Raw genomic sequence first — 56,727 nt, forward strand, 5'->3', positions numbered from 1 at the left:
GGCGCCCCGGGGCGCCGCCTCTTCGAACGTCCGTAACATCCCCGATCCCAGGGACATTTCTCCATGCGCACCACACGTGTGACGGTCGCCGCTCTGCTCGCGGCGGCCACACTCACGCTCACCGCTTGCGGCGGTGAGCCCCCCAAGACCGGCTCGGTCACCCAGATCGCCGGCGGCCAGAGCCGTACCAAGGCCGCGACCGTACTGGACCGCCCCTTCGGGAAGCCCGAGCTCGTCCTCACGGACACCACCGGCAACCCGTGGAACCTGCGTGAGCAGACCAAGGGCAGGCCGACCCTCATCTACTTCGGCTACACCAGCTGCCCCGACGTGTGCCCGCTGACGATGAGCAACATCGCCGTTGCCAAGAAGGCGCTCCCCAAGGCCGACCAGGACAATCTCCGGGTCGTGTTCGTCACCACCGACCCCGAGAGGGACACTCCCGAGTCCCTCGGCGCGTGGCTCAAGGCGCAGGACCCCTCCTTCGTCGGACTCACCGGGGACTTCGCCACCATCCAGGCCGCCGCACGCTCGCTCGGCATCGGCATCGAGGCCGCCACGAAGGATGCGAACGGCGACGTCGTCTCCATGCACGGCGCCCAGGTCATCGCGTTTTCGCCGAAGACCGACGAGGGCTACCTCCTCTACGGCGAGGGCACCACCGTCGACGACTACACCAAGGACCTGCCGAAGGTCATCAAGGGAGAGAACCCGTGACCGCCCGCACCACCCGCACCCTCGCCGTCGCCCTCTCCCTGACGGCAGCACTCGCCATATCCGGCTGCTCCGGCGACGCCGAACCGAAGATGGCCGTCAGCGGCGCCTTCATGCCCCAGCCCGTGAACGACAAGATGGCCGGCGGGTTCATGGTCATCAAGAACGGCTCCGAGACCGCCGACAAGCTCACGGGCATCACCTCCTCGCTCTCCGACGATCTCCAGATCCACGAGACCAAGGACCAGAAGATGCAGCAGGTCCAGTCGATGGACGTGCCGGCGAACGGCGAGCTCCGGCTGGAGCGCGGCGGCAACCACATCATGTTCATGGGGCTCAAGAGCACCCCCAAGGTCGGCGACAAGGTCACCGTCGAGCTCCGCTTCGAGAAGGCCGGCCCGGTCAAGGTCGAGCTGGACGTGAAGGACCGGACGTACAACGCGCAGGCCCCATCCACGGCTGGCAACGCCCACTGACGGACCGAGGAACTGACACGCCATGACGGCCACCGCCCCCGCTCCCTCCACGGCCCGCGTCCGTGCCACGGCAGTCCTGCCGCGGCTCGCGCTGGTCCTCGCAGCTCTGCTGGCAACCCTGTTCGCCGCGGCCGCACCGGCCACGGCGCACGCCGCACTCACCGCGAGCGACCCCAAGGACGGGGCGGTGGTCGCCACGGCCCCCGCTCAGGTCACGCTCTCCTTCTCGGAGCAGGTCGCCATGGGCGACGACTCCATCCGCGTCCTCGACCCCCAGGGCAGGCGCGTGGACACCGGCGAGCTGCGCGACATGTGCAGCGGGAACACCATCCGCTACGGCACCGCGCTGCACTCCGGGCTGCCGAACGGCACCTACACCGTCGCCTGGCAGGCCGTCTCGGCCGACAGCCATCCGATCTCCGGCGCCTTCACGTTCTCCATCGGTGCGCCCTCGGCCACCGATGTCACCCTGCCCACCACGCAGACGGGCGGCGGACCCGTCGGCATCGCGTACGGGATCGCCCGCTACGCCGCCTACGCCGGGTTCACCGTCCTCGTGGGCGGCGCGGCCTTCATCCTGCTGTGCTGGCGGCGGGGCGCGGCCGAACGACCGCTCCAGAAGCTCGTCGTGCGCGCCTGGATCACACTGACCGCCGCCACCCTCGCGATGCTGGTGCTCCGGACCCCCTATACGGGGTCGGGAAACTTCTCCGACATGTTCGATCTCAATGGGCTGCGGGCCGTCCTGGAGACCAAGACCGGAGCCTCGCTGGTCTCCAGGCTGCTCCTGCTGGGTGCGGCCGCCCTCTTCGTCGCGGTCCTCTTCGGTGTGTACGCGCGCCGCGTGGGGGACGCCCCCGGGCCCGGCGGGACCGAGGCACCCGGGAAGACCGACAGGGCGGACGGGTCCGACAGCTCGGACGGGTCGGACAGGTCCGACGCGTCCGACGGGTCCGAGGACTCGGACGGGTCCGCGAAGCCGGACGACACCAGCGATCTCACCTTCGGCCTGGCCATCGGAGGCGCAGTCGTGTCCGGCGGTATCGCCGCCACCTGGGCCCTCTCCGAGCACGCCTCCACCGGTATCCAGCCCGGTATCGCCATGCCGGCCGACATCCTGCACCTGATGGCCGTCGCCACGTGGCTCGGCGGTCTCGCCGCGCTGCTGGTCGCCCTCCACAAGGGTCCCGGCATCGAGCGCGCGGCCGTCCGGCGCTTCTCCAGAGTGGCCTTCGTCAGTGTCCTGGTGCTCGCCGTCACCGGCGTCTACCAGTCCTGGCGCCAGCTCGGCAGCTGGTCCGCGCTCACCGGCACCGAGTACGGGCAGCTGCTGCTCCTCAAGGTCGGCCTGGTCGCCGTCCTCCTCGCCATCGCCTACGTGTCCCGCAAGTGGACCGCACGGCTCGCCGAGACCCCTGTGGCCGTCGCACAGGCCTCCGCCGATGTTTCACGTGAAACAGCCCCGGGCGACGTCTTTGACACGTCCGATGTTTCACGTGAAACAGAGCCCGTGACCGTCCCCGCCGACCCGGCGCGCGCTGCCCAGCTCGCACGGCAGCGCGCCGCCCGGGAGAACGCGCGCGAGAAGCGGGTGCGGGACGCCGACCCGGACCGGTCCGGCCTGCGCCGTTCCGTCCTTGCCGAGGCGGCCATCGCCGTGATCCTGCTCGCCGTCACCACCGTGCTGACCAGTACCGAGCCCGGACGGACCGTGGAGCAGGAGGCGGGCAGCGGCTCCACCGGCACCGCCGTCCCCGACCGCGCCGTCAAGATCACCCTCCCCTTCGACACCGGCGGCCCGAACGGCAAGGGGTCCGTCCGCCTCGAACTCGACCCGGGACGGGTCGGCGCGAACACCCTGCACCTCTGGTCCGACAGCGCCGACGGCACGCCCCTCGACCTTCCCGAGATCAAGGTCGCCTTCACCCTTCCCGCCAAGGACATCGGCCCGCTGCCGCTCGTCCCCGAGCAGGCGGCGCCCGGCCACTGGACCGCGTCCGGCGTCCAGCTGCCGCTCGCGGGCGAGTGGCGCCTCGACGTGACCGTCCGCACCTCCGACATCGACCAGACCACCGTCCAGAAGACCGTGAAGATCGGCTGAACAGCGTGACCGAGAGCACCCCCGACATCGAGATCTCCCGGCGCAGGCTGCTGGGCACCGTCGGCGCCGCAGGCGCCGCCGGGATCGCCCTCGGCTCCGCAGGCGGCGCCCTCGCGCACTCCGCGCTCGTCGGCCCGGGAGGCGGCTCCGCCACGGGCGCGGCCGGGAGCCTCGCCTCCCTCGGCGCCACCCAGGTGGCCTTCCACGGGGACCACCAGGCGGGCATCACCACCCCGCTGCAGGCCAAGGGGCACCTCGTCGCCTTCGACCTCGCCGCCGGGGCGGGCCGTACGGAGGCCGCCGCGCTGCTGAGGCGCTGGTCCGACACCGCCCGCCGGCTGATGGCGGGCGAGCCGGCCCCGACTTCCGACAGCGGGATCGCCCTCGACGCCGGCCCGTCCTCCCTCACCGTGACCTTCGGCTTCGGCCACTCCTTCTTCGAGCGCACCGGTCTCACCGCCCGTCGGCCCACCGCCCTCGACCCGCTGCCGGACTTCTCCTCGGACCGGCTCGACGCCCAGCGCAGCAACGGCGACCTGTGGGTCCAGATCGGCTCCAACGACGGCCTCGTCGCCTTCCACGCGCTGCGGGCCCTGCAGAAGGACGCCGGGGAGGCCGCCCGCGTCCGCTGGCAGATGAACGGCTTCAACCGGACCCCCGGCGCCACGGGCACCCCGATGACCGCCCGCAACCTCATGGGCCAGATCGACGGCACCGGCAACCCGAAGCCCTCGGAGCCCGACTTCGACAAGCGGATCTTCGTTCCCGGCGCAGGACCCGGGCCGGCCGAGCACGCCTGGATGGCCGGCGGCTCGTACGCCGTCGTCCGGCGCATCCGCATGCTCCTCGACGACTGGGACAAGCAGTCGCCCGCCCAGCAGGAGCAGGTCATCGGGCGTACCAAGGCCACCGGCGCCCCCCTGACCGGCGGTGGCGAGACCACCGAGATGCAGCTCGACAAGCTCGGCGCCGACGGGAAGCCCGTCATCGCGTCCAACGCCCATGCCCGGATCTCCGCCCCCGAGCAGAACGGCGGGGCCGCCATGCTGCGGCGCCCCTTCTCCTTCCACGACGGGATCGGCGCCGACGGCACCCCCGACGCGGGTCTCCTCTTCATCTGCTGGCAGGCCGATCCGCTGCGCGGATTCGTGCCCGTGCAGCGCAAGCTCGACCGCGGGGACGCGCTGTCGGAGTTCATCCGGCACGAGTCCAGTGGCCTGTACGCGGTTCCGCCCGGCCCCCGCAGCGACGAGTACGTGGGGCAGCGGCTGCTCGAAGGGTGAACGGCAACCCGGGGGACGGCGCCCCGGCATTAGGCTGATCGCATGTCAGCCACCCGCTTCACGTATCTCGGTCCCGAGGGCACTTTCACCGAGGCCGCCCTGCGCACCCTGCCGGAAGCCGCGACACGGGAACTCGTCCCGATGGTGTCGGTACCGGCCGCCCTGGACGCCGTACGGGCCGGCGAGGCGGCTGCCGCCCTGGTCCCGATCGAGAACTCGGTGGAGGGCGGGGTCACCGCCACCCTCGACGAGCTGGCCGCGGGCGAACCGCTGATGATCTACCGCGAAGTGCTGCTGCCGATCGCCTTCGCGCTCCTCGTGCGGCCCGGGACCGCCCTGTCGGAGGTCAAGACCGTCACCGGGCACCCGGTCGCCCAGCCGCAGGTGCGCAACTGGCTGCGGGCGAACCTGCCCGACGCGGTGTGGGAGTCGGCCGCCTCGAACGCCGACGGCGCCCGGCTGGTCCAGGAGGGCCGCTTCGACGCCGCCTTCGCGGGTGAGTTCGCCGCCGCCACCTACGGGCTCGTACCGCTGGTGACGGAGATCCACGACGCGGAGAACGCCGAGACCCGATTCGTCCTGGTGGGACGCCCGGCCCGGCCGGCCGCGCCGACCGGCGCGGACAAGACCTCCGTCGTGCTCTGGCTCGGCGACGACCACCCCGGTGCACTGCTGGAACTCCTCCAGGAATTCGCGGTCCGCGGGGTGAACCTGATGCTGATCCAGTCCCGTCCGACCGGACAGGGCATCGGTAATTACTGCTTCGCGGTCGATGCCGAGGGCCACATTTCCGACCGGCGGGTCAGTGAGGCCCTGATGGGCCTCAAGCGCACCTGTCCCCAGGTCCGCTTCCTCGGTTCCTACCCCCGCGCCGGTGTCGCTCAGAGTGACGTACGGGCTCCTCGGGCCGGAACCTCCGACGGCGACTTCACGGCCGCCTCCGACTGGCTGGGGCGTTGCCTCGACGGGCGGGCGTAGGAAGTCGTCCACTGTCCACAGAGTTATCCACAGGCCGGGATGGGGACCTGGGGACAAGTCGACAGAACGGCACGACAAGGTCGACAAATCGGCCGAGGGGCTCAGGTTTCGCTCTGGGGAGCGGGAGGTGAACGGTGTCACCTGCGCATCACCGATCAACTCTTTGGGGCGAGTCATTCCCACCCGAATGAGTGTGTGAGGGCGGTTTGAACCCTGATTCGCCTCGGCCATCCACCGATCAGGAATGATCTATTCCTGTGTCCACAGATGCAGCACACAGCCTGTGGATAACCTGCGGGCCTCGCCAATTCCTGTGGACAAGAACCTTCTCCGGCCCTGCTCAGCACCCGGCCGACCGTCGGCATTCTGCCCCTTTTCGGGGAATGGACCCGCTTTTATTGACGCCGGAGCAAAGGACACTTCCGGTCGGCCGTCAAGACTTATCCATTCGTTGCAATTGGGACATAGCGACACGCAGCGTGATATCGGTGTGATCCCAGGAACCCCAGCCCGGTAGCCTGGAGGGGTGATTGACCTCCGGCTGCTCCGTGAAGACCCTGACCGTGTCCGCGCCTCGCAGCGCGCCCGTGGAGAGGACGTCGAACTCGTCGACGCACTCCTCTCCGCCGACGAGCGCCGCAGGTCCTCCGGCGTGCGCTTCGACGACCTCCGCAATGAGCAGAGGTCGCTCGGCAAGCTCATTCCGAAGGCCTCTCCGGAGGAGCGGGCCGAGCTGCTGAAGAAGGCCGAGCAGCTCAAGCAGAACGTCAAGGCGGCCGAGGCCGAGCAGAACGAGGCCGACGAAGCCGCCAAGCGGCTTCTCCTCCAGCTCGGCAACATCGTCCACGAGGACGTCCCGGTCGGCGGCGAGGAGGACTTCACCGTCCTGGAGACGCACGGCACCGTCCGCGACTTCGCCGCCGAGGGCTTCGAGCCCAAGGACCACCTGGAGCTCGGCGAGCTGCTGGGCGCCATCGACGTCGAGCGCGGCGCCAAGGTCTCCGGTTCGCGCTTCTACTACCTGACCGGTGTGGGCGCCCTGCTGGAGCTGGCGCTGGTCAATGCGGCCATCGCCCAGGCCACCGAGGCCGGCTTCATCCCGATGCTGACCCCGGCGCTGGTCCGCCCGCGCGCCATGGAGGGCACCGGCTTCCTCGGCCAGGCCGCCGAGAACGTCTACCACCTGGAGAAGGACGACTACTACCTGGTCGGCACCTCCGAGGTCCCGCTCGCCGCGTACCACATGGACGAGATCATCGAGGCCGACAAGCTGCCGCTGCGGTACGCCGGCTTCTCCCCGTGCTTCCGCCGCGAGGCCGGTACGTACGGCAAGGACACCCGCGGCATCTTCCGCGTCCACCAGTTCGACAAGGTCGAGATGTTCTCGTACGTCGCGCCGGAGGAGGCCGAGGCTGAGCACCAGCGTCTCCTGGAGTGGGAGAAGCAGTGGCTGACCAGCCTGGAGCTGCCGTTCCAGGTGATCGACGTCGCCACCGGTGACCTGGGTGCCTCCGCCTCCCGCAAGTTCGACTGCGAGGCGTGGATCCCGACGCAGGGCAAGTACCGCGAGCTGACCTCGGCCTCGAACTGCAACAGCTTCCAGGCCCGTCGTCTGTCGATCCGCTACCGCGACGGCAAGAAGACCCAGCCGCTGTCCACGCTGAACGGCACCCTGTGCGCCGTACCGCGCACCATCGTCGCCATCCTCGAGAACCACCAGCAGGCCGACGGTTCGGTACGTGTGCCGCAGGCGCTCCGTCCGTACCTCGGCGGCCGCGAGGTCCTGGAGCCGATCGCCAAGTGAGCCCGGCCCCGTTCCCGTACAAGCTCGTCGCGACCGACCTCGACGGCACGCTGCTGCGTGGCGACGACACCGTCTCGGAACGCACCCGTGAAGCGCTCGTCGCGGCCACCGCGGCGGGCGCGGCGCACATCGTCGTGACCGGCCGGGCCGTGCCCTGGACCCGGCACGTACTGGACGACCTCGGCTACAAGGGGATCGCCGTCTGCGGGCAGGGCGCGCAGGTCTACGACGCAGGCGCGCACCGGCTGCTGACCTCGGTGACCCTGGACCGGCAGCTGGCCGGTCTGGCACTGTCGAAGCTGGAGGCCGAGATCGGCCCGCTGGCCCTCGCGGCCAGCCGGGACGGGGTGGACGGCGAGGTCCTGTTCGGGCCCGGTTACCAGGTGCAGGAGGGCCTCCCGGCCATATACCTGGACGACACCAAGGCGCTCTGGACGGCTCCGCTGAACAAGCTCTACATCCAGCACCCCGAGCTGGACGACGACACGCTCGTCAAGGTGGCCCGCTCGACCGTGGGCAGCCTGGTCGACATCGTCATGGCGGGTCCCGGCATCGTCGAGATCCTGCCGCTGGGCCTGACCAAGGCCACGGGCCTGTCGCTGGCCGCACGCCGGCTGGGGGCGAAGGCGGCGGAGACGATCGCCTTCGGTGACATGCCCAACGACATCCCTATGTTCGGCTGGGCCGCGCACGGGGTGGCGATGGCCAATGCCCATGCGGAGCTCAAGGCCGTGGCCGACGAGGTGACGACCTCCAACGAGGAGGACGGCATCGCGGTGGTGCTGGAGCGTCTGCTGGGCGCCGCGTAGGGCGTAAGCCGCAAGGCGTACGAGGGAGGAGAGGTCCGGGACGGCCCGCGCCGCAAGGCGCGCTCGAAGTGGCTGCCCCGGACCTTTTGTTGCTCCCCGCACCCCTCACTCTGCACCCGGCGCAGGTCGCTTACCAGCGAATTTCCGTGCATCAGCCGTGGATCCGACGGCGGCGCCAGTAAGCGACGGTCACCAGGGCGAGGAGCGGCCCCCAGAGCACCAGGGGTGCGTAGCAGACGGTCATGAGCCACCAGCCGGCCCCGGTGGGTGCGCCCGGCGCCGCCATGCTCGTACTCCAGTGGAAGGCGGCCAGGACGGTGACCAGGGTGACCGCGACGGCTCCCAGAGCAGCCGGTACGACCGCCGCGAGGGTCGGGATCCGGCGACCGCCCAGCCAGGGGATCCAGCGCGGCACCACCTCGCCCCAGCGCTGTACGAGACCGAGGCTGAGGAGGCCGAGGCCTTCGGCGAAGAGGCTGAGCGCCACCAGGTAGAAGGACCACCTGCCGGGGAAGAGTTCGGCCTCCAGTCCACTGCCGGCTCCCCAGCCGACGGGTATGCCGACCGCGATGGCCACCCTCCACAGGCCGCTGGGGGCGAGGGTGAGGGCGGCCGCATGGGCGGCCCAGCGGATCGGCCGGCTGACGATGGGTCCGGCCGGGATGGCGGAGGCGGGGGCGGGGGCTGTGAGCGTGGCCATGGTCCAAGTCCTTTGCATGAGGCGGTCGGTGATGCCTCAAGCCTGGCCGGGCAGAACCCTCCGGGACCATCTGCCGATCAGCGGGCCCGTGGTGGCGCAGCCCGGGCCGGCTCTGCCGAACGGCAGATGCTCCGGCCGCTCGTGCGCTCGTAGGGTCGGCCTCATGACCGTGAACACGCGTGCTGTTTATGCTCCGTTGCTCGCTCTCGCGGCGGTCGGTGGGCTCCTCGCCTCGTTCCTGGGGGTGCCCGCGACGTGGGTGCTGCTCTGGGTGTGCCTGCTGCTGCCGCTGCTGGGCCTGGTGGCCCGCTGGTCCCCGGTGCGTTCGGGGGCCGCCGCCGCCTCGCTGGGCGTGGCCGCCGTCGCTCTCTGGCCCCTCCCACTGATGTGGGAGGCGGCGTCCTGGCTGGAGGCCTGCGGGGCGGCGGCGTTCTGGGCGTTGCCGGCGCTCGGAGCCCTGGCCGCCGGCGGGTATCTGCGCCGCCAGGCGAACCGAATGCGGCAAGCCGTCCGGGACGGCCGGCGCGACCAGCAGCTGGAACTGGCCCGGGACCTCCACGACTTCGTGGCACACGATGTGAGCGCCATCGTGGTGCAGGCGCAGGCGGCCCGGTTCGTGGCGGACAAGGACCCCGAGCAGGCGGTCCGCGCGCTGGAGCGGATCGAGGCGGCGGGGCTCGGGGCACTGGCCTCCATGGACCGGACGGTGCACGCGCTGCGGGAGGCGGCCGGAGCGCGGTCCGCCTCCGTCCCCGGGACCTCCGAGTTGCCGGGGCTGGTGGAACGCTTCGAGGGCGGGGTACTGGATGCCGATCCGGCGGCGGTCCGGGGGTTGTCGCGGGAGGCGGACACCACCGCGTACCGGGTGGCCGTCGAGGCCCTGACGAACGTACGCCGGCACGCGCCCGGAGCAGGACTGGTACGGGTGCGCCTGCACCGGGCCGCCGGGGGGATCGAGCTGAGCGTGGCCAACTCCGCACCGGCCCGGGGCGCGGGCGGACTGCGGGGACTGGGACTGCGGCGACGGAGCGGCACCGGGCTGGCCGGGCTGCGCGCCAGGGTGGAGGCCGCCGGCGGCACGCTGCGGGCCGGGGCGAGTCCCGACGGAGGCTGGCGGGTTTGCGCCGTCTTCCCGGCGCAGGAGCAGCCCCTCGGGTGATCATGGCGGCGTGACCACACGCATTTTGATCGCCGATGACCAAGAGGACATACGCAGCGGCTTCCGGCTGATCCTCGACTCGCAGCCGGACATGACCGTGGTGGGGGAGGCCGCGGACGGGGAGAGCGCGGTGGCACTGGCCCGGGAGCTGCGGCCGGACGTGGTGCTGGCGGACATCCGGATGCCGCGGCTCGACGGGCTGGAGGTGACCCGCCTGCTGGCCCCGCAGACGCGGGTGCTGGTGGTGACCACCTTCGACCTGGACGAGTACGTGCACACCGCGCTGCGCAACGGTGCCTGCGGCTTTCTGCTGAAGCGGTCCGGGCCGGCGCTGCTGATCGAAGGGGTGCGGTCGGCGATGGCGGGGGACACGCTGATCAGTCCGCAGATCACGGTGCGGCTGCTGAGCCGGCTGACGCAGGCGGGTCCGGTCGCCCGGCCCGCGGCGCATCCGCTGACGGAGCGGGAGGTGGACATCGTGCGTCTGGTGGCGCGGGGACTCACCAATGCCGAGATCGGCGCGAAGCTGTTCATCACCGCGGGGACGGCCAAGACCCACATCGCGAACGTGCAGGCCAAGCTCGGGGCACGGAACCGGGTGGGAATCGCCTCGTGGGCGTGGGAGCACGGCGTCGCGAAACCGGAGGCAGAGGCGGACACCTCCTGATTCGGGCCTGCGTCTTCGTCATGTTTCACGTGAAACAACGTGGCGGGTGAGCGGCCACGCGAGCAGACCCACCGAGAGCGCTATGGCGTGACCGAGGTCCGTGAAGGTGCCGCCGGTGGTCAGTGGGATCCCGAAGAAGGCGATCACTCCGGCCAGGTAGAGCCATTTCCAGGGTCCGGGGATCCGGTAGGTGAGGACACCGATGGAGGCGGCGAGCCCGTAGCTGACGCCGATGTCGACGACATGGGTCATGCTCTGCGGGGCCCGGTGGTCCTGGATGGCCGTCAGGAGGACCTTCTGGCTGACCAGTGTGGCGACCACATGGGCGGTCGCGACGATCAGGAGCCAGCGCAGGGTGCCGAGCCAGCGTTCGACGGGGGCGTGGAACAGCTCGAAGAGGACGGCGTAGAGGGCCAGCGAGGCCGGGTCCGCGATCCAGAAGGCACTGCTGACGAGTGCCCGGACGGGGTACTTCACGAGCTGGGTGATGTTGCTGCTGTTGCGGTGCAGCAGGACCCGGTCGATCTGGTCGGGCGCGATCGCGACGATGATGCTGGTGACGGCGATGATCAGCAGCCAGATGTGCGTTCCGGGCGAGGACCGTATCCAGGACCGCAGTGGCCTGGACGGCTCCGGCTCGGTGTGCGCGACCATGCACCGATGATGACGCGCGAACCTGTGCCCCGCCCGGCCGGTGGGCCGGGCGGGGCACAGGTTCGCGGCGCCGCGCTGCGGCCTACTCCTCGCCGGCCAGGGTGAGGCGGCGGAGCTTCTGGCCCGCGTAGACGGTGGCGCCGACGGTGACCGCGCAGAGCAGGATCGCGGCGGTGGGCAGGCCGACGGTGGCGTCGACGTACCCGTTCCCGGCGACCTTCTCGGCGACGGACAGCGCCCACTGCTGGACGCTGAGGGTCTTGGCGCCGGAGACCAGGCTGCCGAAGAGCGACTCCCAGATCAGGGCGTAGACGAGGCCGAAGACGACCGCGTGCCGGCTGACGGTGCCGAGCAGCAGGAACAGCGCGCTGTAGGCGATCGAGGCCACGAGGGCGGCGATCGTGTAGGCGACGGCGATCTGCTGGCCGTTCCCGTTGAGGATGAAACCTGCGATCAGGGTGGGGATCGCGGAGAAGACCATGGTGACGGAGATCGCCACGATCAGCTTGGTCATGATGATCGTCGGGCGCTTCACCGGCTTGGCGAGCAGGTAGACGATGGAGCCGTCGTCGATCTCCGGCCCGATCGCTCCGGTGCCGGCGATGACACCGATCAGCGGAACCATGGTGGCGAGGGCGAAGCCCCCGAGGAGGTCGGCCGCGACCTTGTCGTCCACGCCGACGAAGGCACGGACGACGAGTGCGATGACGATCAGCAGGGCGGGCAGCGCAAAGAGGATCAGCGCGCGGCGCCGGCCGAGCAGGGCCCGGTAGGTGAGCCGGGCAACGGTGGGTTCGTACATGGGTGCCAGCTCCTTTCAGGCCGCGACGAGGTAGGAGAAGACCGACTCGAGGGACTCGTCGGAGGGCGAGACCGTCAGCAGCCGGATGCCGTGTTCCCGGGCCACGCGGGGCAGCAGCTCGGTGAAGCGGCCGAAGTCGACGGCCTGGATGCGCAGCGCGCCTTCCTTGAGGTCGACCTCGATGCCCGCGGTGGAAGGGTCGGCGATCAGGGCCGCGGCGAGGACCCGGTCGTCGGAGGAACGGATGACGTAGCGGTGCGGGCGGTCCGTCATCAGGCGGCGGATCTTGCGGAAGTCGCCGGAGGCTGCGTGCCGGCCGGCCACGACCACCTCGATGTGCGAGGCGAGCTGCTCGACCTCCTCCAGGATGTGGGAGGAGAACAGGACGGTGCGTCCCTCGTCGCCCATGCGCCGCAGCAGGTCCATGAGCTGCATGCGCTGGCGCGGGTCCATGCCGTTGAACGGCTCGTCGAGGAGCAGTACGGACGGGTCGTGGACGAGGGCGGAGGCCATCTTCACGCGCTGGCGCATGCCCTTGGAGTACGTGGAGATCTTGCGGTCCTGGGCGTACTCCATCTCGACGGTGGCGAGCGCCCGCTGGGCGGCCGCGTCGTCGAGGCCGTGGAGTTCGGCGTTCGCGACGACGAACTCCCGGCCCGTGAGGAAGTCGTACATGGCCTCGCGCTCGGGCACGACGCCGATCTGCTTGTAGACCTGCTCGTTCTGCCAGATCGGCGCGCCGTCGAGGGTGACGGTGCCCGTGGAAGGAGCGAGGAAGCCGCCCATCATGTTGATGAGGGTGGACTTCCCGGCGCCGTTGGGGCCCAGCAGCCCGGTGACGCCGGGGCCGATGGTCATGGTGACGTCGTTGACCGCGACGACGTTCCCGAACCAGCGGGAGGTGTGGTCGATGGCGATGGTGGTCACAGCCCGGCCTTCCGGTAGCGGGCCATCAGGGCGGCGTAGGAGCCGGCGATGAGGCCGAGGACGACGAGCAGGTAGACGACGCCGATGGCGGCCGAGGGTCCCTGGCCGCCGGGGAAGATGGAGTCCGCGTTCAGGAACGCGGTCTGCACGCCGTCGATGAGGGTGATCGGGGCGAACAGGCCCATCCAGTCGATGGCTCCGGTGTTCCCGGTGCTGTAGGAGATCCCCTGGACCGCGGTCACCGCGCCGTAGGGGATCAGGAGCACCGCGATGATCGCGGCGACGCCGAACCCGCGGCGGGGGGTGAGTGCGGCCATGACCAGTCCGAGGCCGGAGAAGAGCAGCGACAGCAGCAGAACCGACACGAGTCCCTGCCCGAATTCCTTGGTCTGGTCGGCGAAGTCGAACTTCGCGAGGAGCGAGCCGATCCACATGATCAGAAGCGGGGTCGCGGTGAGGACGAACAGGGCCGAGGCCATGGCCGCGTACTTGGCCAGGACGTAGTCGACGCGCTCGATGGGCCGCGAGAAGTACAGCGGGACCGTCTTGAAGCGCAGGTCCCGCGAGACCGACTGCGGCGCCTGGGAGGCGAGGAAGAGACCGATGATCACCTGGGTGGTCATGGCGTACGTCGTGTACTTGATCGGCAGGTCCGTGGAGCCGGGTACCGCGATGGCGACCGCGACGATGATCAGCGCGGGCACGCACATCACCGCGAAGAGGAGCATCGGGAGGACCTTGGACTTGGCGGAGCGGCCGAGTCCGTAGGCGCCGCGCAGGGACTGAGAGAACAGCGACTTGCGGGCGTAGGCGCGGCCGAGCCGGGGTCCGTCGTAGGACCGGTAGCCGATGTTGTGGATCTGGGTCGAGGTGTCAGGCGCCATCGGAACCGGCTCCCTTCTGCTGGACGGTGGGCGAGGGCTGGTCGTTGTCGCGGAAGACCTCCGCGATGTGGTGACGGCGCTGCTCCATGCGGACCAGACCGATGCCCAGGCCGGCGACGGTGTCGCGGACGGTGTCGTACGTCTCCTCGCCCGTGGCCTCGACGAGGAGGATGTGGCCGGCGCCGGGCAGGCCCTGCTCCTCCCCGGCGTGCAGGGTGACGCCGGCCTCCGTGAGCGCCTTGCGCAGGGCGGCGGTGCCGTCCGGGTGGGCGTCGGAGTCGGTGACCTCGACCGCGAGGGTCGTCGTGATCTGGGTGAAGTCGCTGGTGGAGCTGGAACGCAGCAGCTTGCCGCCGTCGACGACGACCACGTGGTCGCAGGTCCGTTCCAGCTCGCCGAGGAGGTGGGAGGTGACCAGGACGGAGATGCCGAAGTCCGTGTAGATGCGGCGGATCAGGCCGAGCATCTCGTCGCGGCCGACCGGGTCCAGGCCGTTGGTCGGCTCGTCGAGGAGCACCAGCTGGGGGTCGTGGACGAGGGCCTGGGCGAGCTTGACGCGCTGCTTCATGCCGGTGGAGTAGCCGCCGATGGGGCGGTAGCGCTCCTCGTACAGCCCGACGTGGCGCAGGGTGTCGGCGGTGCGCTCACGGGCCGCGGTGGGCGGCAGCCCGGACATGCGCGCCATGTGGACGACGAACTCGGTGGCCGAGACGTCGGGTGGCAGGCAGTCGTGCTCGGGCATGTACCCGACGCGTTCACGGATGGCGCTGCCATGCGTGCGGACGTCGAGGCCGAGCACGGCGGCGCTGCCCTCGGTGGCGGGGGACAGTCCCAGCAGAATTTTGATCAGCGTGGACTTGCCGGCTCCGTTGGCACCAACGAGGCCGGTTACACCAGGCCCGATGTCCAGGGAGAGCCGGTCGAGGGCGGTCACTCGGGGGTACCGCTTGCTCAGGCTTTCGGTCGCGATGACAGTCACGGGTTCGACGTTAGTGGCGTAGCTCTCGCGAAACGTCAGACCTTGAGCTGGATCCCGTCTCAGCCTTCAGGCGTACATGCCCGTACTGGAGGCTGATGTGAACCCGACAACTTTGTCCACAGGTCCGTGCACGACCCTTGACGTGATCTCCGGTCATTGTCACATTCATCAGTGTCAACTTACGGGCGCGTACGGCTACACGGATGGACGGGCTGACATGGCTGGGGACACCAAGCAACGCACCGCGCGACTCTCCGGACGACCCTCCGCCGACCTGAGCGGGTTCAGAGAGGTGCAGCGCCTCTCGTACGAGTGCGCCGAGGCCGTCGCGGCCCAGCTGCGGCCCGGAGTGACCGAGCGCGAGGCCGCGCGCATGCAGCGCGAGTGGCTGCGGGAGCGCGGAGTGCGGGACTGGTTCCACCTGCCCTTCGCCTGGTTCGGGGACCGCACCGCCTTCGCGGACTTCAGGATCCCGCTGCAGTTCTTCCCCACCAACCGGAGGCTGGAGCCGGGGATGCCGTTCATCCTCGACATGGCGCCGGTCTACAAGGGGTACTCGGCCGACATCGGCTATTCCGGCAGCCTCGGGCTCAATCCGGTGCAGGACCGGCTCATGTCCGATCTCCAGGCGCACCGCGTGCTGATCCTGGAGCAGGTGCGCGAGGGCCGCTCCCTGCGTGAGATCTACGAGAACGTCGAACGGCTGATGACCCGGCAGGGGTACGCCAACCGGCACCGGGCCTATCCCTTCGGCGTCATCGCGCACAAGATCGACCGGGTCAAGGAGCGGCGCTGGTCGCCGACCGCGTTCGGATTCGGCACCCAGTCCCTCAAGGGCCTGGCCAGTGACGCCCTGCACGGGCACCGCGAGGGCTGGTCCCCGCTGTGGAGCCCCTACCACTTCTCCGACCATCCGCCGCAGCCCGGCCTGTGGGCGGTGGAACCGCACCTCGGTTTCAGGGGCACGGGTGCGAAGTTCGAGGAGATCCTGGTCGTCACCGACTCCCGGGACCCCGAGGAGAGCGCGTTCTGGCTGGACGACGATCTGCCGCACGTGCGGCGCTGGGCCGAGGAGAAGGCAGCATGAGCGACATGAGCGGCATGGACGGAGCAGGAACGGTGGAGCCGACGGGTGCGCGCGAGCGCCGGGTGAGCACCGGCGGTGTCGAGCTGTGTGTCGTGGAGCTCGGCGAGACGGGCCGGCCGACGGTGGTGCTGGTGCACGGCTATCCGGACAGCAAGGAGGTCTGGTCGGAGGTCGCCGAGCGGCTCGCGACGCGCTTCCACGTGGTCCTCTACGACGTACGCGGCCACGGGCGCTCCACCGCGCCGCAGCCGCTCCGCGGCGGCTTCACCCTGGAGAAGCTGACCGACGACTTCCTGGCGGTGGCGGACGCGGTCAGCCCGGACCGGCCCGTGCACCTGGTCGGCCACGACTGGGGCTCCGTACAGGGCTGGGAGTTCGCGACGGTCGCCCGCACCGAGGGCAGGATCGCCTCCTTCACCTCGATGTCGGGGCCCTCCCTCGACCACTTCGGGCACTGGATCAAGAAGCGGATGGCACGGCCCACCCCGCGAGCCGCAGCGCAACTGCTCGGCCAGGGCGCCAAGTCCTGGTACGTCTACATGCTGCACACCCCCGTGCTGCCTGAGCTCGCCTGGCGCGGGCCGCTCGGCAAGCGGTGGCCGGCGATGCTCGAGCGCCTCGAGAAGGTTCCGGCCGGCTCCTATCCGACGGCCTCGCTGCCTTCGGACGCGGCCCACGGCGCCTGGCTCTACCGCGACAACGTGCGACCGCGGCTGCGCCGGCCGCGCCCCGACGCTTACGCCCACGTACCGGTTCAGCTGATCACCCCGACCGGGGACGCCTTCCTGTCCGAGCGGCTCTACGACGGCCTGGAGCGGTGGGCCCCGGACCTGCTGCGGCGGACCCTGCCCGCAAAGCACTGGGTTCCCCGGACCCGGCCCGACCAGCTGGCCGCCTGGATCACCGAGTTCGTCACCGACCGGGAGGAACCCGCGACGCGGGCGCCCGAGCAGAAGGCCCCGGGCAAGTACGCCGACCGCTTCGCGGGGCAGTTGGTCCTGGTCACCGGCGCGGCCAGCGGTATCGGCCGGGCCACGGCCTTCGCCTTCGCCGAGGCCGGGGCCCGGGTGGTGGCCGTCGACCGGGACGCCGAAGGCGCGGCGCGCACGGCCGACATGGCCCGCCTCGTCGGCGCCGCCGAAGCCTGGGCCGAGTGCGTGGACGTCAGCGACGAACAGGCGATGGAGAAGCTCGCGGTGAAGGTCGCCGCCGAGTACGGAATCGTCGACGTCCTGGTCAACAATGCCGGGATCGGTCTGTCCGGGGCCTTCCTCGACACCACCGCCGAGGACTGGAAGAAGGTCCTGGACGTCAATCTGTGGGGCGTCATCCACGGCTGCCGGATCTTCGGGAAGCAGATGGCCGAGCGCGGTCAGGGCGGGCACATCGTCAACACCGCCTCCGCCGCCGCCTACCTGCCCTCCCGGACCCTGCCCGCCTACAGCACGTCGAAGGCCGCCGTGCTGATGCTCTCCGAATGCCTGCGCGCGGAACTGGCCTCGAAGTCGATCGGCGTCTCCGCGATCTGCCCGGGCATCGTCAACACCAACATCACCGCCACCTCGCGCTTCGCCGGTGTGGACGAGGCCGAGCAGAAGCGCCGCCAGGAACGCTCCTCGCGGCTGTACGGGCTGCGCAACTTCCCGCCGGAGAAGGTCGCCGACGCGATCCTGCGGGCCGTCGTGCGCAACGAGGCCGTCGTACCCGTGACTCCCGAGTCGAAGGGCGCCCTGTGGATGTCCCGCTTCGCACCGCGCACGCTGCGGCGCATCGCGAGGCTGGAGCCGAAGTTGTGAACGGGCCCGCGCCGGATGGCCTTCGACCGGAAGCCGACGGGCTGCTGCCCACGTGGAGAGAGCCCGGCACGGCCATACCCCGCTCCTTCCGGCGGTCGTACCATCCCTCGCAGGAGGGCTCGCTGCGCAGGGCGGTCGAGTGCCTTGCGGCTTCACCTGCCGCCCGGGCCGCGGCGGGCGCGGTCGGCCGAGCCGCGATGTCGTAGGGAGCCGGGATTGTCCGATCAGGCGGTAGCCGAATACCGGATCGAGGATCTGGCACACCACAGCGGAGCGACGGTGCGCACGATCCGGGCGTACCAGGACCGCGGTCTGCTGCCGAAGCCGGAGCGGCGGGGCCGTTCCAACGTCTACCGGGACACGCATCTGGCGCGACTGCGCCAGATCGCGGACCTGCTGGACCGCGGATACACCCTGGCCTCCATCAAGGAGCTCCTGGAGGCCTGGGACGCGGGGCGCGGTCTGGGCGGCGTACTGGGGCTGGTCGCCGAGGTGCACGGGCCGTGGACCGACGAGGAAGCGGCCCGGATCAGCCGGGAAGAACTGAACGAGCGGTTCGGCGGCCGCCCGGACGACGAGGCGGTGGACGAGGCCTGCGAGCTCGGGGTGCTGGAGCGGATCCCGGGACGCCCGGACCAGTTCCTGGTGCCCTCCCCGCAGGAGCTGGCGGTGGCCGCCGAGCTGTACGCGGCAGGGGTGCCGCTGACAGCGATCACCGGCCACCTGCGGGAACTGCGGGGGCAGGTGGAACACATCGCCTCGCGGTTCCTGGAGTTCACCACCGAGCACGTCTTCGCGCGCTACCTCGGGCAGGTGCCGCCCACCGACTCGGACGCGGCGGAGGCGGCGACGATGGTGCGGCGGCTTCGGCCGTTGGCCCAGCAGACCGTGGACGCCGAGCTGGCGCGGGCGATGCGACTGTTCGCGACCCGGCACCTCCAGCGACACCTGGGAGCGGCCGGCGCATCGGGACCGACCGGGCCCTCGCCGGTGGCCCTGCCGGCCGGAACGGTACGTGCCGTGCAGGAGCTGGTGGGCGCCGACCATGTGGCGGAATTCGTCCGGGCCGCGACGGAGCGGGAGCTCCAGGCCCGGACGATGAACGATCTGGCGCGCCGGGGCGAGCGGTGATGCCGGAAGGAGCGATTACGGCGGAGAGAGCGATTACGGGGGGTCGCGCTTAGTCCACAGGTTCCACAGGGCGGATCACGCGTTTGACGTCAAAACCCGCCCAAACGGCTGTGGACAAGTCACCTTTTCCTGTGGGCAACTGAGATGCCGTCTCACCCGATGGCCTCGTAGGCCGCCTTTGCGGGGCTCGGTCCGTCCACCGGTCCGGCCTCCGGCAGGACCGCCGGAACGGTCGTCTCGACCGTCACGGTCCCCGTCGCGGCCACCGTTGCCGCCACGGGCGCCGGCGTCGGCTTCTGCTTCGCGGCCCGGCCGGACCGGCGCCCGTACAGGAGGGCGGCCAGGGCCAGGCCGAGGATCGCGCCGGCCAGCTGGGCACCGATGAAACCGGGCAGCGACTGCGGAGCTATGCCGGTGAAGGAATCACTGAAGCTGCGCCCGATGGTTCCGGCCGGATTGGCGAAGGAGCCGGACGAGGTGAACCAGATCGCGGCAGCGAGGTACGCCGCGACCGCCGCCGGGATGAGCCTGGGGCGCCCGATGTGCCCGAGGCCCTGGATCAGGAGGACGAGACCTGCGGTGGCGACGACCTCGCCGATGAGCAGGTGACCGCCGTCGCGCACCTGGGTGGCGAAGGCACCCGGCGTCCGGCCGAACATGACTTCCGCCAGGAGGGCTCCGCCGACGGCTCCGGCGCTCTGGGCCGCGGTGTAGACGAGTGCCTCGCGGCCGCCCAGGCCCTCGCCGCCGGTGCGCCGGGACCACCAGGAGCTGAGGGTGACCACCGGGTTGAGGTGGGCGCCGGAGAGCGGCCCGAAGAGGGTGATGATCAGCCCGAGGCCGATGGCCGAGGCGAACGAGTTGGCGATGAGGGCGACACCGGTGTCGCGGCTGAGCTCGGCGGCCTTGAGCCCGGAGCCGATCACAACGGTGAGCAGACCGGCGGTACCGATCAGCTCGGCAGCGGCACGGCGTGACAGTGAGGGTTGGGCTGTCATGGTTTCTCCCCCTGAACAGAAGTGGAAGTGGAAAATATATTCCGCATCTTGGAAGAGCGATAGAGGGTGTCCACCGCCGGGCCGTCCCCGAAAATTCCCTGCCCCGGGGCCGCCCGACCGGGCACGCTGGAGCCATGGATGAAAGACGCACCGTGAAGGTGTCGAAGTACGTCTCGAAACACCTGCGACACCAGCCGGAACGGATCGGACTGGTGCTCGACCCCCAGGGCTGGGTGGAGATCGACGATCTCCTGCACGCGGCGGCCTCACACGGCTTCCCCTTCGACCGCGCCGAGCTCGACCACGTCGTCGCCGCCAACGACAAGCAGCGGTTCGCCGTCGACGGCACCCGGATCCGGGCCAACCAGGGGCACACCGTGGCCGTGGACCTGGACCTTCCGGAGGCCGAACCGCCCGCGTACCTCTACCACGGCACCGTCGCCGCCGCCCTGGACCCGATCCGTGCCGAGGGGCTGCGCCCGATGGCCCGCCACCACGTGCACCTGTCCCCCGACCGGGAGACCGCGACCCGGGTCGGCGCGCGACGCGGACGGCCCGTCATCCTCAGCGTGGACGCGGGGGCGATGCGTGCGGCCGGGCACGTATTCAGGGTCAGCGCCAACGGGGTGTGGCTGGTGGACGCCGTACCACCGCAGTTCCTGCGCTTCCAGTAGTACGGGGTCATGCGTCCGGGGCACCGCAGTTCACGCAGAGACCGTCCGGCCATCCCCCTGATGTGTGAGCCACCCGGGGGTCCGCGGGGTCGTCGCCACTTCCGCCGGGGAGCGGCGACGACCGGACGAGCGGCGGATCAGTTGCCGATCTGAGCCAGGGCCTCGGTGGCGATCTTCTCGAACACGGCCTCGTCGGAGGCGAAATCGGAGTCCGGGATCGGAGCGTGGATCACCAGCTCGGTGAAGCCCAGCTCGCGGTGGCGGCCGGCGAAGTCGACGAAGCGGTCCACGGACTCCAGCACGCTGTTGGCCTCCGGCGTGAACCCGGTCAGAAGGATCTTCTCCACGGGCTCGGGGTCCCGCCCGATCTCCAGGAAGGTCTTGCCCAGTCGTTCGAGCTGCCCGCGCAGGGCCTCGCGCGACTGCTCGGGCGTGCCCTCGTCGAAGAGCTTCGGGTCACCCGTGGTCACCCAGGCCTGGCCATGGCGTGCGGCGAGCCGCATACCGCGCGGCCCGTTCGCGGCGACCGCGAACGGCAGTCGCGGCCGCTGCGCACAGCCGGGGATGTTGCGGGCCTCCACGGCGGAGTAGAAGGTGCCCTCGTGGCTCACCGAGCCCTCGGTCAGCAGCTGGTCCAGCAGCGGCACGAACTCGGCGAAGCGGTCGGCGCGCTCACGCGGGGACCAGGCCTCCTGGCCCAGCGCCGTCGCGTCGAAGCCGTTGCCGCCGGCACCGATGCCGAGGGTGATGCGGCCGCCGGAGATGTCGTCCAGGCTGATGAGGTCCTTGGCGAGGGTCACCGGGTGCCGGAAGTTCGGCGAGGTGACCAGCGTGCCCAGACGCAGCCGCTCGGTGGCGGTGGCCGCCGCGGTCAAGGTGGGCACCGCCCCGAACCACGGGCCGTCACGGAACGTCCGCCAGGACAGGTGGTCGTAGGTATAAGCAGTGTGGAATCCGAGCTGCTCAGCCCGGAGCCACTGATCGCGGCCCCCCTCGTGCCATCGACGTACCGGAAGGATCACCGTGCTCAGACGCAGACTCATGCTTCGAGCCTACGGTGAGCCGATGTTTCACGTGGAGCGCCGGTGTTTCACGTGAAACATCGCCCGAGGTGACAGCGTCCCCGCCCATGGTCAGGACGCCCCCGCCCATGGGCGAAGATGGAGCCGTGACCTCGGCTCCCCAGCGCCCGGACGGGCCAACCCCCACGCCCCGGCTCATCGCCACCGACCTCGACGGCACCCTGCTGCGCGACGACAAGTCCGTCTCGCCACGCACCGTCGCCGCACTCGCCGCCGCCGAGGAGGCCGGAATCGAGGTCTTCTTCGTCACCGGCCGCCCGGCCCGCTGGATGGATGTGGTCAGCGACCATGTCCACGGTCATGGCCTCGCGATCTGCGCCAATGGCGCCGCGGTGGTCGATCTGCATGCCGGACGTGAATTCGTGCAGGTGAGGTCCCTCCCGCGGCCGGCCGCACTCGCCGTCGTCGATGCCCTACGGGCCGCGGCACCCGGCACTTCGTTCGCCGTGGAGCTGACCACCGGTATCAACTATGAGCCGGCGTACCCGCCCTTCTTCAAGGATCCGGGTGCCAGGGTGGCCACCGCCGAGAAGCTGCTGCACGAGGACACGGATGAAGACGCCGCGCCCGTGCTCAAGCTGCTGGCACACCACGCCGAGCTGGCCCCGGACGAGTTCCTGATGCTGGCGCGCTCCGCCGCAGGCAAGTACGCGTCGATCACCCGCTCCAGTCCGACCTCCCTGCTGGAGGTCAGCGGGCCGGGTGTGTCCAAGGCCAGCACCCTGGCGCTGTGCTGCGCCGAGCGCGGCATTTCCCCGGCCGAGGTCGTGGCCTTCGGGGACATGCCGAACGACGTGGAGATGCTCAGCTGGGCGGGCACCTCGTACGCGATGGGCAATGCCCACCCCGATGTGATCGCGGCCGCGTCCGGACGTACGGTCGCCAACAACGAGGACGGGGTCGCCCTCGTCATCGAGCGCATCCTGGCCGAGCGGACGGCGCAGCAGCAGGCCTGATCCGAAAGAGGACGCCCCCGGGTTCCGGTCCGGACGGTCTTCGCCGGGTCGGGATCTAGACGGCGGGCTGGAGCGGGGCCTCCCACCGCACGGTGGTCCCGCCGCCGTCCTCGCCGATGCCCGGACCGTACGAACTCGAGCCGCCAAGCGACTCGGCCCGTCGGCGCAGGTTCCGCAGCCCACTGCGGCGGCCTCCCTCGGGGATGCCCACCCCGTCGTCGGCGACCTCCAGCCGGACCCCGGGCCGGCCGTCGGCGAGCGTGACGGTGGAGTCGAGGACCACTTCGATCCTGGTTGCCTCGGCATGACGGAAGGCGTTGGACAGGGCCTCGCGCAGCGCGGCGATCAGGTTCTTGCCCACCAGCTCGCCGACGACCGCGTCGATCGGGCCGAGGAAACGGTGCGCGGGCTTGAAGCCCAGGGGCACGGCAGCCATGTTGATCTCCCTCAGCACCCGGGTGCGCAGCCCGGACGGGGCCTCCGCCGGACCCTGCTGCAGGGCGAAGATCGCGGTACGGATCTCCTGGATCGTCACGTCCAGTTCGTCCACGGCCTTGCCCACGCCGTCGCGCACCTCGGGGACGATGGACCGGCGCTGGGCGCCCTCCAGCATCAGTCCGGTGGCGAAGAGCCGCTGGATGACCAGGTCGTGCAGGTCGCGGGCGATCCGGTCGCGGTCCTCGAACACCGCCAGCCGCTCGCGGTCGCGCTGTGCCTCGGCCATCATCAGGGCGAGCGCCGCCTGCGAGGCGAACTGTGTGGCCAGAGTCCGCTCGGCCTCGGTGAAGGGGCGGCCGCCGCGGGCCCGTGGGGTCACCAGGGCTCCCAGCACCCGACCGCCGCTCTGCAGCGGCAGCATCATGCAGGGGCCGTACTGGCTGGTGAGCCTGCTGATCGTGCGGGGGTCGGAGGCGGCGTCGTCCACGAAGACCGGCTCGCCCTCCAGCAGTCTGTCCACCACCGGGCTCTCGGCCGGGATCACCACCCCGAGCGAGGTGGCCGGGTTCTCGGCGGAGACGGCGACGATCTCCATCCCGCCCTCCTCGGCGGGCAGCATGACGATCCCTGCCGCGGAGTCGGCCAGCCGGCGGGCCTGTTCGGCGACCACCGCGAGGGCGTCATCGGCGTCCCCGCCGGACAGGAGGGCGGTGGTCACGGCCACCGAACCGTCGATCCACCGCTCGCGCTGGGTGGCGGCCTCGTACAGCCGGGCGTTGCCGATGGCGATGCCCGCCTCGGTGGCCAGAACCCGGACCATGTGGAGGTCGTAGTCGTTGAACTCGCCGCCGTCGTTCTTCTCGGTGAGGTAGAGATTGCCGAAGATCTCGCCCTGCACCCGGATCGGCACCCCGAGGAAGGTCCTCATCGGCGGGTGGTGCGGCGGGAATCCCGCCGAGCGCGGGTCCTGCGTCAGATCGGCGAGCCGCACCGTGTCCGAGTGCGAGATCAGGGCCCCGAGCAGGCCCCGCTTCCCGTCGGGACGGTGTCCGATCCTCCGTGCCTGAGCGGGGCTGATGCCGTGGGTGACGAAGTCCGAGAGGCCGCGGCCCTCCGTGTCGACGACGCCGATCGCCGCGTAGCGGGCGTCCGCGAGTTCGGCCGCGGTTTCGCAGATGCGGTCCAGTGTGGAGTGCAGCTCCAGCCCGGTCCCGACCGACCTCATGGCCTCCAGCAGTTGCGGTACGCGGGCCGTGAGCTCGGTGGACAGGCCGTGCAGACTCCTGGTGGCCTGGGTGGCGGCCACCAGCGGGTCCTGCGCCGCGGTCGCTCCCTGCGTCGCCGGAGTGCCAGGAGTCTCCCGGGTTCCCAAGGTTTCCGGGCTTCCCAGGCATCCCGGGCTTCCCGGGCTTCCCGGGCTTCCCGGGCTTCCCTGCGATGGATCCGACGGATCCGACGGATCCGACGGGGGATCCGGCGATTCCTGCGGCTGCTGCACTGACATGGTCCTGAGACTAGTTAGTCCCGATTAGCGGGGAAAGTTGGCCAAAGTCCCGTCCGTTGCCCTTTCGCGCTCCAGCAGCCGCCGCAGCGGCCCTTCGGCGACGGCCAGCTCCGCGTACGGGCCGCGCTGCACGACCGCACCGCCGTCCAGCACGAGCACCTCGTCGACCGCCTCCAGGCCGGCCAGCCGGTGTGTGATCAGCACGGTGGTCCGGCCCTCGGTCGCGGCCAGCAGATCCGCCGTCAGGGCGTCCGCCGTGGCCAGGTCCAGGTGCTCGGCCGGCTCGTCCAGAACCAGTACGGGGAAGTCCGCGAGCAACGCCCGGGCCAGGGCCAGCCGCTGGCGCTGACCGCCCGAGATCCGCTCCCCGTGCTCGCCGACCAGCGTGTCCAACCCCTCCGGAAGTCCGTCGGCCCATTCCAGCAGCCGGGCCGCGGCCAGTGCCTCCCGCAGCTGCTCCTCGCTCGCCCCGGTCCGGGCCAGGCGCAGGTTCTCCCGTACCGAGCTGTCGAAGATGTGCGCGTCCTGGGCGCACAGGCCCACGAGGGCCCGTACGTCGTCGCCGTCGAGCGTGCGCGCGTCTTTTCCGCCCAGGCTGTAGGTGCCTGCGGCCGGATCCAGAAATCGGAGGAGGACCTGGGCCAGGGTGGTCTTGCCGGAGCCCGAGGGACCGACGACGGCGATGCGCCGGCCGGCCTCCAGGGTGAGGTCCAGATCGCGCACCGCGGCACGTTCCTGCCCGGGGTGGCGGGCGGTGAGCCCCGTCAGACGCAGCGGGAACGGCGAGGCGGGGGCCGCGGCGGCCTGCTCCGGCTCCATGACCGGGACCGGCGCGTCGATGACCTCGTAGACCCGCTCGGCGCTACGGCGCACCCGCTGGCGGTACTGGACGGCGAGCGGAAGCCCGTTCACCGCCTCGAAGGCGGCCAACGGTGTCAGGACCGCGACGGCCATGGCCACCCCGGACAGCCGTCCGTCGTACACGGCGTTCGCGGCGACGGCCGCGGCGGCCACGACGGTGAGTCCGCACACCAGGGCGGAGAGGCCGCTGCCCAGCCCGGCCGCGGCCGAGCCCCGTGCGGCGATACGCGTCAGCAGGCCGTCGCTCTCCCGCGCCCGGCCCTTGCGGTCCTCCAGCGCGCCGGCCACGGTCAGCTCCGCGGTCCCGGTGAGCAGATCGGCCACCCGGGTGGCGAGTTCGCCCCGGGCGGGCGCGAGCCTTCGCTCCGCACGGCGGGCGCAGGCCCCGCTGACCAACGGCACCGCGATACCGGCGGCGAGCAGTCCGACGGCGAGCACGGCTCCGGCCTCGGGCAGCAGCCAGGTGGTGAAGGCGACCGAGCCGGTTCCGACGAGCACGGCCGTGCCGACGGGCAGCAGCCAGCGCAGCCAGTAGTCCTGCAATGCGTCGGCGTCGGCCACCAGCCGGGCCAGCAGGTCACCGCGCCGGTGCTCGCGCAGCCCGGCGGGCGCGATGCGCTCCAGTCGGCGGTACACGGAGACCCGCAGGTCGGCGAGCATCCGCAGCACGGCGTCGTGCGAGACGAGCCGCTCCGCGTACCGGAAGACGGCGCGGCCCATTCCGAAGGCCCGGGTGGCCGTGACGGCAACCATCAGGTAGAGCACGGGCGGCTGTTCCGAGGCCCGCGAGATCAGCCAGCCCGATACGGCCATCAGGCCGACGCTGCATCCGACGGCCAGCGCGCCGAGCAACAGACCGAGCCTGAAGCGTCCTTGCCATGCCTTCGCGACGGCTCGCACCCGGCGCAGCGGATCACCGGCCGCCACCGAGCCGGCGCCCTTCCCGCGACGGGGCCGTGCCTGTTCGGGAGCGGCACCGAGGATCCACTCCCCGGCGTCCCGGCCACGGTCGTCGGGGGACCGGAGCCCGGCGCCGACGGGGGAGGCGACGCGGCGGGGGAGCAGCCGCTCCGCCGACGGTCCCTCGGGGGCGCAACCCGCCTCGATCACCGCCACCCGGTCCGCGACCGCGAGCAGCGCCGGCCGGTGCACGACCAGCAGCACGGTCCGTCCCGCGGAAAGCCGGCGGACCGCGTCCACGATCCCCGCCTCGGTCCCGCCGTCCAGCGCCGCCGTCGGCTCGTCCAGGAGCAGCACCGGCCGGTCCGCGAGGAACGCGCGCGCCAGGGCCAGGCGCTGCCTCTGTCCGGCGGACAGTCCCACACCACCCTCGCCCAGCGGGGTCTGCACCCCGTGCGGCAGCGCGGTCACGAACTCCCAGGCCCCGGCGTCCTTCAACGCCTCGGTCACCTGCGTGTCCGAGGCGCCCCTACGGGCCAGCCGTACGTTCTCGACGATCGTCCCGGCGAACAGGTGCGGCCGCTGCGGCACCCACGCGATCTGCTCCCGCCAGTGCTCCGGCGACAGCTCTGCCAGGTCCACGCCCGCGACCCGGACCCGTCCTGCGGTCGGTGTCACGAACCCCAGCAGCACCTGGAGCAGCGTGGACTTACCCGCTCCGCTCGGGCCGGTGAGGGCCACGCACTCCCCCGGTCCGACCGTCAGCGAGACCGGCCGGGGCGATTCCTCTCCCCGGCCCTCGTAGCGGACGGCGATGCTTTCGATCTCGATGCGCAGGGGAGCGCCGACCGGCAGCTCGGCCGTGCCGGCCGGCCTCGTGGCGGGGGTCTCCAGAACCTCGAAGATCTCCTCGGCGGCCGCCAGTCCTTCGGCGGCGGCGTGGTACTGGGCGCCCACCTGCCGCAGCGGCAAGTACGCCTCGGGCGCCAGGATCAGGATGACCAGGCCCGTGTAGAGGTCCAGTTCGCCGTGGACCAGCCGCATGCCGATGGTCACGGCCACCAGTGCCACCGACAGGGTCGCCAGCAGTTCCAGCGCGAAGGACGAGAGGAAGGCGATGCGCAGGGTCCGCATCGTCGCGCGCCGGTAGTCGTCGGTGATCTTGCGGATCGATTCGGCCTGCGCCTTGGCCCGGCCGAAGACCTTCAGGGTGGGAAGCCCGGCCACCACGTCGAGGAAGTGACCCGACAGCCGCGAGAGCAGCCGCCACTGGCGGTCCATCCGGGACTGGGTGGCCATGCCGATGAGGATCATGAACACGGGGATCAGGGGCAGCGTCACCACGATGATGGCCGCCGACACCCAGTCCTCGGTGACGATACGGGCGAGCACCGCCACCGGCACGACCACCGCGAGCCCCAGCTGGGGCAGGTAGCGGGAGAAGTAGTCGTCGAGGGCGTCCACACCGCGGGTGGCCAGTGAGACCAGCGATCCGGTCCGCTGCCCGGTGAGCCATCCGGGCCCGAGCTCGGCGGCCCGGTCCAGCAGCCTGCCCCGCAGCTCCGACTTGACCGCGGCGCCCGCCCGGTGCGCGGCCAGTTCCGTCAGCCAGGCGATCAGCCCGCGTCCGAGCGCCACCGCCGCGAGCAGCAGCAGTGGCGTACGGAGCTCCCCGGCGTCGAGCCCCCGCTCGAAGGCGCCGACCACGATCTCGGCGATGAGCATGGCCTGACCGACGACCAGTCCCGCCCCGGCAAGACCCAGGGCCACCACAGCCCCCAGGAAGAGGCGGGTGGAACGGGCGTACCGGAGCAGGCGCGGGTCGATCGGTTTCACGTGAAACATCCCCTCGGGGAGGTCAGCCGGACAGGCAGGTCATACGTCGCGGGGACTCAGTGCACATCGACGATGTGCTGCGTCCCGATCCGCTTGCGGAACACCCAGTACGTCCAGCCCTGGTAGAGCAGCACGAGCGGGGTGGCCACGGCCGCACACCAGGTCATGATCTTCAGGGTGTACGCGCTCGACGACGCGTTGGTGACCGTGAGGTTCCAGGCGGGGTCCAGCGAAGACGGCATGACGTTCGGGAAAAGCGTGAGGAACAGCATCGCGACGGCCGCCGCGATGGTGACCCCGGACAGTGCGAACGACCAGCCTTCGCGGCCCATCTGGTTGAAGGCGAGTGCCCCGACCAGCGCCAGCACCGCGACGATCATCGCGATCAGGCTCGTTCCGTCCCCGCGTGACACCTGCGTCCAGATCAGGAAGACCAGGGCCAGTACGGCAGTGACGGCGCCCAGCCGGGTCGCCAGCCTGCGCGAGCGGTCCCGGATGTCACCGACGGTCTTGAGCGAGGCGAAGACCGTGCCGTGGAAGGTGAACAGGGTGAGCGTGACCAGTCCGCCGAGGACCGAGTAGACGTTCAGCAGGTCGAAGAAGGTGCCGACGTACTCCATGTCCGCGTCGATCTTGACCCCGCGCACGATGTTGGCGAAGGCCACGCCCCACAGGAACGCGGGGATCAACGAGGTCCAGAAGATCGCGTGTTCCCAGTTGGTCTGCCACCTGTCCTCGGGGCGCTTGTGCCGGTACTCGAAGGCGACGCCACGGATGATGAGGCAGATCAGGATGAGCAGCAGCGGCAGGTAGAAGCCTGAGAAGAGGGTGGCGTACCAGTCGGGGAAGGCGGCGAAGGTGGCCCCGCCCGCGGTGAGCAGCCAGACCTCGTTGCCGTCCCACACGGGCCCGATCGTGTTGATCAGAACCCGCTTCTCCGTGCGGTCGCGGGCGAGCAGCTTGGTCAGGACGCCGACTCCGAAGTCGAAACCCTCCAGGAAGAAGTAGCCGGTCCACAGGACGGCGATGAGTACGAACCAGACATCGTGGAGTTGCATGGTGTGCGCTCCTCGGCCTCAGTACGAGAAGGCCATCGGCCGGTCGGGGTTCTTGTCGTCCCCACCGATCTTGGTGGGCGGGTTGAGATCTGCCTCGGTGAGTTCGGGCGGTCCGGCCTTGACGTACTTGACCATGAGCCGGACCTCGATCACGGCCAGCACCGCGTACAGGAGCGTGAAGCCGATCATCGAGGTGAGCACCTCGGCCTGGGAGACGTGCGGTGAGACCGCATCCCTGGTGCGCAGGACCCCGTAGACCACCCAGGGCTGGCGGCCCATCTCGGTGAAGATCCAGCCCCAGGAGTTGGCCATGAGCGGGAAGCCCATGGTCCAGAGCGCGACGATCCAGTAGAGGTTGGCGAACTTCGGGCTCAGCGGCTTCTTGAAGAGCACCAGGTGCGGGACCTCGTCCTCACCGGTCCGCAGCCCGGCCGGCAGCAGGAAGCGCTTGCGGGTCAGCCACAGACCCAGTGCTCCGATGCCGAGGGAGGCCATGCCGAAGCCGATCATCCAGCGGAAGCCCCAGTAGGCGACGGCGATGTTGGGCCGGTAGTCGCCGGGACCGAACTTCTCCTGCTGGGCCTTGTTGACGTCGTTGATGCCCGGGACGAAGGAGGTGAAGTCGTCGTTGGCCAGGAAGGACAGCAGGCCGGGGATCTCTATCGCGACCTTGTTGTGGCCCTTGTCGACGTCCCCGTAGGCGAAGACGGAGAAAGGCGCGGGCGCCTCGCCGTCCCACAGCGCCTCCGCGGCGGCCATCTTCATGGGCTGCTGCTTGTACATCACCTTGCCGAGCAGGTCGCCGCTGATCGCCGTGCCCATACCGGCGATGATCATGACGATCAGGCCCAGGCGCAGCGAGCTCCGCATCACGGGGACGTGCTTCTTGCGCGCCAGGTGATAGGCGGATATCCCGGCCATGAACGCGCCGCCGACCAGGAAGGCAGCCGTGATGGTGTGGAAGAACTGGGTGAGCGCGGTGTTCTGGGTCAGCACGAGCCAGAAGTCGGTGAGCTCGGCCCGGCCCCGCTCCTCGTCGATGCGGTATCCGACGGGATGCTGCATCCAGGAATTGGCCGCCAGGATGAAATAGGCGGACAGGACGGTGCCCATGGACACCATCCAGATGCAGGCCAGGTGGATCTTCTTCGGCAGTTTGTCCCAGCCGAAGATCCACAGACCGATGAAGGTCGACTCGAAGAAGAAGGCGATCAGCGCTTCGAAGGCGAGGGGGGCTCCGAAGACGTCCCCGACGAATCGCGAGTAGTCGGACCAGTTCATGCCGAACTGGAACTCCTGGACGATGCCGGTGACGACACCCATCGCGATATTGATCAAGAAAAGCTTTCCCCAGAATTTCGTGGCCCTGAGGTACCTCTCCTTCTCGGTGCGCACCCATGCGGTCTGCAGGCCGGCCGTGAGCGCGGCGAGGGAGATCGTCAGGGGTACGAAGAGGAAGTGATAGACGGTGGTGATGCCGAACTGCCATCGCGCCAGAGTCTCCGGCGCCAAAGCTAGGTCCACGTCCTCGTCTCCTTCGCGTCGCCGTGGTCACGCGGCACTCTGCCTGGTGTGCCCCACCCAATACGGGAGCAAGTAGGACACGCTTGTGAACGCGTTCACATTCACAAGCATTATGTCGCACCACTCTCGGCCACCTTCGGGCGGGGTACCCCTCTAGCCAATCGATTCAACAGATTGTTGAATCAGGCTCATGCAGATTCGAATCTCCTGGCCTGCGGGCCAGCTCACCGCAACCCTCGACGAGACCCCGACCAGCAAGGCGCTGGCCGAGGCCCTTCCGATCTCCGCCTCCGCGAATACGTGGGGCGAGGAGGTCTACTTCGACACGGGCGTCTCCGTCGCCCTGGAGGACGACGCCCGGCAGGTCGTCGAGCCCGGCACGGTCGCGTTCTGGACCGAGGGCGACGCCCTCGCACTGCCCTACGGCCCCACGCCGATCTCGCGCGGAGGCGAGAGCCGCCTCGCGAGCCCGTGCAACGTGCTCGGCTCGTTCGACGGCGACCCCCGCCTGCTCTCCACCGTCCGCGACGGCGATCCCGTCCGCGTGGAACTCGCCTGAGCGAGCCCCGGCACCCCTAGAGCCCCTTGAAGAACGCCTCGGCCGTGTGCAGGAAGAGGTCGTTCGCCTCGGTTTCACCGATCGTGACCCGCAGGCCCTCGCCCGCGAAGGGCCGGACCACCACACCGGCCTTGTCGCAGGCCTCCGCGAACTCGACGGTCCGCTCCCCCAGCCGCAGCCACACGAAGTTCGCCTGCGTGTCCGGGACGGTCCAGCCCTGCGCGACCAGCGTCTCGTGGACCCGGGTGCGCTCGCTCACCAGCGCCCCGACACGGCCCATCAGCTCGTCCTCGGCGCGCAGCGAGGCCACCGCCGCGTCCTGTGCCAGCTGGCTGACGCCGAAGGGCACGGCCGTCTTGCGCAGCGCCGCCGCCACCGGCTCGTGCGCCACCGCGAAGCCGACCCGCAGGCCGGCGAGCCCGTACGCCTTGGAGAACGTACGCAGCACGGCGACGTTGGGGCGGTCGCGGTAGAGCTCGATGCCGTCCGGCACGTCCGCATCGCGCACGAACTCGCGGTACGCCTCGTCCAGGACGACCAGGATGTCCGAGGGCACCCGGTCCAGGAAGCGCTCCAGCTCGGCGCGGCGCACGGCCGTGCCGGTGGGGTTGTTCGGGTTGCAGACGAAAATCAGCCGGGTCCGGTCGGTGATCGCCGCGGCCATCGCGTCCAGGTCGTGCACATCGCCGTCGGTCAGCGGGACCTGCACCGAGGTCGCACCCGAGATCTGCGTGAGGATCGGGTACGCCTCGAAGGACCGCCAGGCGTAGATCACCTCGTCGCCCGGGCCCGCCGCCGACTGGATCAGCGACTGGGCCACACCGACCGAGCCGGTGCCCGTGGCGATGTGCTCGACCGGCACGCCGAAGCGCTCGGCGAGCTCGTTCACCAGGCCGGTGCAGGCCATGTCGGGGTACCGGTTGAAGTTCCCGGCCGCCGCGACGGCGGTCTCCAGCACGCCCGAGAGCGGCGGGTACGGGTTCTCGTTCGAGGACAGCTTGTACGCGACAGGCCCTCCCGCGGCAGCCGGCTTGCCGGGCTTGTATGTCGGAATGCCGTCCAGCTCGGCGCGCAGCTTCGGGCTCTTCTCGCTCACCGCAGGTCCTCCTCGACCGTCCCGTACGACGTCGCCGTCGACTCAATACTGCTCACCTTATGAGGATTCCGCCGTTCCGAGAATGGGGGCGCCAGGAATACGGGGGAGCGCGCGCATATATGCGCGCGCCGGTGGCCTGCGCCGTGGCGCGCATCCCTCGTGCAGGTGAGTTGAGACCGGCCCGAGATCGCATCGTTTTGGCATGCCCGGACCCGACGACAAGCCCCACACTCACCCTGAGCGACCAAATGCCTTCGTTTCCAAGGTCATTGGGGGTGGCGAACCATGCAGAAACGTGCCTGTCAACGGGTGCATATGCACCCGGACCACCCTCCCCACCGAGCCCTACTATCGGCTCGCCATGACAGCAGCAGGGAAGCATCAGGTGAGCCGGACCGAGACCACCCGGCGGGCCGCCGGCCGACAGGGCCGGGCCGGCATCAGGGACGTGGCCGCCGCGGCGGGCGTCTCCATCACAACCGTCTCCGACGCGCTCAATGGCAAGGGACGGCTGCCCGACGCCACCCGCCGCCACGTTCGCGAGGTCGCCGACCGGCTGGGCTACCGCCCGTCGGCCGCCGCCCGCACCCTCCGTACCGGCAAGTCCGGCCTCATCGGCCTGACCGTGACGACGTACGGGGATGAACCTTTCACCTTCACCGAATTCGCCTACTTCGCCGAGATGGCCAGGGCCGCGACCTCGGCCGCGCTCGCCCGCGGCTACGCCCTCGTCATCCTCCCCGCCACCTCCCGCCACGACGTGTGGTCCAACGTCGCCCTCGACGGCACCGTCGTCATCGACCCCTCCGACCACGATCCCGTCGTCACCGAACTGGTCCGCCAAGGTCTGCCCGTGGTCTCCGACGGCCGCCCCGCAGGCTCCCTCCCCGTCACCGCCTGGGTCGACAACGACCACGAGGCCGCCGTACTCGGCCTGCTCGACCACCTCGCCGCCGCCGGAGCCCGCCGGATCGGGCTGCTGACCGGCACCACCACCGACACCTACACCCGGCTCTCCACCACCGCCTACCTCAACTGGTGCGAGCGCGTCGGCCAGGACCCCGTCTACGAGTCCTACCCCGCGCACGACCCGTGCGCGGGCGCCGTCGCCGCCGACCGGCTCCTCGCCCGTCCCGACCGGCCCGACGCGGTCTACGGGCTGTTCGACCCCAACGGCACCGACCTGCTGGCCGCCGCCCGGCGCTACGGCCTGCGCGTCCCCGAGGACCTGCTGCTCGTGTGCTGCAGCGAGTCCACCGTCTACGCCAACACCGAACCGCCCATCACCACCCTGTCCCTCAAACCGCGCCGCATCGGCACCGCCGTCGTACAGCTCCTCATCGACGCCATCGAGGGAGTGAACACCGGGCGACCCGTCGAACAGGTCGTCCCGACCGAACTCATCATCCGTACCTCGTCGCAGCGCAGGCAGCCCCGCACGACCGTCAGTCCGCCCCGGTCCCCGGCACAGGACTGACCGACAGACCGTCCGGTCGGCCTGCCGAGAGGCCGACCGGGGACCGTCCGACCACCGACCGACCACCGATCAAGGACCGGCCGACGATTTCTGCAACACCGATATCGGTAGAAAGCGGTAGGAACGATCGGCTCCGCACAGGATTCACCACCCCTGGTGCGTCACAGAGCGCGAGCCGCATTCCTATGATGGGCGCACGACATCACGGACCCTCCTCCCCGGAGGTCAGGAGGGTCCGCAGGTGTACGGCAGCGCGACGGTGGTGGAGGGGTCGATGACTCAGGGGGCCGGTCAGGGACCCGCGATGCGGACGGACACGCTGCGGGACTTCCGGGTTCCAGTCACCGAACCCGCCGCGTACGCCGCTGCCACCGGGCTGCCCGGCGAGACCCCGGTGTACGGCGAGTACCCGGCGTACTACGAGGACGGCAGGGCGACCGTGCCCCAGCAGCCGGGCTACCCGCCGCACCCGGCCGCGCCGCAGGTGCCCGCGCACCACGTGCCCGCGCCGCAGCCTCCTGCGCCGCCGGCTCCCGCGCAGCAGCCTCCTGCGGCGCACCCGGCCGCGCCGCCGGCCCCGTACGCGGACACACGTGTCCCGGACGCGCGTATCCCGGACGCTCGTGTCCCGGACGCGCGTCCCGCCGTGCGCCACGACGTCGAGCCCGTGCACGCGACGTCCCAGGAACCGGACGAGGACGGCGACCCCGAGGGCTACACCCCGACCTACCGGGACCTTCCCGTGATCGGCCGCGGCGGCCCCGGCGACACCGTCCAGGTCCAGTACGTGCCCCAGGAGCACGACCAGGACCAGGCCGCCGGTCCCGGCCCCCTCTACGTCGTCGGCGACGTCCACGGCTACCTCGACGAGCTCGTCACCGAGCTCCACGCCCAGGGTCTGATCGACACCGAGCGCCGCTGGTCCGCCGGCAACGCCCGGCTCTGGTTCCTCGGCGACTTCACCGACCGCGGCCCCGACGGCATCGGCGTCATCGACCTCGTCATGCGGCTGTCCGCCGAGGCCGCCGCCGCCGGCGGCTACTGCAAGGCCCTGATGGGCAACCACGAGCTGTTGCTCATCGGCGCCAAGCGGTTCGGCGACACCCCCGTCGTCTCCGGCGCCGGCACCGCCACCTTCCAGGCCGCCTGGCTCCTCAACGGCGGCCAGCGCACCGACATGGAGCGCCTGCAGGACGTCCACCTGCAGTGGATGTCCCGTCTGGACGCGGCCGTCCTGGAGGAGGGCCACCTGCTGCTGCACTCCGACACCACGGCCTACCTCGACTACGGCGACTCCATCGAGGACGTCAACGACACCATCCACGAGCTGCTCAACCGCGGCGACGCCGACATCACCTGGGACCTCTTCCGCAAGTTCACCAAGCGGTTCGCCTTCCGCGACGAGGGAACGGGCCCGGCGGCCGTACGCGAACTCCTCGACACCTACGGCGGCAGCCGCGTCGTGCACGGGCACAGCCCCATCCCGTACCTGCTCGGCGAAGTGGGCACCGAGGACGGCGACGAGTCGCGCGGCCCCGAGGCCGTGGACGGTCCGCACGTGTACGCGGAAGGGCTCGCCATCGCGATGGACGGCGGCGTGACGATGGCAGGAAAACTGCTTGTCGTACAACTGCCCCTGAGCGACTGAGAGCTTACGGAGCGGGGTATTTCCGGAAAGCCCCTGTCACGGCGTGGCGTGGGCGCTCTACCATCGCTCTATCCGTAGCAGGCTCTCCTCCGTTTGTGCCGGCGCCCGGGTCTACGCGGGCAAACCGGCTTCTACGGAGCATCGGGGGATGCACATGACCAGCGCTCCGCACCTGCTGACCGAAGACCGACCGGAGTTCGATCGGCTCGTCGACGAGGCCCTGCGCGCCGCGCACGAGCGGCCCGAACTCGCCACGCTCGGCGAACGGCTGAACGCCGAACAGCTGCGCACCATGGCCCAGGGCGCCAGCGCCCTGCTGGCGGCCGCGGCAGCCGCCGAGTACGGCCACTACGTGAAGGTCCGGGGGGAACGGCGCGACGAGGCCCTGACGGCGCCCGGCACGACGGGCGACGAGGACGACGGACAGGGCAGCGGCGGTGGCGCGGGCGTCAGCGCCGTGGTCGCGGTCCTCGCGCCGGTCCTGGCGGGCACCGCGATGCTGATCTTCCTGCTCGTGGGTTACATCCTGAAGATGATCGAGCCCGAACCTGCCTTCGCGGAAACGATGCTGACGGCAGGTTGGCTCTTCGGCGGCCTCACCGCGGTGGCCCTGCTCTTCGCCGTGATCGGGCTGCTGGTGACGGCCGTCCGCAACAGCGCGACCGAGGTGGGGGCGGACGAGACCGAGGCGGTGCCGGACGAGGTCGCACGGGCCCGCGAGGCCTGGCGGCACGCGCTGCTGGAACGCGGCATCATGCCGTTCCTGCGGGACGCGCTGGCCGATCCGAGCGCGGGGCCGGGCTTCCCCACCCCCCGCACGCCGGCGGCCGGCCGCATCCCCAACCTGGGATACAGCCGGCCGGACTTCACCAGTCCGGGATCCCCCTCGGAGGGACCCCGGCCCGGCTACACACCTCCGGACTTCACGAGCCCGGACTTCGGCGGCCCGGAACACCAGCCGGACTGAGGTCCGGCCGGCGCTCCGGGCCCGCCTGGGTCCACTGGCGGGTCACCCGGCCGGGTGCTCGCGGCGGAACTTGTCGCTCTTGGGCATGCTGGGCTCCGCCGCCGATTGCCCGGCGGGCGCGTTCTCGACGGACCTGTTCGTCGGCGGAGCGGTCAGGGGGCCGGGGATGATCTCGACCCACGGGTGTGGGTCCACCGGCATCACCGTCCCGCAGTTCAGTGACGGCGTGGGGTTGCTGACGGTGCAGAAGGTCTCGAAGACCCGCCCATCGTGAGTCGACACCTCGATGTTGGCCCCGTTGGAGTGCTCGTCCACGGCGATTCCGCACGCCAATCCGGTCGGGTAGCCCGGGTTCCGCGCGGCGATGGTCAGGTTGTGCCAGTCGAAGTTCGTCGCCGAAGACCCGGGTCCGGCGATCCCGCGGATTCCGACGTACGCGACCCCGTTGATCATCACTGCCTTGACCTCACGGGAGGCGCTGGGCTTGTAGTTGGCGATGGCGTTGCACAGCGGGGTCGCACCCGTAGCACCGGTCGCGCCCGTAGCACCGGTCGTACCGGTAGCGCCCGTAGCACCCGTAGCACCCGTAGCACCGTCCACGCCGTCGACACCGGTCGCACCGGTCGCGCCCGCGGCCCCGTCCACACCATCGACACCGGTCGCACCGGTCGCGCCCGCGGCCCCGTCCACACCATCGACACCCGTGGCACCCGTCGCGCCCGTCGCGCCCGTCGCGCCCGCGGCCCCGTCCACACCATCGACACCCGTGGCACCCGTCGCACCCGTCGCGCCCGTCGCGCCCGCGGCCCCGTCCACACCATCGACACCCGTGGCACCCGTCGCACCCGTCGCGCCCGTCGCGCCCGCGGCCCCGTCCACACCATCGACACCCGTGGCACCCGTCGCACCCGTCGCGCCCGTCGCGCCCGCGGCCCCGTCCACACCATCGACACCGGTCGCACCCGTCGCACCCGTCGCGCCCGTCGCGCCCGCGGCCCCGTCCACACCATCGACACCCGTGGCACCCGTCGCACCCGTCGCGCCCGTCGCGCCCGTCGCGCCCGCGGCCCCGTCCACACCATCGACACCCGTGGCACCCGTCGCACCCGTCGCACCCGTCGCGCCGGTCGCGCCGGTCGCGCCGTCAGCCCCGGGCGCACCCTGCGGACCTCGTGGACCTGTCGGACCCGTCGGACCCGGCTTGCCGGGGCACTCGTCGCCGCCCCCAGCGCGGGGGCCTGCCTCGGAGTTCTCTCTCGGATCGCGCTTGGGCTTCTTGTGCGGATCGCAGTGGTCCCCGCCGCCCGTGGGATTCGCCACGCGGGCGGCCTTGGCCGCCTGGAGGGTCTGACCCGTGGCGAGCACGGGACTGGAGATTCCCGCCAATACCAGGGCAAGTGATGCGAGGGTGCCACCCTTCACCCAGCTGCTCCGCCTGGGCAGCGGGCCCAGTGTTGACCTGGTCCTCTTCTCGGGGCTCATGTACGCCGCTCCTTCTCGAAACCGGATCGAACGATCTGCGAGGGACCTTTCAGTCCGTCCCGGTCATCGTGGGGATCGCGGTCGCGAGCAGGGAGGCGCCTCGCAGATAAGTCAACTAATCGGACTAGCTGTGCACCCCCAACCGCGGCTTACGGCCGGGGGCGGACTGCCGGCCGGCCCCGAACGCCAGGGGCCGGGAGCACCCCAACCTGGGATACGCCCGGCCCGATGTGATGAACCCGGACTACTTCTGGTTCAGCGCCCGGCGGTCCTTGAGGACGTCGAGCTTGCCCTTGAACCTGTCGAGCGGTGGCGGCGGGCCGTCCGACCCGGGCGTCGGGGTGGTCAGCTCGTCCCAGTCATCGTCACAGTCGAGGACGAACCCGACGTTGGGATCCGTGTCCTGTTCCACGTCGCAGAGGATCTCCCAGACTTCGCCCCCACTGGTCAGCGTCTGGACCGAGACGCCCCCCGCTGCGTTGCTCTGGGCGGCGATGGAGATCGCGCACGCACCGTCCGGGAAATCGGTCTCGGTGTCCGTCAGGTCGTACCAGAGGAAGTCCGACGGGTTCGGCTGAAGGTTCCGGATACCGGCGTACGCGACGTTGTTGCTGAGGACGGCCTTGAGGTCGTTGGCATTGCTGGGCCGGTAGGCGTCGACGTCACTGCACTCGCCGGGCGTACCCGTAGCACCGGTGGCACCCGTGGCACCCGTGGCACCCGTAGCGCCGGTGGCACCAGTCGCACCCGTGGCACCGTCAGCACCAGTACCCGTCGCGCCCGTGGCACCCGTAGCGCCGGTGGCACCTGTCGCACCCGTGGCACCGTCGGCCCCGGGCTCACCCTGCGGGCCCCGCGGGCCCGTCGGACCGGTCGGACCCGGCTTCGGGCAGTCGTCGCCGCCACCGCGGGGGCCTGCCGCTCTCGGATCGTAGTCGTGGTCGCCGTGACCGTTCCCTTGCTGCTTGCACTTGTCCCCGCCGCCCGTGAGGCTCGCCACACGGGCGGCGTTGGCCGCCTGGACGGTCTGACCCGTGGCGAACACGGGACTGGAGATTCCCGCCAATACCAGGGCAAGTGATGCGAGGGTGCCACCCTTCACCCAGCTGCTCCGCCTGGGCAGCGGGCCCAGTGTTGACCTGGTCCTGTTCTCGGGGCTCATGTACGCCGCTCCTTCTCGATACCGGATCGAACGATCTGCGATGGAACGTGTCGGTCCATCCCGGTCATCGTGGGGATCGCGGTCGCGAGCGGCGGGACGCATCGCAGATAAGTCAACTTATCGGACCAATGAAGCGCCCCCAATGGCGGTTCGAGCTTCCTTGCACGGCATTACACGGATACCTAACGTCGACTCAAGGTCATTTTCATCACTACTGTGGATGGGATCCTTGAAACCAACGGTCTGTCTGAACATGATCGTCAAAAATGAGGCTCCGGTGATCCGGCGCTGTCTCGAATCGGTACGCCCGCTGATCGATACCTGGGTGATCGTGGACACGGGCTCGACGGACGGCACCCAGGAGATCATCCGGGAATTCCTCGGCGATCTGCCCGGCGTGCTGCACGAGCGGCCGTGGCGGGGATTCGGCGCCAGCCGCACCGAGGCGATCGAGCTCGCCCGCACTCACGCGGACTACCTGCTGTTCCTCGACGCCGATGACCTGATGGAGGTACAGCCCGGCTTCCGCATGCCGGAGCTCACCCTGGACGCGTACCGCCTCGCGGTGCACCACCGCCCCGTCGTCCACTGGCGTCCCGCCCTGGTCTCCACCCGCCTGCCCTGGACCTACGTGGGCGTGCTCCACGAGTACCTGCACTGCGAAGCCGGGTACAGCAGCGAGGTCCTCGAAGGCGCCAGCATCCTCATCGTCGGCGGCGGGGCGCGCGGCCGGGAGGGGAGCGAGCAGGAGAAGTACCGGCGCGACGCGGAGATCCTCGAACAGGGTCTGCTCGACGAGCCGGACAACGCCCGCTACGCGTTCTACCTGGCCCAGAGCTGGCGCGACGCGGGAGAAGCGGAGAAGTCCCTCGCCGCCTACGACCTGAGGGCGGGCATGGGCGGTTTCGCCGAGGAGGCCTACTGCGCGCAGCTCTACGCGGCCCGGCTGGCGGCGCGCCTCGAACGGCCGGCGGCCGAGGTCATGGACCGCTACCTCCGCGCGCACGAGAGCCGCCCCACGCGGGCCGAAGCGCTCGGCGACCTCGCCCGCGTGTGCCGCGTCGAGAGCCGCTGGCCACTGGCGTACGTGTTCGCCCGGCAGGCGGTGCGGATCCCGCGTCCCGACGACATCCTCTTCGTCGAGCCCGACTGGTACGCGTGGCGCGCGCTCGACGAGCTGGCCGTGGCCGCGTACTGGACCGGCGCCTACCAGGAGTCGCTGGAATGCAGCGAGCGCCTCCTCCAGGAGGGCAGGCTCCCCGAGGACCAGCACGCCCGCATCCGCGGCAACCTCGACTTCGCCCGCCGCAAGCTGGACCCGCAGTACCAGGTGGTCGCCTGACGGCGAGGGCCCGCGACTCCCCCCATAGGGTCGCGGGTCCTCACCATCGGCGGTTGCGTCAGTCGGCCAGCGGCAGGTAGACGCGGTTGCCCGAGGCCGCGAACTCGGCGGACTTCTCCGCCATGCCGGCCTGGATCTCGTCCGCCTTCAGGTCGCCGCCGTGCTCACGGCGGATGTCCTGCGAGATCTTCATCGAACAGAACTTCGGACCGCACATGGAGCAGAAGTGCGCGGTCTTGGCCGGCTCGGCCGGGAGGGTCTCGTCGTGGAACTCGCGGGCCGTGTCCGGGTCGAGGGCCAGGTTGAACTGGTCCTCCCAGCGGAACTCGAACCGCGCGTCCGACAGGGCGTCGTCCCACTCCTGGGCGCCCGGGTGCCCCTTGGCCAGGTCCGCGGCGTGCGCCGCGATCTTGTAGGTGATGACGCCGGTCTTGACGTCGTCACGGTTGGGCAGGCCCAGGTGCTCCTTGGGCGTGACGTAGCAGAGCATCGCGGTGCCCCACCAGGCGATCATCGCGGCGCCGATGCCCGAGGTGATGTGGTCGTAGGCGGGCGCGACGTCCGTGGTCAGCGGGCCGAGCGTGTAGAACGGCGCCTCCTCGCAGATCTCCTGCTGGAGGTCGATGTTCTCCTTGATCTTGTGCATCGGGACATGGCCCGGGCCCTCGATCATCGTCTGGACGTTGTGGCGCTTGGCGATGGTGTTCAGCTCGCCCAGCGTCTTCAGCTCGGCGAACTGGGCCGCGTCGTTGGCGTCCGCGATCGAGCCGGGGCGCAGTCCGTCACCGAGGGAGTACGTGACGTCGTACGTCGCGAGGATGTCGCAGAGCTCCTCGAAGTTCGTGTAGAGGAAGTTCTCCTTGTGGTGCGCCAGGCACCACGCGGCCATGATCGAGCCACCGCGCGAGACGATGCCGGTCTTGCGGCGGGCGGTCAGCGGCACGTACGGCAGCAGCACGCCGGCGTGGACCGTCATGTAGTCGACGCCCTGCTCGGCCTGCTCGATGACCGTGTCCTTGTAGATCTCCCAGGTCAGGTCCTCGGCGCGGCCGTCGACCTTCTCGAGCGCCTGGTAGAGCGGCACGGTGCCGATCGGGACGGGAGAGTTGCGCAGCACCCACTCGCGCGTGGTGTGGATGTTGCGGCCGGTGGAGAGGTCCATGACCGTGTCGGCGCCCCACTTGGTCGCCCAGGTCATCTTGTCGACCTCCTCCTCGATGGAGGAGGTGACCGCGGAGTTGCCGATGTTGGCGTTGACCTTCACCAGGAACCGCTTGCCGATGATCATCGGCTCGATCTCGGGGTGGTTCACGTTCGCCGGAAGCACGGCGCGACCTGCGGCGATCTCCTCGCGGACGACCTCGGGGGAGACGTTCTCGCGGATCGCGACGTACTCCATCTCCGGGGTGATCTCACCGCGGCGGGCGTACGCGAGCTGCGTGACGGCGGCGCCGCCACGGCCGCGGCGGGGCTGCCGAGGGCGGCCCGGGAAGACCGCGTCGAGGTTCTTGAGGCCACCGCGCGGCGAGGTGTGCTTGATGCCGTCGTCCTCGGGGCGCGCGGGGCGGCCCGCATACTCCTCGGTGTCACCGCGGCTGATGATCCAGTTCTCGCGCAGCGGCGCGAGGCCGCGGCGGACGTCGGTCTCGATCTGCGGGTCGGTGTACGGGCCGGACGTGTCGTAGAGCGTCACGTCCTTGCCGTTGGTGAGGTGGACCTGGCGGACCGGCACCCGGAGGTCGGGCCGGGAGCCCGCCAGGTATCCCTTGTGCCAGCCGGGCTGGCGCTCGGTCTGGCCGTCGGCGTCCTGGCTGACGGCAGGCGTGCGTGCGTCCTGAATGGTCATGAGACCTGATCTCCCTACGCCGGCATTACCCGGTAACAGGTTCGGCGGTCGACGCAGCCTCTTCCCGTACGCATCCGTGATGCTCGTACGGTGATCAGCGTCCTCTCAGCCCGGTGCTCCGAGCTCCCGCGTTGTGCAAAGGTGCCCCCACGCTAGCGTCATCCATGGCGTGCTGAACAGTGGGCCCCCTCATCTCTTGCGATGATCTGCTGGTGACGCCCTCGCCGCAGCCCCCCACCGAGCCCACAGAGACCCAAGGCCACAACGGCCACGAGCACGCGAGTCCCGGGGAGTTCACCGGGCACCCGTCAGTGCCCTCCGCCGGTCGCTCCGACGCGCGTTCCCCGGAGCATTCCCACGGGCACGGGCACGGGCACAGCCACAGCCACGGGCCGGCCGCCCCCGTCTCGAAGCACCTGCGCAAGGTCATCGCCGCCGTACTGATCCCCTTCGCCGCCGCCGTCTTCATCGGCATGGCAGTGCTCTGGCCCGGCGGCGCCCCCGGCCACGAGCGCACGGGGGTAGGCTTCGACCGGCAGACCCAGCAGGGCGTGGTCACCTCGCTCGAACAGGTCGACTGCAAATCCGTGAACGCCTCCCAGGTGCCGACGACCGCGGCTCCCTCCACCCCCGAGGGCCGGCAGGCGCAGGCCGAGCAGACCGGCGAGTGCAAGAAGGCCACCGTCGAGGTCACCAGCGGCCCGGACAAGGGCCGCACCTTCGTGGAGATCGTCCAGCCGGGCGCGCCGCGGCAGTTGGAGGACGGCCAGGAGGTGGTGGTGGCGTACGCACCGGACGCCCCGCGCGACCTCCAGTACTCGGTGATCGACGTGAACCGCAAGCTCCCCATGGCGCTGCTGGCCGGCATCTTCGCGCTGGCGGTCGTCGTCGTCGGGCGGATGCGCGGGCTGTTCGCGCTGATCGCGCTGGCGGTCAGCTTCGGCGTGCTGACCCTCTTCATCCTCCCGGCCATCCTGCAGGGTTCGAACCCGCTGGTCGTCGCGGTGATCGGGGCGAGCGCGATCATGCTGATCGCGCTCTACATGTGCCACGGGCTGACGGCCCGCACGTCGGTCGCCGTGCTCGGCACGCTCGTCTCGCTGCTGCTGATCGGGCTGCTGGGCTCGGGCTTCATCGACTGGGCGTTCCTCAGTGGCAACACCGATGACAACACCGGGCTGATCCACGGGCTGTACCCGGACATCGACATGAGCGGTTTGCTGCTCGCAGGCGTGATCATCGGATCGCTGGGCGTCCTCGACGACGTGACGGTGACCCAGACCTCCGCGGTGTGGGAACTGCGCCAGGCGGACCCCTCGATGGGGCCACGAGCCCTCTACCGAGCGGCCATCAGGATCGGCCGCGATCACATCGCGTCGGTGGTCAACACCCTGGTGCTGGCTTACGCGGGTGCCGCACTGCCCCTGCTCCTGCTGTTCTCGATCGCGAACAGCAGCATGGGTTCGGTGGCCAACAGCGAGCTGGTGGCGGAGGAGATCGTACGGACCCTCGTGGGCTCGATCGGCCTGGTGGCCTCGGTCCCCGTGACAACGGCACTGGCCGCACTGGTGGTTTCCGCCGACCGACCGGGATCCCCGGCCGGCGGCCCGGCCGTCAGTCCGGCCGCCGGGCCGGTCCGCGGCCGGGGCCGGCGACGCAAGCGCTGAAGGGAGTGCGGTCGGTCAGCCGGCGTTCTGCTCGTTCTGCTGCGATTCGGCGAGGATCTTGCCGAGGGCCTCGTCGAGGTTCTCCTCGAAGTCGCCCAGGTTGCGCTCCTGTCCGAGCGGAACGATCCGGTCGGTGCGGTCGAGGAACGCGACGAGCGGCGCCGCGCTGGCCCGGAACAGGGCACGGTCGCCCCCGACCTGGAGCCTGATGTGGACGTCGGACAGATCCTCGGGGTGGGTGGGGGCGATGTGCACATCGCCGTCACCGCATGGCTTGTTGATGCCGTCGAGGAGGAGTTCCCGGCCGAACGCCCAGGTCACGGGCGCATCTCCGGGAAGGTGAAAGGTCAGGCGGACTGCGTAGGGGTCGCGTGCGTCGTACCGGAGTTCCACCGGAATCCGGAACGAGAGCTCCTCGGAAACGAGGAAGCTCATCATGACCTCTGCCTGTACCGACTCGCGCATTGACTACCCCGCTGTAGTTGAAGTGGCCAGGAATGATCCCCCAGGACCCACTTGACAAGAGTGGTGGAAGCGGTAGCAGATCACAAGGAGTGAGTTTTCAGATACTGATAGAGAACGAGAGGGTGCTCAACAGCGCGCCTACTTCACTCCGTAGTCGATTGACTACATAGAGCAATCGATCTTCCTGGTGCAGGGGTAGAGAAATAGCCATCGTTGCGGCCGCATCACCGGCCGTAATGGGGATGGCGGCACAGACGGTGCCAAGGGCATATTCCTGGCGTTCGATCACAGGCTGCATTCGCCCGAGGGCCCCGATCCGGTTTTCCAGGGACCGCAGATCCCGGACGGTATAAGGGGTGATGGCCCCGACCGGATGACGGTCGTAGTACTCCTTGCGCGTCTTCTCGTCGAGCTGTCCGAGCAGGCACTGCCCGATGGCGTGCGCATGACCCGTCTCACGGAAGTCGGCCCACTCCTCGCAGGCCGGACTGGCCGGAGTGTCCGAGACACCCACGACCTCGATCTCACCCTCGCGGTAGACCGCGAAGTAGACGGGGGCACCGACCGTGTCGCGGAAGTGCGCGAGCGAGTCGAGGATCATGCTGCGACGTTTCTGCTGGAGTCCCCCGGCCGCGAGCCGCTCCGCGGCCTCGCCCAGTACGAAGACTCCGCTCACTCTGCGCAGATAGCCCTCGTGCGTCAGGGTGCGCAGCAGGTGGTACGCGGTGGGAAGCGGGAGCCCGGCCTCGCGGGCCAGCTGTTTCGCCGGAGCTCCCCCGCTATGGGACCCCGCCGCTTCGAGCAGCCTCAACGCGCGCTGCACCGAACCGATCAGAGTCGGCACACCGGCATTGTGAACCGGAGACAAAGCTCACCCCCAGGCGTGGCGGCGGGTCTTTGGGCAAGCCCGCCCTGCGGGGGCCGCCCCCGCGCGCGCCGTGGCTCCTGGGGGTCGTACTCGGCGGCTCGTTTGGATCGCCGCTGGTCAGGGCGGCAGGTCGGAGCGGCGGTACCGGCTTTCGGTGCCCAGGGAACGGCACAGATTGCCACTCTATCCACCGATTCCGGGGAGGTGAGCCGTTTAGCGGGTCATGTTCCCTCACCTGGCGCAATCCCGGACCCGCCCGGGCCTGCCCGGTTCGGACCCGACCGGACCGACCGGACCGACCGGTCCGGCCCAGACCCGCCCGCTCCTGCCCACCTCTCGTCTACCAATCGGTGGAGGAGGACTTCGAACCGCCGCCGCTGAACTTCTTCACGACGAAGATCAGGCCGCCGACGAGGCCGACGAAGAGCAGCAGCTTGAAGACGAACCCGATCAGCGCGCCCAGGATGCTGGTGATCACACCACCGAAGACGAAGAGCGCCAGCAGCGGCACCGCGACCCACTTAACCCACCAGGGCATGCCTGCGAATATCTGTCGGATGCCGTCCATGTCCTCGACCTCTTCCTCGTCCGTGACTTCCTGCTCCCGATGCTAGGAGTCCACGGCCGCCGATCGGGGCCCGCGAGCCCCCCAAGTCCCCTGATCCGTCCCTTAGGGGGATCAGGGCCGCGACCCTCATCCGCCGCGGCCCTCATCCGCCGCGCCGCTCAGCCCTCCGGCGGCGAGAAGACCACCATCACCTTCAGGTCCTCGGTGATGTGGTGGAACTTGTGCGGGACCCCCGCCGGCACGTAGACGACGCTGCCGCGCGCCACGGTCGTCGTCTCCTCCCCGACCGTGATCGAGGCCCGCCCGCTGACGACGAAGTACACCTCGTCCTGCCGGTGCGGGAGCTGAGGATCGATCTGTCCGGCGTCGAGCGCATACAGCCCGACCGACATGTTCCGCTCGCGCAGGAACTGCAGATAGGCGCCGTCATTCGCGGCCCGCTCAGCTTCGAGCTCGTCAAGCCGGAAGGCTTTCATCGTGGTTGCGCCCCTTGTGCTCGATCGTTCCGTCGCATCCGCTGATCTGCGGATGTCCCACCGGGATCTTCTCTGCCACGATCAGACACATGACGAATTTCGTAGTCAAGACGCTCGCCAATGCGGCGGCCCTGGCGGTCGCCGTCCTGCTTCCGGGTATCACCCTTGACGACGGCAGCAGCCTGGGCCGCCGCACGCTCACCCTGATCCTGGTCGCGCTGGTCTTCGGCCTGGTCAACTTGCTCGTCAAGCCGGTGGTGAAGCTGCTCTCGCTGCCGCTTTTCATTCTCACCCTCGGCCTGTTCACCCTCGTCGTGAATGCCTTGATGCTGCTGCTGACCTCCTGGCTGGCCACACAGCTCGATCTCAGTTTCCACGTCAACAACTTCTGGACCGCGCTCATCGGCGGCCTGATCATCTCCGTCGTCTCCTGGGCCGTGAACATGCTCCTGCCCGACAAGAACTGAACGGGCCGGCCATGTACCGCGTCTGCTTCGTCTGCACGGGCAACATCTGCCGCTCCCCGATGGCCGAGGCCGTCTTCCGCTCCCACGTGACGGCTGCCGGGCTCGACGCGCTGGTCGAGGTGGACAGCGCCGGGACGGGCGGCTGGCATGAGGGGGACGGCGCCGACCCGCGCACCATCGCCGTCCTGGAGGCGGCCGGCTACGAACAGGACCACCGCGCCCGCCGGTTCCGCTCCTCCTGGTTCGCCCGCGTGGACCTCGTCATCGCGCTCGACGCCGGGCACCTGCGGGACCTCCGGGCACTCGCACCCACTCCGCAGGACGCCGCCAGGATCCGGCTGCTGCGGTCCTACGATCCGGCCGCCACGGCCGAACAGACCGACGTACCGGATCCCTACTACGGGCCGCTCGACGGGTTCGAGGAGTGCCTGGAGCTGGTCGAGGCGGCGAGCCCCGGCCTGCTGGAAGCCGTACGCGAAGCCATCAAGGAGCGCACCACGTGAACGAGTACGCCCCCCGGGGGACCGGACCTGCCGACCTCGCCCCGGCCGCCCAGGCCCCGTTCGGTGACGGCACCCGGGCCGTCCGGGCCGGACTGCCGGATCCCGTCAAGAACGAGCCGCCCCTTCCCGGACCGGTCTTCGCCGCCCACTTCCACCTCCCGGGCGACGTCGAGGGCCCGTACGCGTACGGCCGGGACACCAACCCCACCTGGACCCTGCTGGAGCGGGCCATCGGGGAACTGGAGGCCCCCGGCGAGGACGTGCACACCATCGTCTTCGCCTCCGGCATGGCGGCAGTTTCCGCCGTCCTGCTCTCCCACGCGCACACGGGCGACACCGTGGTCCTGCCCGACGACGGCTACCAGGCGCTGCCCCTGCTACGGGAGCAGCTGGAGGCGTACGGCATCCACGTGCGCACCGCGCCGACCGGCCACGACGCCCAGCTCGCGGCCCTGGACGGCGCCCGGCTGCTGTGGATCGAGACCCCGTCCAATCCCGGGCTCGACGTGTGCGACGTACGCCGCCTCGTGGACGCGGCGCACGCCGGCGGGACCCTGGTGGCCGTCGACAACACCCTGGCCACCCCGCTCGGGCAGCGGCCCCTGGAACTGGGCGCGGACTTCTCGGTGGCGAGCGGCACCAAGGGCCTGACCGGCCACGGGGACGTCCTGCTCGGATACGTCGTCTGCCGCGACCCGGAGCTCGCCGCCCGCGTCCGCCGTTGGCGCAAGATCGTCGGCGCGATCCCGGGCCCCATGGAGGCCTGGCTCGCCCACCGCTCCCTCGCCACGATCCAGTTGCGCGCGCAGCGCCAGTGGGCCAACGCACTGGCCGTGGCCGAGGCGCTGACGCACCGGACCGACGTGCGCGGCCTGCGCTACCCGGGTCTGGCCACGGACCCCTCCCACAAGACGGCCGCCCTGCAGATGCGGGGCTTCGGGTCGGTGGTCGCCTTCACCCTGCCCGACCGCGCTCACGCGGAGCGGTTCATGGCCGCGCTGCACCTGGTGGAGGACGCCACGAGTTTCGGCGGCGTACGGTCCACCGCCGAGCGGCGCGGACGGTGGGGCGGCGACGCCGTGCCGGAGGGGTTCATCCGCTTCTCCGCCGGGGCCGAGGACACCGAGGACCTGGTCGCGGACGTGCTGCGCGCCCTCGACCACGCGGGTGCCGAGCGCTGAACCGGGGCGGCTTTCCCCCGTGGGCAAGCGGTCCGAGCCTCCCCCCTGGTGGCTCGGACCGCCCCGGGTTCCGCTCGCGAAGAACCACGCGACAAGGCTAATTGACCCTGCGTCAGAGTCCAATCACGGTAACGACAGGGACCTATCTGCATATTTATAGTTGAAGGCCCCCACCGAGAGGTGCCGCGATGGACCTGACCCTGCTGCGCACCTTCGTCGCCGTCCACCGGGCCGGCTCGTTCACGCGCGCCGCCACCCTCCTCGGACTCTCCCAGCCCGCCGTGACCTCGCAGATCCGCACGCTGGAGCGCCAGTTGGGGCGCCCTCTCTTCCACCGCCGGGCGCGTGGCGTCACGCCCACCGCCGTCGGCGACGAGCTGGCCCACAAGGCCGCCCCGCACCTCGACGCGCTGCTGCGGATCACGGAGACCGAGCGGGAGGCCGCCGGGGCGTTACGCACCCTCCACGTCGCCGGGCCCCCCGAGTTCCTGTGCCTGCGGGTGCTCCCCGCCCTCTCGCTCCTCGTCGGCCAGGGGCACACGCTGCGCGCCGCCCCGCAGGCCGATGCCGGGGCGACCCTCGACGGGCTCGCCGCGGGCCACCACGACCTCGTCGTCACCACGGCCCATCCCCGGGGCGGGCTCTTCAGGGCCACCGCCCTGTGCGACGAGGAGCACGTCCTGGTCGCCGCGCCCTACTGGGCCGCCCTCGTCGACCGGGACCGGCTGCGCGAGGAGGGGCCCGCCGCGCTGGACGGCATCCCGCTCGTCGAGGTCCACGAGAGCCTGCCGCTCGTCACCCGCTACTGGGCCGCCGTCTTCGACGCCCTGCCCGATGCCAGGTCCCTGGCGGCCACCGTGGTCGTGCCCGACCTGCGGGCCGTACTGGAATGCGTCCGGGCCGGCGCCGGGCTCGCCGTCCTGCCCCGCTACCTGTGCCAGGACGCCCTCGACAGCGGCCGGATCGTGGCTCTGGCGGAGCCCGCCGTGCCGCCGCTGCGCACCTGGTTCCTGGTCGTACGGACCGGGAGCCTGGCCCTCGCCCACCTCGCGAGGGCGCACGACCGGCTGCTGGATGCCGCCGTGCACTGGTGAGCCCGCCCCTTTTCCGGCCCGTGGCGCGTTTCAGAAGCGGAGTGGCGGGCCACTCTTCTCCCATGACCGAACGTCCCGTGGTCAAACGCACCGCCCGCGCGATCCTGCTCGACGGTGACGACCTGATCCTCATCAAACGCACCAAGCCCGGCGTCGATCCGTACTGGCTCACCCCCGGCGGGGGAGTGGAGCCCTCGGACACCACTGTCGTCGACGCCCTTCACCGGGAGGTCCACGAAGAACTCGGCGCGAAGATCACCGATGTGGTGCCCTGCTTCGTCGATACCGTCGAGCACATCGCCGACGGAGGGGTGACGGGCGTGAAGGTGCAGCACTTCTTCGTCTGCCGCCTCGAATCGATGGACCCGAGCCTGCGGCACGGCCCCGAAATCGATGAGCCCGAGGGCGAGTACGAAATCGTCCGCGTGCCCTTCAGCCGGGTGGGCATCGCCGCCGTCCATCTCGTCCCGCTGTCCCTACGGCATTACCTCGACGGCAACATCGAGGGTGTGCGTGCCATGCACGCTCCCGACCTGGGCTGAAGCCCGGCTGAGACCGGCGGGCTGCCCGTCCGGTCTCAGCCGGCGATGCCCGCCAGCTCCTCCACCGCGTCGTGCCGGATCCGCTCACCGGGGATACCGATCCGAAGGAGCTCGTCCACCCCGTTGCGGATCATCGCGGGCGGCCCGGAGATGAAGGCGTCGTACGAGCGCCAGGGCCCGTGCTCGCCCACCGCGTGCGGCAGCTGCCCGGCGAGCCCGTCGCCGACCACCGGGCGCACCGACAGCCACGGGTGCGAGCGCTGGAGCCCCAGCAGCGTGTCCTTGTCGTACAGGTCGCTGTCGCTGCGGGCCCCGAAGAAGACCTCCACCGGACGCCGCTCACCGTGCTCGGCCACGTCCTCGATCAGCGCCTTGATGGGGGCGATACCGGTGCCCCCGCCCAGGCAGAGCATGCCGTTGTCCGTGGTGTGGTCCACCACCATCGACCCGGCCGGCGGTCCCAGGCGCAGTACGTCCCCCGGGCGGGCGTGGCGCACCAGCGCGTTGGAGACCCATCCCGCGGGGACCGCCTTGACGTGGAAGGACAGCAGTCCGTCGGCGCGCGGCGCCGAGGCGAAGGAGTAGTGCCGCCACACCCTCGGCCACCACGGGGTCTCCAGGCTCGCGTACTGGCCGGCCAGGAAGGCGTAGGGCTGGTCGGGGCGGACCGTCAGCACCGCGATGTCCGGGGTGCGCAGATCGTGGGAGACGACCTCCGCGTGCCACCACGCCGGGGCCTTCACCTCGTCCTCGGCCGCCGCGTCGATCATGACCTGGGAGATTGCGGTGTACGCCCGGACCCAGGCGGCCTGTGTCTCCGGCCCCCAGCTGTTCTCCGCGTACCGGGCCAGTGCGCCGACGAGGGCCTCGCCGACCGCCGGGTAGTGACCGGCCATGGTTCCGTACTTGCGGTGCCCCGTGCCCAGTCGGCGCAGGTAGGGAACGAGGACGGCGGGGTTGTCGATGTGTTCGGCTGCGGTCAGGAGCGCCTTCAGCAGCCGGTCGCGCTGTGTGTCCATGGCTGCGGGGAACATGCCGCGCACTTCAGGGTGTCCGGAGAACACCAGGGCGTAGAAGTACGAGGTCACCCGGTCGGCGACGGGAGCGATCTCCGTGAGTGTCCGGCGGATGAGCACGGCATCCGGTGAGGGCTCGATCGCGCCGCCCTCGCCGGATATCCGGGCCGGTTCGCGTCTGGCCGATCTGGTGGGCGGAGCGTCCATGCGGTGCCTCGCTTCGAGCATCTCGGTCGGTCTGCACACGCCACGGCCTGTGAATCCGTGGTTCCGGGTTTCACAGCGTGCCAGCCGACTCAGAGGCCTGCGGGGAAACGCGGAAAATCCGCGTTTCGAACCCACTTTCCTCCTAAGATGCGTCAACTCCCGGGCGCGTCAGCCCTACAAGCTGGTATGCCTCGCGCAGATCCCGACCTTCGTAGACATGCGTCGCCCGCTCCGCGAGAAAGGGCCGTGCATTGACCGCGACCGAAACCGGCACGGCTTCGAAGAGCATGACGTCGGTCCCCGAATCCCCGTAGGCGACGCAGTCGCTCCGGCTCACACCGAACTCCGCGCACAGTCGGTCCGCCACTCTGACCTTGCCCTCGGGTGTCAGGATCCCCGCCTCCTCCACGGGCCGGGTGAACGGCACCTCCGGGAAGACCGACCCGTGCGCGGCATGCGCGCCCCACTCCAGCAGCATCTCCACGAAGAAGGACGGCGACAGGGAGATCACCGCGCAGTAGTCCCCGCGTTCCCGGATCTCGCGCCACACGTCCTGGATTCCCGTGAGCCAGGGAGCTCCGTCGAACGCGGCCCGGACATGCGCGGGCGTCAGATCGGCCCACAGGGCATGGGCGGCGACCGAGAACTGGTGCGGCCCCATCATCTGTGCGCCGAAGGCCCGCTCCAGCTCGGCGATCTCGGCGCTCAGCCCGAGCTGACGGGAGATCTCCACGGGCGCCGCCGAGCCGTACATCAGCGTCCCGTCGAGGTCGAAGAGGTGCAGGAGAGTCATAGCCACCGAGGCTAGTGGTTCGGTTTCACGTGAAACACCGTGTTTCACGTGAAACACGGTCCGGGCAGTCCGTATGGAGTTCCCCGGGGCGGTCCGTGGAGTTCCCCGATGTTTCACGTGAAACATCCACCTGAACATCCACCCTCAAATCCTCTGGACGACTCCCGGTCCATGATCCAGTCTGGGCCGGTGACACCACCACACATCACCGATCTACCGATCCGGGCGCTGACCGTGGACGATCTCCACCGCTGCGCCGACCTGTCCGAAGATCGCGGATGGCTCCGCGAGGACCACAAGTGGCGTCTGCTCCTCACCGCGGGAGGCGGCTACGGCGTCGATGCCCCGGACGGCCGGGGGCTCGCGGCCTCCTGCGTCGTCACCCGGTACGGCAGTACCCACGCCGGGCCCGAGCTCGCCGCCATCGGGATGGTCCTCGTGGCCGACCGCTTCGCCCGCCAGGGCCTGGGACGCCGACTGATGAGCCACGTCTGCAACGACGTGCTCAAGGGAGTCCCCCTCACCCTGCACGCCACTCCCTACGGGCGCCCCCTCTACGAGGAACTGGGCTTCGAGACCACCGGCCGTGCCGAGATGCTGACGGGCGTCTTCCGGCCCGAGGGTGCCCCCGACACGTACGGCACCGCCCGGGTCCGGCCGGCCAACGCCGAAGACCTCCCCCGCATCCTGCGTCTGGACGCGGAGGTCTTCGGCACCGACCGCACGCACATGATCACCCGGCTGCCCGCCTTCGCCGACCGGCTGATCGTCGCCGAGGACCCCACCGCGGACGGCGCCCTCACCGGCTACGCCGCGGCCTGGCCCAATCTCGACACGCAGGTCATCGGCCCGCTGATCGCCCACGACACCGCGACCGCCCAGTCGCTGATCACCGCGCTCGCCATGGGCACCGACCGGGCACTGCGCACCGATGTCGATGTACGCCACGAGGACCTCCTCGCCTGGCTCAAGGACCGGGGCCTCGCCTCCGTGGCCTTCAACGCCGTCATGACCCGAGACATCCCCGGCCTGCCCGGTGACTGGACCCGCCGGTGGGCGCCGCTCACCGTGGCCGCGGGCTGAGAGAGGAGATCACCGCCGTGACCGACACTCCCGAGCTGACGATCCGGCCCGCCACCGAGGCCGATCTGCCCGCCATCGTCGCCATGCTCGCCGACGACCCGCTCGGCGCCACCCGTGAGTCCCCGGACGACCTCACCCCGTACCGCGCGGCCCTGAAGCGCCTCACCGACGACCCCAACCAGCACCTGGTCGTCGCCGTCCGCGCCGGCCGGGTCGTGGGCACCCTGCAGCTGACCATCGTCCCGGGACTCTCCCGCAAGGGGGCCACCCGTTCCATCATCGAGGGCGTCCGCGTGCACGCGGACGAGCGCGGCAACGGCCTGGGCACCCGGTTCGTCGAATGGGCCGTCGAGAAGTCCCGCGCCGAGAACTGCACGCTGGTGCAGCTCACTTCGGACGCGAGTCGCACCGATGCCCACCGCTTCTACGAACGGCTCGGGTTCACCGCCTCGCACGTGGGGTTCAAGCTCCAGCTCTGACCCGCCGTTCCGGCAGGCCGGGCCGCCGCGTGGGCGGCCCGGCCTACGATCGGGAGGATGAGCCTTCCCCTCGTCACCACCGCCGAGCGACGCCACCGGCTCGGCCGCCGCCACCGCCTGGCTCCCTCGGCCCGCGCCGCCACGGTCGCGGAGGCGGCGGACTCCGTCGTCGCCCTGCACGCCACCGACGCCGCGACCGTCTACCTCTCGGCCCGCGCCCGGCTCACCGAAGGCGGCACGGACGCGATCGAGCGGGCGCTCTACGAGGACGTGAGCCTGGTGCGGCTGCTCAGCATGCGCAACACACTCTTCGCGGTCTCCACCGGACTCGCCCCCTACGTCGATGCCTCCACGGCCCGCGCGATCGCCGCGAAGGAACGCCGCACCCTCCTCAAGCACCTCGACGAGGACGGTCAGGGACTCGACGCCCAGTGGCTGGCCCGGACCGAGGCCGCCGCACTGGACGCCCTCGACGCCCACGGCCCCTCCACCGGCAGCCAGCTGTCCGCGGCCGTACCCGCGCTGCGCCAGAAGATCACCATCAGCCGTGGCAAGAAGTACGAGACCGAGCAGGGGGTCACCACCCGGGTCATCCGGCTGCTCGCCGCCGACGGCCGGATCCGCCGTGACCGACCCCGCGGCTCGTGGACCTCCAGCCAGTACCGCTGGGTCCACACCGAGCCCTGGCCCGCCGTACCCGCCGCCGAGGCCCGCGTCGAAATCGCCCGCCGATGGCTGCGCTCGTACGGCCCCGCCACCGAGGCCGACCTCAAGTGGTGGACCGGCTGGACCCTCACGGAGGTCCGCAAGGCGCTCGCCGCCGTGGGCCCCGACCAGGTCCGTCTGGAGGACGGCAGCGCCGCTCTGGTCAGCCCCGGGGACACCGGGACCGAACCGGCGCCGGAGCCGTGGGCGGCGCTGCTGCCCGCCCTCGACCCCACCGGGATGGGCTGGGCCGACCGCGGCTTCCACCTCGACCCCGCCCACAGGAGCGCCCTGTTCGACTACGCCGGCAACATCGGGCCCACCGTCTGGTGGAACGGCGAGATCGTCGGCGGCTGGGCGCAGCGCTCCGGCGGCGAGATCGTCTGGCGGCTGCTGGGCAGCCCCGGGCGGGCCGCCGAGCAGGCGATCACCGCCGAGGCCGCCCGCCTCGCCGCATGGGTGGGCGACGCCCGGATCACCCCGCGCTTCCGCACCCCGCTGGAGCGTGAACTCGTCGCCTGAACGGGCCGGCCGGCCGGACCGGCCCCGGGCCGTCAGCCGATGCCGCGCCAGCCCTGCGGGTCGACCCCGCCGGGCACCGGGGCATCGGCGTCGTACGGCTCCCTCGTGAACACGAAGGACGCCAGGTCGAGGTGGCTCACCGAGCCGTCCTCACGGCGCACCGCCCGCAGGGTCTCACCGGCGTAGTAGCCGGTGAGACCGGTCCAGCTGCCGTCCGGCTCGGCCCGGAAACGGGCCGTGCGCCCGCTCGCGCCGACCGGTGCCAGTTCCAGCAGCCCGTCCGCGGTGAGGCGCACCACGTGGGCCGAGGTCCCCCAGTACCAGGGGCCGCACAGCTCCAGCGGCACGTGGTCCGACTCCAGGAACGGCCGCCACGGCCGCGGGAAGCGCGGCTCGGCATCCGCCACGATCCCGACCAGGTCCACGGCCACCGTCGAGGCCGGCAGTCCCGAGGTGCAGTTCGCCAGCACCACCGCCGCCACGTCGTCCGCCTCGCTCAGCCACAGCCCCGCGACGAACCCCGGCAGCGACCCGCTGTGCCCCGCGAGCCTCCGCGGGCCGACGGCCGTCAGCTGCATGCCCAGCCCGTAGCCGAGGTCGCCGAGACCGGGCTCCGGGGGCGCGGCCGCCGTACGCATCTCCCGTACGGACTCGGCGTCAAGGACACGGGCGTCGCCGCGCAGCAGGAAGTCGGCGAAGCGGGCGAGGTCCCGCGTCGTGGACCACAGCCGGCCGGCCGCGGCCATCAGCCCGAGGTCCTCCAGCGGCTCGGGCATCATCAGGTCCGCCCAGGGATGCACCGCCCAGCCACCCGCGTGCGGGGCCTGCGGCTGTCCGCTGGTGCGCTCCAGTCCCAGGGGTTCCAGCACCTCGGCCCGCAGCACGTCCTCCCAGGGCTTTCCGCGGACCGCCTCGATCAGCGAACCCAGCAGGGTGTAGCCGGGGTTGGAGTAGTGGTGCCTCGTTCCCGGCGTGTGCTTGAACGGCTTCTCTCCCAATACGTCGGCGAGTTCGGGCCGTTGTCCGCCGGGGGTGCGCTCCCACCACTCGCCGGGTGTCTCCGCAGCCAACCCTCCCGTGTGGGACAGCAGTTGAGCGATGGTCACCTGTCCGGCGCCGGTCCCCGGCAGGTGCTTCTCGAGCGGGTCGGTGAGCGAGAGCAGTCCCTCGTCCCGCAGTCGCATCACGAGGACCGCGGTGAACGTCTTGGTGATCGACCCGATCCGGTACTGGACGTCGCCGTCCGGTCCGTGCCCCTCGACCGAGGTCCTGGATCCCTCCCAGACCACCTCGCCGCCGCGCAGGACGGCCGCGACCACCGACGGCGCCCGCCCTTCGCTCTGTGCGACGGCGATCCGGTGCCTCAGCGCGCGCCGCGTGGCAGGGAGCAGTTCCAGGTCCTCCGCAAACTCATCCATGATCGGATGCTACGTGTTGGCCATGTCCACGAAGCGTGAATAGTGGCCCTGGAAGGCGACGGTGATGGTGGCCGTGGGGCCGTTACGGTGCTTGGCCACGATCAGGTCCGCCTCACCGGCACGGGGGGACTCCTTCTCGTACGCGTCCTCGCGGTGCAGCAGGATCACCATGTCCGCGTCCTGCTCGATCGAGCCGGATTCACGGAGGTCGGAGACCATCGGCTTCTTGTCGGTGCGCTGCTCCGGACCACGGTTCAGCTGGGAGAGCGCGATCACGGGGACCTCCAGCTCCTTCGCCAGCAGCTTGAGGTT

The 56,727-nt window shown here is 70.5% G+C and carries 52 protein-coding genes, 1 pseudogene and 1 riboswitch (1 of these 54 only partly in view); of the genes and pseudogenes, 29 read left to right on the forward strand and 24 right to left on the reverse strand.

What is annotated here, in order from left to right:
• Positions 1 to 63: 63 nt before the first annotated feature.
• The 7 genes from OG753_RS21490 to OG753_RS21520 all read left to right on the forward strand — a co-directional run bounded on the left by OG753_RS21490 (position 64) and on the right by OG753_RS21520 (position 8,165).
• Entirely contained in the window at positions 64 to 717 is a 654-nt protein-coding gene (locus OG753_RS21490) for an SCO family protein (protein ID WP_327263317.1), read from the forward strand.
• Positions 714 to 1,190, forward strand: a complete 477-nt coding sequence (locus OG753_RS21495) for a copper chaperone PCu(A)C (protein ID WP_327263318.1) — start codon at positions 714 to 716, stop codon at positions 1,188 to 1,190. The genes OG753_RS21490 and OG753_RS21495 overlap by 4 nt, the downstream gene beginning before the upstream one ends.
• 22 nt (positions 1,191 to 1,212) lie before the next feature.
• Positions 1,213 to 3,291: a copper resistance protein CopC gene (locus tag OG753_RS21500; RefSeq protein WP_405789700.1), complete on the forward strand. Its 2,079-nt coding sequence runs from the start codon at positions 1,213 to 1,215 to the stop codon at positions 3,289 to 3,291.
• Positions 3,292 to 3,296: 5 nt separating this feature from the next.
• Entirely contained in the window at positions 3,297 to 4,574 is a 1,278-nt protein-coding gene (efeB, locus tag OG753_RS21505; RefSeq protein WP_405789702.1) for an iron uptake transporter deferrochelatase/peroxidase subunit, read from the forward strand.
• A gap of 42 nt (positions 4,575 to 4,616) precedes the next feature.
• Entirely contained in the window at positions 4,617 to 5,552 is a 936-nt protein-coding gene (gene pheA / locus OG753_RS21510; RefSeq protein WP_327263321.1) for a prephenate dehydratase, read from the forward strand.
• Between the two features lie 526 nt (positions 5,553 to 6,078).
• Positions 6,079 to 7,356 (forward strand): serine--tRNA ligase, encoded by a 1,278-nt coding sequence (serS, locus tag OG753_RS21515; RefSeq protein WP_327263322.1) that lies wholly within the window; start codon positions 6,079 to 6,081, stop codon positions 7,354 to 7,356.
• Positions 7,353 to 8,165 (forward strand): HAD family hydrolase, encoded by an 813-nt coding sequence (locus OG753_RS21520; RefSeq protein ID WP_327263323.1) that lies wholly within the window; start codon positions 7,353 to 7,355, stop codon positions 8,163 to 8,165. Before serS ends, OG753_RS21520 begins: the two co-directional genes overlap by 4 nt.
• A gap of 151 nt (positions 8,166 to 8,316) precedes the next feature.
• Here the strand turns inward: OG753_RS21520 and OG753_RS21525 are convergent, their stop codons facing one another.
• A complete protein-coding gene (locus OG753_RS21525; RefSeq protein ID WP_405789704.1) occupies positions 8,317 to 8,865 on the reverse strand; it encodes a hypothetical protein in 549 nt (182 codons plus the stop codon).
• Positions 8,866 to 9,028: 163 nt separating this feature from the next.
• On the opposite strand from OG753_RS21525, the gene OG753_RS21530 reads away from it, so the two are divergent.
• The gene (locus OG753_RS21530; protein WP_405789705.1) at positions 9,029 to 10,024 is read left to right on the forward strand and encodes a sensor histidine kinase; all 996 of its coding nucleotides are present in this window, start codon (positions 9,029 to 9,031) and stop codon (positions 10,022 to 10,024) included.
• A 10-nt stretch (positions 10,025 to 10,034) separates the two neighbouring features.
• Positions 10,035 to 10,691, forward strand: coding sequence for a response regulator transcription factor (locus tag OG753_RS21535; protein ID WP_327263326.1), 657 nt, complete (start codon positions 10,035 to 10,037; stop codon positions 10,689 to 10,691).
• Between the two features lie 18 nt (positions 10,692 to 10,709).
• Here the strand turns inward: OG753_RS21535 and OG753_RS21540 are convergent, their stop codons facing one another.
• The 5 genes from OG753_RS21540 to OG753_RS21560 form a co-directional block, all read right to left on the reverse strand.
• Entirely contained in the window at positions 10,710 to 11,345 is a 636-nt protein-coding gene (locus OG753_RS21540; protein ID WP_327263327.1) for a rhomboid-like protein, read from the reverse strand.
• A gap of 82 nt (positions 11,346 to 11,427) precedes the next feature.
• Positions 11,428 to 12,147 (reverse strand): ABC transporter permease subunit, encoded by a 720-nt coding sequence (locus tag OG753_RS21545; protein ID WP_327263328.1) that lies wholly within the window; start codon positions 12,145 to 12,147, stop codon positions 11,428 to 11,430.
• A 15-nt stretch (positions 12,148 to 12,162) separates the two neighbouring features.
• Positions 12,163 to 13,074 (reverse strand): ABC transporter ATP-binding protein, encoded by a 912-nt coding sequence (locus OG753_RS21550; RefSeq protein WP_327263329.1) that lies wholly within the window; start codon positions 13,072 to 13,074, stop codon positions 12,163 to 12,165.
• A complete protein-coding gene (locus tag OG753_RS21555) occupies positions 13,071 to 13,958 on the reverse strand; it encodes an ABC transporter permease (protein ID WP_405789708.1) in 888 nt (295 codons plus the stop codon). The genes OG753_RS21550 and OG753_RS21555 overlap by 4 nt, the downstream gene beginning before the upstream one ends.
• A complete protein-coding gene (locus tag OG753_RS21560) occupies positions 13,948 to 14,937 on the reverse strand; it encodes an ABC transporter ATP-binding protein (protein WP_405789710.1) in 990 nt (329 codons plus the stop codon). Before OG753_RS21560 ends, OG753_RS21555 begins: the two co-directional genes overlap by 11 nt.
• 217 nt (positions 14,938 to 15,154) lie before the next feature.
• On the opposite strand from OG753_RS21560, the gene OG753_RS21565 reads away from it, so the two are divergent.
• From OG753_RS21565 to OG753_RS21580, 4 genes and pseudogenes are all read left to right on the forward strand, one after another.
• On the forward strand, positions 15,155 to 16,024 hold the full coding sequence (locus tag OG753_RS21565) for a M24 family metallopeptidase (RefSeq protein WP_327263332.1): 870 nt from the start codon (positions 15,155 to 15,157) through the stop codon (positions 16,022 to 16,024).
• Between the two features lie 5 nt (positions 16,025 to 16,029).
• Positions 16,030 to 17,820, forward strand: a complete 1,791-nt coding sequence (locus OG753_RS21570) for an SDR family oxidoreductase (RefSeq protein ID WP_405792755.1) — start codon at positions 16,030 to 16,032, stop codon at positions 17,818 to 17,820.
• A 38-nt stretch (positions 17,821 to 17,858) separates the two neighbouring features.
• Positions 17,859 to 18,026 (forward strand): annotated as a pseudogene (locus tag OG753_RS21575) (metal-dependent hydrolase); the annotation flags it as partial.
• A 10-nt stretch (positions 18,027 to 18,036) separates the two neighbouring features.
• Positions 18,037 to 18,951, forward strand: a complete 915-nt coding sequence (locus OG753_RS21580; protein ID WP_405789712.1) for a MerR family transcriptional regulator — start codon at positions 18,037 to 18,039, stop codon at positions 18,949 to 18,951.
• Between the two features lie 152 nt (positions 18,952 to 19,103).
• Here the strand turns inward: OG753_RS21580 and OG753_RS21585 are convergent, their stop codons facing one another.
• Entirely contained in the window at positions 19,104 to 19,949 is an 846-nt protein-coding gene (locus tag OG753_RS21585) for an aquaporin (RefSeq protein WP_405789713.1), read from the reverse strand.
• Positions 19,950 to 20,083: 134 nt separating this feature from the next.
• Between OG753_RS21585 and OG753_RS21590 the strand changes: the two genes are divergently transcribed.
• On the forward strand, positions 20,084 to 20,623 hold the full coding sequence (locus OG753_RS21590) for an RNA 2'-phosphotransferase (protein WP_405789715.1): 540 nt from the start codon (positions 20,084 to 20,086) through the stop codon (positions 20,621 to 20,623).
• A 137-nt stretch (positions 20,624 to 20,760) separates the two neighbouring features.
• Here the strand turns inward: OG753_RS21590 and OG753_RS21595 are convergent, their stop codons facing one another.
• Complete coding sequence (locus OG753_RS21595; protein ID WP_405789717.1) at positions 20,761 to 21,666, reverse strand: LLM class flavin-dependent oxidoreductase; 906 nt, start codon at positions 21,664 to 21,666, stop codon at positions 20,761 to 20,763.
• A gap of 107 nt (positions 21,667 to 21,773) precedes the next feature.
• Between OG753_RS21595 and OG753_RS21600 the strand changes: the two genes are divergently transcribed.
• Positions 21,774 to 22,661, forward strand: coding sequence for a Cof-type HAD-IIB family hydrolase (locus tag OG753_RS21600; protein WP_405789719.1), 888 nt, complete (start codon positions 21,774 to 21,776; stop codon positions 22,659 to 22,661).
• A 55-nt stretch (positions 22,662 to 22,716) separates the two neighbouring features.
• Here OG753_RS21600 and OG753_RS21605 read toward each other — a convergent pair whose 3' ends face one another.
• From OG753_RS21605 to OG753_RS21620, 4 genes are all read right to left on the reverse strand, one after another.
• Positions 22,717 to 24,408 (reverse strand): GAF domain-containing protein, encoded by a 1,692-nt coding sequence (locus OG753_RS21605; protein ID WP_327266858.1) that lies wholly within the window; start codon positions 24,406 to 24,408, stop codon positions 22,717 to 22,719.
• 219 nt (positions 24,409 to 24,627) lie between these two features.
• Positions 24,628 to 28,200: a thiol reductant ABC exporter subunit CydD gene (gene cydD / locus OG753_RS21610; RefSeq protein WP_405789721.1), complete on the reverse strand. Its 3,573-nt coding sequence runs from the start codon at positions 28,198 to 28,200 to the stop codon at positions 24,628 to 24,630.
• Between the two features lie 56 nt (positions 28,201 to 28,256).
• On the reverse strand, positions 28,257 to 29,258 hold the full coding sequence (gene cydB, locus OG753_RS21615) for a cytochrome d ubiquinol oxidase subunit II (RefSeq protein WP_327263339.1): 1,002 nt from the start codon (positions 29,256 to 29,258) through the stop codon (positions 28,257 to 28,259).
• Positions 29,259 to 29,276: 18 nt separating this feature from the next.
• The gene (locus OG753_RS21620; protein WP_405789723.1) at positions 29,277 to 30,782 is read right to left on the reverse strand and encodes a cytochrome ubiquinol oxidase subunit I; all 1,506 of its coding nucleotides are present in this window, start codon (positions 30,780 to 30,782) and stop codon (positions 29,277 to 29,279) included.
• Between the two features lie 190 nt (positions 30,783 to 30,972).
• On the opposite strand from OG753_RS21620, the gene OG753_RS21625 reads away from it, so the two are divergent.
• Positions 30,973 to 31,341: a cyclophilin-like fold protein gene (locus OG753_RS21625; protein ID WP_046777616.1), complete on the forward strand. Its 369-nt coding sequence runs from the start codon at positions 30,973 to 30,975 to the stop codon at positions 31,339 to 31,341.
• Between the two features lie 16 nt (positions 31,342 to 31,357).
• Here OG753_RS21625 and hisC read toward each other — a convergent pair whose 3' ends face one another.
• Positions 31,358 to 32,437: a histidinol-phosphate transaminase gene (gene hisC / locus OG753_RS21630; protein ID WP_327263341.1), complete on the reverse strand. Its 1,080-nt coding sequence runs from the start codon at positions 32,435 to 32,437 to the stop codon at positions 31,358 to 31,360.
• A 361-nt stretch (positions 32,438 to 32,798) separates the two neighbouring features.
• Between hisC and OG753_RS21635 the strand changes: the two genes are divergently transcribed.
• From OG753_RS21635 to OG753_RS21645, 3 genes are all read left to right on the forward strand, one after another.
• Positions 32,799 to 33,914 (forward strand): LacI family DNA-binding transcriptional regulator, encoded by a 1,116-nt coding sequence (locus tag OG753_RS21635; RefSeq protein ID WP_052870581.1) that lies wholly within the window; start codon positions 32,799 to 32,801, stop codon positions 33,912 to 33,914.
• Positions 33,915 to 34,188: 274 nt separating this feature from the next.
• Positions 34,189 to 35,562, forward strand: coding sequence for a metallophosphoesterase (locus OG753_RS21640; RefSeq protein ID WP_405792757.1), 1,374 nt, complete (start codon positions 34,189 to 34,191; stop codon positions 35,560 to 35,562).
• A 148-nt stretch (positions 35,563 to 35,710) separates the two neighbouring features.
• The gene (locus OG753_RS21645; RefSeq protein ID WP_383195059.1) at positions 35,711 to 36,529 is read left to right on the forward strand and encodes a hypothetical protein; all 819 of its coding nucleotides are present in this window, start codon (positions 35,711 to 35,713) and stop codon (positions 36,527 to 36,529) included.
• Positions 36,530 to 36,571: 42 nt separating this feature from the next.
• On the opposite strand, the gene OG753_RS21650 is transcribed toward OG753_RS21645, so the two are convergent.
• Both OG753_RS21650 and OG753_RS21655 read right to left on the reverse strand, forming a co-directional pair.
• On the reverse strand, positions 36,572 to 38,011 hold the full coding sequence (locus OG753_RS21650) for a collagen-like protein (protein ID WP_405789726.1): 1,440 nt from the start codon (positions 38,009 to 38,011) through the stop codon (positions 36,572 to 36,574).
• 244 nt (positions 38,012 to 38,255) lie between these two features.
• Positions 38,256 to 39,173, reverse strand: coding sequence for a hypothetical protein (locus tag OG753_RS21655; RefSeq protein WP_405789728.1), 918 nt, complete (start codon positions 39,171 to 39,173; stop codon positions 38,256 to 38,258).
• Between the two features lie 253 nt (positions 39,174 to 39,426).
• Between OG753_RS21655 and OG753_RS21660 the strand changes: the two genes are divergently transcribed.
• A complete protein-coding gene (locus OG753_RS21660) occupies positions 39,427 to 40,515 on the forward strand; it encodes a glycosyltransferase (protein WP_327263345.1) in 1,089 nt (362 codons plus the stop codon).
• Positions 40,516 to 40,573: 58 nt separating this feature from the next.
• Here the strand turns inward: OG753_RS21660 and thiC are convergent, their stop codons facing one another.
• A complete protein-coding gene (thiC, locus tag OG753_RS21665; protein ID WP_405789729.1) occupies positions 40,574 to 42,361 on the reverse strand; it encodes a phosphomethylpyrimidine synthase ThiC in 1,788 nt (595 codons plus the stop codon).
• A riboswitch (TPP riboswitch) is annotated at positions 42,356 to 42,501 on the reverse strand. Its footprint overlaps the gene before it by 6 nt.
• A gap of 39 nt (positions 42,502 to 42,540) precedes the next feature.
• On the opposite strand from thiC, the gene OG753_RS21670 reads away from it, so the two are divergent.
• A complete protein-coding gene (locus OG753_RS21670) occupies positions 42,541 to 44,028 on the forward strand; it encodes a YibE/F family protein (protein WP_327263347.1) in 1,488 nt (495 codons plus the stop codon).
• A 15-nt stretch (positions 44,029 to 44,043) separates the two neighbouring features.
• Here OG753_RS21670 and OG753_RS21675 read toward each other — a convergent pair whose 3' ends face one another.
• From OG753_RS21675 to OG753_RS21690, 4 genes are all read right to left on the reverse strand, one after another.
• Complete coding sequence (locus OG753_RS21675; RefSeq protein ID WP_030008369.1) at positions 44,044 to 44,493, reverse strand: SsgA family sporulation/cell division regulator; 450 nt, start codon at positions 44,491 to 44,493, stop codon at positions 44,044 to 44,046.
• A gap of 97 nt (positions 44,494 to 44,590) precedes the next feature.
• Complete coding sequence (locus OG753_RS21680) at positions 44,591 to 45,337, reverse strand: helix-turn-helix domain-containing protein (RefSeq protein ID WP_327263348.1); 747 nt, start codon at positions 45,335 to 45,337, stop codon at positions 44,591 to 44,593.
• Between the two features lie 364 nt (positions 45,338 to 45,701).
• Positions 45,702 to 45,920, reverse strand: a complete 219-nt coding sequence (locus tag OG753_RS21685; protein WP_327266859.1) for a DUF5326 family protein — start codon at positions 45,918 to 45,920, stop codon at positions 45,702 to 45,704.
• 167 nt (positions 45,921 to 46,087) lie between these two features.
• Positions 46,088 to 46,405 carry a cupin domain-containing protein gene (locus OG753_RS21690; protein ID WP_327263349.1) on the reverse strand — a complete coding sequence of 106 codons (318 nt, stop codon included), beginning with the start codon at positions 46,403 to 46,405 and terminating at the stop codon, positions 46,088 to 46,090.
• Between the two features lie 89 nt (positions 46,406 to 46,494).
• On the opposite strand from OG753_RS21690, the gene OG753_RS21695 reads away from it, so the two are divergent.
• The 5 genes from OG753_RS21695 to OG753_RS21715 all read left to right on the forward strand — a co-directional run bounded on the left by OG753_RS21695 (position 46,495) and on the right by OG753_RS21715 (position 50,192).
• Positions 46,495 to 46,872 carry a phage holin family protein gene (locus OG753_RS21695; protein WP_327263350.1) on the forward strand — a complete coding sequence of 126 codons (378 nt, stop codon included), beginning with the start codon at positions 46,495 to 46,497 and terminating at the stop codon, positions 46,870 to 46,872.
• Positions 46,873 to 46,883: 11 nt separating this feature from the next.
• Positions 46,884 to 47,375, forward strand: a complete 492-nt coding sequence (locus OG753_RS21700; protein WP_327263351.1) for a low molecular weight protein-tyrosine-phosphatase — start codon at positions 46,884 to 46,886, stop codon at positions 47,373 to 47,375.
• Complete coding sequence (locus OG753_RS21705; RefSeq protein ID WP_405789731.1) at positions 47,372 to 48,556, forward strand: cystathionine gamma-lyase; 1,185 nt, start codon at positions 47,372 to 47,374, stop codon at positions 48,554 to 48,556. Before OG753_RS21700 ends, OG753_RS21705 begins: the two co-directional genes overlap by 4 nt.
• 188 nt (positions 48,557 to 48,744) lie before the next feature.
• Positions 48,745 to 49,650, forward strand: coding sequence for a LysR family transcriptional regulator (locus OG753_RS21710; RefSeq protein ID WP_401685545.1), 906 nt, complete (start codon positions 48,745 to 48,747; stop codon positions 49,648 to 49,650).
• Positions 49,651 to 49,712: 62 nt separating this feature from the next.
• Positions 49,713 to 50,192, forward strand: a complete 480-nt coding sequence (locus OG753_RS21715; protein WP_327263354.1) for an NUDIX hydrolase — start codon at positions 49,713 to 49,715, stop codon at positions 50,190 to 50,192.
• A 35-nt stretch (positions 50,193 to 50,227) separates the two neighbouring features.
• Here the strand turns inward: OG753_RS21715 and OG753_RS21720 are convergent, their stop codons facing one another.
• Together OG753_RS21720 and OG753_RS21725 are read right to left on the reverse strand one after the other, a co-directional pair.
• Entirely contained in the window at positions 50,228 to 51,436 is a 1,209-nt protein-coding gene (locus OG753_RS21720; RefSeq protein WP_327263355.1) for a globin domain-containing protein, read from the reverse strand.
• A gap of 121 nt (positions 51,437 to 51,557) precedes the next feature.
• Positions 51,558 to 52,208 carry an HAD-IB family phosphatase gene (locus tag OG753_RS21725; protein WP_327263356.1) on the reverse strand — a complete coding sequence of 217 codons (651 nt, stop codon included), beginning with the start codon at positions 52,206 to 52,208 and terminating at the stop codon, positions 51,558 to 51,560.
• A 189-nt stretch (positions 52,209 to 52,397) separates the two neighbouring features.
• On the opposite strand from OG753_RS21725, the gene OG753_RS21730 reads away from it, so the two are divergent.
• Genes OG753_RS21730 through OG753_RS21740 form a run of 3 tightly spaced genes read left to right on the forward strand, consistent with a single transcriptional unit; the run spans position 52,398 to position 54,997 of the window.
• Complete coding sequence (locus tag OG753_RS21730; protein WP_327263357.1) at positions 52,398 to 53,291, forward strand: GNAT family N-acetyltransferase; 894 nt, start codon at positions 52,398 to 52,400, stop codon at positions 53,289 to 53,291.
• Positions 53,292 to 53,308: 17 nt separating this feature from the next.
• Positions 53,309 to 53,770, forward strand: coding sequence for a GNAT family N-acetyltransferase (locus OG753_RS21735; protein WP_383203489.1), 462 nt, complete (start codon positions 53,309 to 53,311; stop codon positions 53,768 to 53,770).
• A gap of 57 nt (positions 53,771 to 53,827) precedes the next feature.
• A complete protein-coding gene (locus OG753_RS21740) occupies positions 53,828 to 54,997 on the forward strand; it encodes a winged helix DNA-binding domain-containing protein (protein ID WP_327263359.1) in 1,170 nt (389 codons plus the stop codon).
• A gap of 32 nt (positions 54,998 to 55,029) precedes the next feature.
• Here OG753_RS21740 and OG753_RS21745 read toward each other — a convergent pair whose 3' ends face one another.
• Both OG753_RS21745 and dnaB read right to left on the reverse strand, forming a co-directional pair.
• Positions 55,030 to 56,415: a serine hydrolase domain-containing protein gene (locus tag OG753_RS21745; RefSeq protein ID WP_405789736.1), complete on the reverse strand. Its 1,386-nt coding sequence runs from the start codon at positions 56,413 to 56,415 to the stop codon at positions 55,030 to 55,032.
• 9 nt (positions 56,416 to 56,424) lie between these two features.
• On the reverse strand, positions 56,425 to 56,727 hold the end of the coding sequence (gene dnaB / locus OG753_RS21750; RefSeq protein ID WP_030713894.1) for a replicative DNA helicase. Its footprint extends 1,164 nt past the window's final position; only the last 303 of its 1,467 coding nucleotides appear in the window; the start codon falls outside the window, past its right edge; the stop codon is at positions 56,425 to 56,427.

Origin of the sequence: Streptomyces sp. NBC_00029, assembly GCF_045160505.1 — a bacterium.
In the GTDB taxonomy this organism is placed as follows: Bacteria; Actinomycetota; Actinomycetes; order Streptomycetales; family Streptomycetaceae; genus Streptomyces.

What these genes read in the sequence shown, in the direction of transcription:
- OG753_RS21745 (WP_405789736.1), bottom strand. Translation starts at nt 56,415, where the DNA reads ATGGATGAGTTTGCGGAGGACCTGGAACTGCTCCCTGCCACGCGGCGC.
- OG753_RS21490 (WP_327263317.1), top strand. Translation starts at nt 64, where the DNA reads ATGCGCACCACACGTGTGACGGTCGCCGCTCTGCTCGCGGCGGCCACA.
- pheA (WP_327263321.1), top strand. Translation starts at nt 4,617, where the DNA reads ATGTCAGCCACCCGCTTCACGTATCTCGGTCCCGAGGGCACTTTCACC.
- OG753_RS21545 (WP_327263328.1), bottom strand. Translation starts at nt 12,147, where the DNA reads ATGTACGAACCCACCGTTGCCCGGCTCACCTACCGGGCCCTGCTCGGC.
- thiC (WP_405789729.1), bottom strand. Translation starts at nt 42,361, where the DNA reads ATGACCATTCAGGACGCACGCACGCCTGCCGTCAGCCAGGACGCCGAC.
- OG753_RS21590 (WP_405789715.1), top strand. Translation starts at nt 20,084, where the DNA reads ATGGATGAAAGACGCACCGTGAAGGTGTCGAAGTACGTCTCGAAACAC.
- OG753_RS21565 (WP_327263332.1), top strand. Translation starts at nt 15,155, where the DNA reads ATGGCTGGGGACACCAAGCAACGCACCGCGCGACTCTCCGGACGACCC.
- OG753_RS21595 (WP_405789717.1), bottom strand. Translation starts at nt 21,666, where the DNA reads ATGAGTCTGCGTCTGAGCACGGTGATCCTTCCGGTACGTCGATGGCAC.
- OG753_RS21500 (WP_405789700.1), top strand. Translation starts at nt 1,213, where the DNA reads ATGACGGCCACCGCCCCCGCTCCCTCCACGGCCCGCGTCCGTGCCACG.
- OG753_RS21600 (WP_405789719.1), top strand. Translation starts at nt 21,774, where the DNA reads ATGGGCGAAGATGGAGCCGTGACCTCGGCTCCCCAGCGCCCGGACGGG.
- OG753_RS21540 (WP_327263327.1), bottom strand. Translation starts at nt 11,345, where the DNA reads ATGGTCGCGCACACCGAGCCGGAGCCGTCCAGGCCACTGCGGTCCTGG.
- OG753_RS21530 (WP_405789705.1), top strand. Translation starts at nt 9,029, where the DNA reads ATGACCGTGAACACGCGTGCTGTTTATGCTCCGTTGCTCGCTCTCGCG.
- OG753_RS21715 (WP_327263354.1), top strand. Translation starts at nt 49,713, where the DNA reads ATGACCGAACGTCCCGTGGTCAAACGCACCGCCCGCGCGATCCTGCTC.
- OG753_RS21675 (WP_030008369.1), bottom strand. Translation starts at nt 44,493, where the DNA reads ATGCGCGAGTCGGTACAGGCAGAGGTCATGATGAGCTTCCTCGTTTCC.
- cydB (WP_327263339.1), bottom strand. Translation starts at nt 29,258, where the DNA reads ATGCAACTCCACGATGTCTGGTTCGTACTCATCGCCGTCCTGTGGACC.
- OG753_RS21660 (WP_327263345.1), top strand. Translation starts at nt 39,427, where the DNA reads ATGATCGTCAAAAATGAGGCTCCGGTGATCCGGCGCTGTCTCGAATCG.
- OG753_RS21570 (WP_405792755.1), top strand. Translation starts at nt 16,030, where the DNA reads ATGAGCGGCATGGACGGAGCAGGAACGGTGGAGCCGACGGGTGCGCGC.
- OG753_RS21555 (WP_405789708.1), bottom strand. Translation starts at nt 13,958, where the DNA reads ATGGCGCCTGACACCTCGACCCAGATCCACAACATCGGCTACCGGTCC.
- OG753_RS21625 (WP_046777616.1), top strand. Translation starts at nt 30,973, where the DNA reads ATGCAGATTCGAATCTCCTGGCCTGCGGGCCAGCTCACCGCAACCCTC.
- OG753_RS21645 (WP_383195059.1), top strand. Translation starts at nt 35,711, where the DNA reads ATGCACATGACCAGCGCTCCGCACCTGCTGACCGAAGACCGACCGGAG.
- OG753_RS21710 (WP_401685545.1), top strand. Translation starts at nt 48,745, where the DNA reads ATGGACCTGACCCTGCTGCGCACCTTCGTCGCCGTCCACCGGGCCGGC.
- OG753_RS21655 (WP_405789728.1), bottom strand. Translation starts at nt 39,173, where the DNA reads ATGAGCCCCGAGAACAGGACCAGGTCAACACTGGGCCCGCTGCCCAGG.
- OG753_RS21740 (WP_327263359.1), top strand. Translation starts at nt 53,828, where the DNA reads ATGAGCCTTCCCCTCGTCACCACCGCCGAGCGACGCCACCGGCTCGGC.
- OG753_RS21585 (WP_405789713.1), bottom strand. Translation starts at nt 19,949, where the DNA reads ATGACAGCCCAACCCTCACTGTCACGCCGTGCCGCTGCCGAGCTGATC.
- OG753_RS21635 (WP_052870581.1), top strand. Translation starts at nt 32,799, where the DNA reads ATGACAGCAGCAGGGAAGCATCAGGTGAGCCGGACCGAGACCACCCGG.
- OG753_RS21525 (WP_405789704.1), bottom strand. Translation starts at nt 8,865, where the DNA reads ATGGCCACGCTCACAGCCCCCGCCCCCGCCTCCGCCATCCCGGCCGGA.
- OG753_RS21700 (WP_327263351.1), top strand. Translation starts at nt 46,884, where the DNA reads ATGTACCGCGTCTGCTTCGTCTGCACGGGCAACATCTGCCGCTCCCCG.
- OG753_RS21640 (WP_405792757.1), top strand. Translation starts at nt 34,189, where the DNA reads ATGACTCAGGGGGCCGGTCAGGGACCCGCGATGCGGACGGACACGCTG.
- OG753_RS21720 (WP_327263355.1), bottom strand. Translation starts at nt 51,436, where the DNA reads ATGCTCGAAGCGAGGCACCGCATGGACGCTCCGCCCACCAGATCGGCC.
- OG753_RS21650 (WP_405789726.1), bottom strand. Translation starts at nt 38,011, where the DNA reads ATGAGCCCCGAGAAGAGGACCAGGTCAACACTGGGCCCGCTGCCCAGG.
- OG753_RS21690 (WP_327263349.1), bottom strand. Translation starts at nt 46,405, where the DNA reads ATGAAAGCCTTCCGGCTTGACGAGCTCGAAGCTGAGCGGGCCGCGAAT.
- OG753_RS21725 (WP_327263356.1), bottom strand. Translation starts at nt 52,208, where the DNA reads ATGACTCTCCTGCACCTCTTCGACCTCGACGGGACGCTGATGTACGGC.
- OG753_RS21695 (WP_327263350.1), top strand. Translation starts at nt 46,495, where the DNA reads ATGACGAATTTCGTAGTCAAGACGCTCGCCAATGCGGCGGCCCTGGCG.